The sequence below is a fragment of the Deinococcus misasensis DSM 22328 genome (assembly GCF_000745915.1).
Lineage (GTDB): Bacteria > Deinococcota > Deinococci > Deinococcales > Deinococcaceae > Deinococcus_C > Deinococcus_C misasensis.
In genome coordinates, this window is record NZ_JQKG01000015.1 from 52426 (window position 1) to 101341 (window position 48916).

83 protein-coding genes and 1 tRNA gene (1 of these 84 cut by a window edge) are annotated in these 48916 nt (G+C 58.4%); 4 read left to right on the forward strand and 80 right to left on the reverse strand.

Annotated elements, in window-relative coordinates; all coding sequences use genetic code 11:
* A protein-coding gene (locus tag Q371_RS11555; protein ID WP_034340629.1) for a hypothetical protein crosses the window boundary here: on the reverse strand, positions 1–625 show its 5' end (the start). The gene continues 6440 nt to the left of window position 1, outside the view; only the first 625 of its 7065 coding nucleotides appear in the window; the start codon lies at positions 623–625; its stop codon lies off the left edge, out of view.
* A gap of 30 nt (positions 626–655) precedes the next feature.
* Here Q371_RS11555 and Q371_RS11560 point away from each other — a divergent pair, with 30 nt between their 5' ends.
* Positions 656–838 carry a hypothetical protein gene (locus tag Q371_RS11560; protein ID WP_034340632.1) on the forward strand — a complete coding sequence of 61 codons (183 nt, stop codon included), beginning with the start codon at positions 656–658 and terminating at the stop codon, positions 836–838.
* A gap of 7 nt (positions 839–845) precedes the next feature.
* Here Q371_RS11560 and Q371_RS11565 read toward each other — a convergent pair whose 3' ends face one another.
* The 38 genes from Q371_RS11565 to Q371_RS26995 form a co-directional block, all read right to left on the reverse strand.
* Positions 846–1319, reverse strand: a complete 474-nt coding sequence (locus Q371_RS11565) for a hypothetical protein (protein ID WP_034340633.1) — start codon at positions 1317–1319, stop codon at positions 846–848.
* A gap of 3 nt (positions 1320–1322) precedes the next feature.
* Positions 1323–1559 (reverse strand): hypothetical protein, encoded by a 237-nt coding sequence (locus Q371_RS11570; RefSeq protein ID WP_034340635.1) that lies wholly within the window; start codon positions 1557–1559, stop codon positions 1323–1325.
* Between the two features lie 113 nt (positions 1560–1672).
* Positions 1673–2083, reverse strand: a complete 411-nt coding sequence (locus Q371_RS11575) for a hypothetical protein (protein ID WP_034340638.1) — start codon at positions 2081–2083, stop codon at positions 1673–1675.
* A gap of 87 nt (positions 2084–2170) precedes the next feature.
* Positions 2171–3019, reverse strand: a complete 849-nt coding sequence (locus Q371_RS11580) for a hypothetical protein (RefSeq protein WP_034340641.1) — start codon at positions 3017–3019, stop codon at positions 2171–2173.
* Complete coding sequence (locus tag Q371_RS11585) at positions 3016–3402, reverse strand: hypothetical protein (RefSeq protein ID WP_034340644.1); 387 nt, start codon at positions 3400–3402, stop codon at positions 3016–3018. The genes Q371_RS11580 and Q371_RS11585 overlap by 4 nt, the downstream gene beginning before the upstream one ends.
* A 3-nt stretch (positions 3403–3405) precedes the next feature.
* Positions 3406–3795 carry a hypothetical protein gene (locus Q371_RS11590; protein ID WP_034340647.1) on the reverse strand — a complete coding sequence of 130 codons (390 nt, stop codon included), beginning with the start codon at positions 3793–3795 and terminating at the stop codon, positions 3406–3408.
* Entirely contained in the window at positions 3792–4178 is a 387-nt protein-coding gene (locus Q371_RS11595) for a hypothetical protein (protein WP_034340651.1), read from the reverse strand. The genes Q371_RS11590 and Q371_RS11595 overlap by 4 nt, the downstream gene beginning before the upstream one ends.
* 29 nt (positions 4179–4207) lie before the next feature.
* Entirely contained in the window at positions 4208–4780 is a 573-nt protein-coding gene (locus Q371_RS11600; protein WP_034340655.1) for a hypothetical protein, read from the reverse strand.
* Positions 4781–4831: 51 nt separating this feature from the next.
* Positions 4832–5923 carry a hypothetical protein gene (locus Q371_RS11605; protein ID WP_034340658.1) on the reverse strand — a complete coding sequence of 364 codons (1092 nt, stop codon included), beginning with the start codon at positions 5921–5923 and terminating at the stop codon, positions 4832–4834.
* 72 nt (positions 5924–5995) lie between these two features.
* The gene (locus Q371_RS11610) at positions 5996–6373 is read right to left on the reverse strand and encodes a hypothetical protein (protein ID WP_157442667.1); all 378 of its coding nucleotides are present in this window, start codon (positions 6371–6373) and stop codon (positions 5996–5998) included.
* Between the two features lie 8 nt (positions 6374–6381).
* Entirely contained in the window at positions 6382–7881 is a 1500-nt protein-coding gene (locus Q371_RS25670; protein ID WP_051964141.1) for a S49 family peptidase, read from the reverse strand.
* 60 nt (positions 7882–7941) lie between these two features.
* Positions 7942–9411: a hypothetical protein gene (locus Q371_RS11620; RefSeq protein ID WP_034340664.1), complete on the reverse strand. Its 1470-nt coding sequence runs from the start codon at positions 9409–9411 to the stop codon at positions 7942–7944.
* On the reverse strand, positions 9408–11006 hold the full coding sequence (locus Q371_RS25675) for a phage terminase large subunit family protein (protein WP_084571389.1): 1599 nt from the start codon (positions 11004–11006) through the stop codon (positions 9408–9410). The genes Q371_RS11620 and Q371_RS25675 overlap by 4 nt, the downstream gene beginning before the upstream one ends.
* Entirely contained in the window at positions 10930–11601 is a 672-nt protein-coding gene (locus tag Q371_RS11635; protein WP_034340666.1) for a hypothetical protein, read from the reverse strand. Before Q371_RS11635 ends, Q371_RS25675 begins: the two co-directional genes overlap by 77 nt.
* A 23-nt stretch (positions 11602–11624) precedes the next feature.
* Positions 11625–12665, reverse strand: coding sequence for a DNA cytosine methyltransferase (locus tag Q371_RS11640; RefSeq protein ID WP_051964144.1), 1041 nt, complete (start codon positions 12663–12665; stop codon positions 11625–11627).
* Positions 12662–13228, reverse strand: coding sequence for a ParB N-terminal domain-containing protein (locus Q371_RS11645; protein WP_034340670.1), 567 nt, complete (start codon positions 13226–13228; stop codon positions 12662–12664). The genes Q371_RS11640 and Q371_RS11645 overlap by 4 nt, the downstream gene beginning before the upstream one ends.
* 50 nt (positions 13229–13278) lie before the next feature.
* Positions 13279–13355: transfer RNA gene (locus Q371_RS11650), tRNA-Trp, on the reverse strand.
* A 36-nt stretch (positions 13356–13391) separates the two neighbouring features.
* On the reverse strand, positions 13392–13538 hold the full coding sequence (locus Q371_RS26990) for a hypothetical protein (protein WP_157442668.1): 147 nt from the start codon (positions 13536–13538) through the stop codon (positions 13392–13394).
* Positions 13535–13777, reverse strand: a complete 243-nt coding sequence (locus Q371_RS11655; RefSeq protein ID WP_034340673.1) for a hypothetical protein — start codon at positions 13775–13777, stop codon at positions 13535–13537. Before Q371_RS11655 ends, Q371_RS26990 begins: the two co-directional genes overlap by 4 nt.
* Before the next feature lie 213 nt (positions 13778–13990).
* Positions 13991–14380, reverse strand: a complete 390-nt coding sequence (locus tag Q371_RS11660) for a hypothetical protein (RefSeq protein WP_034340676.1) — start codon at positions 14378–14380, stop codon at positions 13991–13993.
* Positions 14381–14870: 490 nt separating this feature from the next.
* Positions 14871–15794, reverse strand: a complete 924-nt coding sequence (locus Q371_RS11665) for a hypothetical protein (RefSeq protein ID WP_034340680.1) — start codon at positions 15792–15794, stop codon at positions 14871–14873.
* Between the two features lie 105 nt (positions 15795–15899).
* On the reverse strand, positions 15900–16184 hold the full coding sequence (locus Q371_RS11670; RefSeq protein ID WP_034340682.1) for a hypothetical protein: 285 nt from the start codon (positions 16182–16184) through the stop codon (positions 15900–15902).
* Complete coding sequence (locus Q371_RS11675) at positions 16181–16450, reverse strand: hypothetical protein (RefSeq protein WP_157442669.1); 270 nt, start codon at positions 16448–16450, stop codon at positions 16181–16183. The genes Q371_RS11670 and Q371_RS11675 overlap by 4 nt, the downstream gene beginning before the upstream one ends.
* Positions 16447–17118, reverse strand: a complete 672-nt coding sequence (locus Q371_RS11680) for a hypothetical protein (RefSeq protein ID WP_034340688.1) — start codon at positions 17116–17118, stop codon at positions 16447–16449. Before Q371_RS11680 ends, Q371_RS11675 begins: the two co-directional genes overlap by 4 nt.
* Before the next feature lie 19 nt (positions 17119–17137).
* On the reverse strand, positions 17138–17377 hold the full coding sequence (locus Q371_RS11685; protein WP_034340691.1) for a MarR family transcriptional regulator: 240 nt from the start codon (positions 17375–17377) through the stop codon (positions 17138–17140).
* A 62-nt stretch (positions 17378–17439) separates the two neighbouring features.
* The gene (locus Q371_RS11690; RefSeq protein WP_034340694.1) at positions 17440–17979 is read right to left on the reverse strand and encodes a hypothetical protein; all 540 of its coding nucleotides are present in this window, start codon (positions 17977–17979) and stop codon (positions 17440–17442) included.
* Positions 17976–18509 (reverse strand): hypothetical protein, encoded by a 534-nt coding sequence (locus Q371_RS11695; RefSeq protein ID WP_034340698.1) that lies wholly within the window; start codon positions 18507–18509, stop codon positions 17976–17978. Before Q371_RS11695 ends, Q371_RS11690 begins: the two co-directional genes overlap by 4 nt.
* Positions 18510–18662: 153 nt before the next feature.
* Positions 18663–19271, reverse strand: a complete 609-nt coding sequence (locus tag Q371_RS11700) for a hypothetical protein (RefSeq protein WP_034340702.1) — start codon at positions 19269–19271, stop codon at positions 18663–18665.
* Entirely contained in the window at positions 19268–19732 is a 465-nt protein-coding gene (locus tag Q371_RS11705) for a hypothetical protein (protein ID WP_034340705.1), read from the reverse strand. The genes Q371_RS11700 and Q371_RS11705 overlap by 4 nt, the downstream gene beginning before the upstream one ends.
* Positions 19729–20097 (reverse strand): hypothetical protein, encoded by a 369-nt coding sequence (locus tag Q371_RS11710; protein ID WP_034340707.1) that lies wholly within the window; start codon positions 20095–20097, stop codon positions 19729–19731. Before Q371_RS11710 ends, Q371_RS11705 begins: the two co-directional genes overlap by 4 nt.
* Positions 20075–20449: a hypothetical protein gene (locus Q371_RS11715; RefSeq protein ID WP_034340709.1), complete on the reverse strand. Its 375-nt coding sequence runs from the start codon at positions 20447–20449 to the stop codon at positions 20075–20077. The genes Q371_RS11710 and Q371_RS11715 overlap by 23 nt, the downstream gene beginning before the upstream one ends.
* Positions 20450–20497: 48 nt before the next feature.
* Complete coding sequence (locus Q371_RS11720; RefSeq protein WP_034340711.1) at positions 20498–20866, reverse strand: hypothetical protein; 369 nt, start codon at positions 20864–20866, stop codon at positions 20498–20500.
* Entirely contained in the window at positions 20847–21107 is a 261-nt protein-coding gene (locus Q371_RS27560; RefSeq protein WP_169743834.1) for a hypothetical protein, read from the reverse strand. Before Q371_RS27560 ends, Q371_RS11720 begins: the two co-directional genes overlap by 20 nt.
* Positions 21108–21309: 202 nt before the next feature.
* Positions 21310–21744, reverse strand: coding sequence for a hypothetical protein (locus Q371_RS11730; protein WP_034340715.1), 435 nt, complete (start codon positions 21742–21744; stop codon positions 21310–21312).
* A gap of 377 nt (positions 21745–22121) precedes the next feature.
* Positions 22122–22973 carry a hypothetical protein gene (locus Q371_RS11735; RefSeq protein WP_034340718.1) on the reverse strand — a complete coding sequence of 284 codons (852 nt, stop codon included), beginning with the start codon at positions 22971–22973 and terminating at the stop codon, positions 22122–22124.
* A gap of 11 nt (positions 22974–22984) precedes the next feature.
* A complete protein-coding gene (locus Q371_RS11740; RefSeq protein ID WP_034340720.1) occupies positions 22985–23359 on the reverse strand; it encodes a hypothetical protein in 375 nt (124 codons plus the stop codon).
* 57 nt (positions 23360–23416) lie between these two features.
* Positions 23417–23923, reverse strand: a complete 507-nt coding sequence (locus Q371_RS11745) for a DUF262 domain-containing protein (RefSeq protein WP_034340722.1) — start codon at positions 23921–23923, stop codon at positions 23417–23419.
* The gene (locus tag Q371_RS26995) at positions 23916–24089 is read right to left on the reverse strand and encodes a hypothetical protein (RefSeq protein ID WP_157442670.1); all 174 of its coding nucleotides are present in this window, start codon (positions 24087–24089) and stop codon (positions 23916–23918) included. The genes Q371_RS11745 and Q371_RS26995 overlap by 8 nt, the downstream gene beginning before the upstream one ends.
* A gap of 75 nt (positions 24090–24164) precedes the next feature.
* Here Q371_RS26995 and Q371_RS11750 point away from each other — a divergent pair, with 75 nt between their 5' ends.
* Both Q371_RS11750 and Q371_RS11755 read left to right on the forward strand, forming a co-directional pair.
* Positions 24165–24572, forward strand: a complete 408-nt coding sequence (locus tag Q371_RS11750) for a GNAT family N-acetyltransferase (protein ID WP_034340725.1) — start codon at positions 24165–24167, stop codon at positions 24570–24572.
* A 27-nt stretch (positions 24573–24599) separates the two neighbouring features.
* Positions 24600–24830: a hypothetical protein gene (locus tag Q371_RS11755; protein ID WP_034340727.1), complete on the forward strand. Its 231-nt coding sequence runs from the start codon at positions 24600–24602 to the stop codon at positions 24828–24830.
* 71 nt (positions 24831–24901) lie between these two features.
* Here the strand turns inward: Q371_RS11755 and Q371_RS11760 are convergent, their stop codons facing one another.
* From Q371_RS11760 to Q371_RS11945, 40 genes are all read right to left on the reverse strand, one after another.
* Positions 24902–25600 (reverse strand): hypothetical protein, encoded by a 699-nt coding sequence (locus Q371_RS11760; protein WP_034340730.1) that lies wholly within the window; start codon positions 25598–25600, stop codon positions 24902–24904.
* Positions 25593–26072, reverse strand: coding sequence for a hypothetical protein (locus Q371_RS11765; protein WP_034340733.1), 480 nt, complete (start codon positions 26070–26072; stop codon positions 25593–25595). Before Q371_RS11765 ends, Q371_RS11760 begins: the two co-directional genes overlap by 8 nt.
* Entirely contained in the window at positions 26069–27220 is a 1152-nt protein-coding gene (locus Q371_RS11770; RefSeq protein ID WP_034340734.1) for a hypothetical protein, read from the reverse strand. The genes Q371_RS11765 and Q371_RS11770 overlap by 4 nt, the downstream gene beginning before the upstream one ends.
* The gene (locus Q371_RS11775) at positions 27210–27521 is read right to left on the reverse strand and encodes a hypothetical protein (protein WP_034340736.1); all 312 of its coding nucleotides are present in this window, start codon (positions 27519–27521) and stop codon (positions 27210–27212) included. The genes Q371_RS11770 and Q371_RS11775 overlap by 11 nt, the downstream gene beginning before the upstream one ends.
* A gap of 210 nt (positions 27522–27731) precedes the next feature.
* On the reverse strand, positions 27732–28154 hold the full coding sequence (locus tag Q371_RS11780; protein WP_034340737.1) for a hypothetical protein: 423 nt from the start codon (positions 28152–28154) through the stop codon (positions 27732–27734).
* Entirely contained in the window at positions 28151–28855 is a 705-nt protein-coding gene (locus tag Q371_RS11785; protein ID WP_034340739.1) for a metallophosphoesterase, read from the reverse strand. Before Q371_RS11785 ends, Q371_RS11780 begins: the two co-directional genes overlap by 4 nt.
* On the reverse strand, positions 28852–29136 hold the full coding sequence (locus Q371_RS11790) for a hypothetical protein (protein ID WP_034340741.1): 285 nt from the start codon (positions 29134–29136) through the stop codon (positions 28852–28854). Before Q371_RS11790 ends, Q371_RS11785 begins: the two co-directional genes overlap by 4 nt.
* Positions 29126–29440, reverse strand: a complete 315-nt coding sequence (locus tag Q371_RS11795; RefSeq protein ID WP_034340743.1) for a hypothetical protein — start codon at positions 29438–29440, stop codon at positions 29126–29128. Before Q371_RS11795 ends, Q371_RS11790 begins: the two co-directional genes overlap by 11 nt.
* Positions 29437–29733: a hypothetical protein gene (locus Q371_RS11800; RefSeq protein ID WP_034340745.1), complete on the reverse strand. Its 297-nt coding sequence runs from the start codon at positions 29731–29733 to the stop codon at positions 29437–29439. The genes Q371_RS11795 and Q371_RS11800 overlap by 4 nt, the downstream gene beginning before the upstream one ends.
* Positions 29726–30166: a hypothetical protein gene (locus tag Q371_RS11805; protein ID WP_034340748.1), complete on the reverse strand. Its 441-nt coding sequence runs from the start codon at positions 30164–30166 to the stop codon at positions 29726–29728. The genes Q371_RS11800 and Q371_RS11805 overlap by 8 nt, the downstream gene beginning before the upstream one ends.
* Positions 30163–30690 (reverse strand): helix-turn-helix domain-containing protein, encoded by a 528-nt coding sequence (locus tag Q371_RS11810; RefSeq protein ID WP_034340750.1) that lies wholly within the window; start codon positions 30688–30690, stop codon positions 30163–30165. Before Q371_RS11810 ends, Q371_RS11805 begins: the two co-directional genes overlap by 4 nt.
* Positions 30687–31100: a hypothetical protein gene (locus Q371_RS11815; protein ID WP_034340753.1), complete on the reverse strand. Its 414-nt coding sequence runs from the start codon at positions 31098–31100 to the stop codon at positions 30687–30689. The genes Q371_RS11810 and Q371_RS11815 overlap by 4 nt, the downstream gene beginning before the upstream one ends.
* A complete protein-coding gene (locus Q371_RS11820) occupies positions 31100–31801 on the reverse strand; it encodes a hypothetical protein (protein WP_034340756.1) in 702 nt (233 codons plus the stop codon). Before Q371_RS11820 ends, Q371_RS11815 begins: the two co-directional genes overlap by 1 nt.
* Positions 31801–32706 carry a hypothetical protein gene (locus tag Q371_RS11825; RefSeq protein WP_034340758.1) on the reverse strand — a complete coding sequence of 302 codons (906 nt, stop codon included), beginning with the start codon at positions 32704–32706 and terminating at the stop codon, positions 31801–31803. Before Q371_RS11825 ends, Q371_RS11820 begins: the two co-directional genes overlap by 1 nt.
* Positions 32703–33419, reverse strand: coding sequence for a hypothetical protein (locus Q371_RS11830; RefSeq protein WP_034340760.1), 717 nt, complete (start codon positions 33417–33419; stop codon positions 32703–32705). Before Q371_RS11830 ends, Q371_RS11825 begins: the two co-directional genes overlap by 4 nt.
* The gene (locus tag Q371_RS11835) at positions 33420–34265 is read right to left on the reverse strand and encodes a hypothetical protein (protein WP_034340762.1); all 846 of its coding nucleotides are present in this window, start codon (positions 34263–34265) and stop codon (positions 33420–33422) included.
* The gene (locus tag Q371_RS25680; RefSeq protein WP_051964147.1) at positions 34265–34918 is read right to left on the reverse strand and encodes a Rha family transcriptional regulator; all 654 of its coding nucleotides are present in this window, start codon (positions 34916–34918) and stop codon (positions 34265–34267) included. The genes Q371_RS11835 and Q371_RS25680 overlap by 1 nt, the downstream gene beginning before the upstream one ends.
* A 33-nt stretch (positions 34919–34951) precedes the next feature.
* A complete protein-coding gene (locus Q371_RS11845; RefSeq protein ID WP_034340764.1) occupies positions 34952–35407 on the reverse strand; it encodes a hypothetical protein in 456 nt (151 codons plus the stop codon).
* Positions 35404–37548 (reverse strand): helix-turn-helix domain-containing protein, encoded by a 2145-nt coding sequence (locus tag Q371_RS11850; protein ID WP_034340766.1) that lies wholly within the window; start codon positions 37546–37548, stop codon positions 35404–35406. The genes Q371_RS11845 and Q371_RS11850 overlap by 4 nt, the downstream gene beginning before the upstream one ends.
* A gap of 13 nt (positions 37549–37561) precedes the next feature.
* Positions 37562–37960 carry a hypothetical protein gene (locus Q371_RS11855; protein ID WP_034340769.1) on the reverse strand — a complete coding sequence of 133 codons (399 nt, stop codon included), beginning with the start codon at positions 37958–37960 and terminating at the stop codon, positions 37562–37564.
* Positions 37961–37965: 5 nt separating this feature from the next.
* Positions 37966–38142 carry a hypothetical protein gene (locus tag Q371_RS27000; RefSeq protein WP_157442671.1) on the reverse strand — a complete coding sequence of 59 codons (177 nt, stop codon included), beginning with the start codon at positions 38140–38142 and terminating at the stop codon, positions 37966–37968.
* 24 nt (positions 38143–38166) lie between these two features.
* Positions 38167–38751 carry a hypothetical protein gene (locus tag Q371_RS27740; RefSeq protein WP_051964148.1) on the reverse strand — a complete coding sequence of 195 codons (585 nt, stop codon included), beginning with the start codon at positions 38749–38751 and terminating at the stop codon, positions 38167–38169.
* A gap of 1 nt (position 38752) precedes the next feature.
* Complete coding sequence (locus Q371_RS27005) at positions 38753–38902, reverse strand: hypothetical protein (RefSeq protein WP_157442672.1); 150 nt, start codon at positions 38900–38902, stop codon at positions 38753–38755.
* Positions 38903–38912: 10 nt separating this feature from the next.
* Entirely contained in the window at positions 38913–39191 is a 279-nt protein-coding gene (locus tag Q371_RS11865) for a hypothetical protein (protein ID WP_034340771.1), read from the reverse strand.
* Positions 39172–40008, reverse strand: a complete 837-nt coding sequence (locus Q371_RS11870; RefSeq protein ID WP_084571390.1) for a phosphoadenosine phosphosulfate reductase domain-containing protein — start codon at positions 40006–40008, stop codon at positions 39172–39174. Before Q371_RS11870 ends, Q371_RS11865 begins: the two co-directional genes overlap by 20 nt.
* A complete protein-coding gene (locus Q371_RS11875; RefSeq protein ID WP_157442673.1) occupies positions 39989–40420 on the reverse strand; it encodes a hypothetical protein in 432 nt (143 codons plus the stop codon). The genes Q371_RS11870 and Q371_RS11875 overlap by 20 nt, the downstream gene beginning before the upstream one ends.
* A 240-nt stretch (positions 40421–40660) precedes the next feature.
* Positions 40661–40876, reverse strand: a complete 216-nt coding sequence (locus Q371_RS11885) for a hypothetical protein (protein WP_034340779.1) — start codon at positions 40874–40876, stop codon at positions 40661–40663.
* Positions 40869–41723, reverse strand: coding sequence for a DNA adenine methylase (locus tag Q371_RS11890; RefSeq protein ID WP_034340781.1), 855 nt, complete (start codon positions 41721–41723; stop codon positions 40869–40871). The genes Q371_RS11885 and Q371_RS11890 overlap by 8 nt, the downstream gene beginning before the upstream one ends.
* Positions 41711–42259 carry a hypothetical protein gene (locus Q371_RS11895; RefSeq protein WP_034340783.1) on the reverse strand — a complete coding sequence of 183 codons (549 nt, stop codon included), beginning with the start codon at positions 42257–42259 and terminating at the stop codon, positions 41711–41713. The genes Q371_RS11890 and Q371_RS11895 overlap by 13 nt, the downstream gene beginning before the upstream one ends.
* Complete coding sequence (locus Q371_RS28070) at positions 42256–42378, reverse strand: hypothetical protein (protein WP_281174305.1); 123 nt, start codon at positions 42376–42378, stop codon at positions 42256–42258. The genes Q371_RS11895 and Q371_RS28070 overlap by 4 nt, the downstream gene beginning before the upstream one ends.
* A 4-nt stretch (positions 42379–42382) precedes the next feature.
* On the reverse strand, positions 42383–42775 hold the full coding sequence (locus tag Q371_RS27010; RefSeq protein ID WP_157442674.1) for a helix-turn-helix domain-containing protein: 393 nt from the start codon (positions 42773–42775) through the stop codon (positions 42383–42385).
* On the reverse strand, positions 42721–43473 hold the full coding sequence (locus tag Q371_RS27015) for a hypothetical protein (RefSeq protein ID WP_051964151.1): 753 nt from the start codon (positions 43471–43473) through the stop codon (positions 42721–42723). Before Q371_RS27015 ends, Q371_RS27010 begins: the two co-directional genes overlap by 55 nt.
* Entirely contained in the window at positions 43466–43990 is a 525-nt protein-coding gene (locus Q371_RS11910) for a hypothetical protein (RefSeq protein ID WP_034340790.1), read from the reverse strand. Before Q371_RS11910 ends, Q371_RS27015 begins: the two co-directional genes overlap by 8 nt.
* Positions 43991–44012: 22 nt before the next feature.
* The gene (locus Q371_RS11915; protein ID WP_034340793.1) at positions 44013–44837 is read right to left on the reverse strand and encodes a prohibitin family protein; all 825 of its coding nucleotides are present in this window, start codon (positions 44835–44837) and stop codon (positions 44013–44015) included.
* Positions 44834–45070 carry a hypothetical protein gene (locus tag Q371_RS11920; RefSeq protein WP_034340796.1) on the reverse strand — a complete coding sequence of 79 codons (237 nt, stop codon included), beginning with the start codon at positions 45068–45070 and terminating at the stop codon, positions 44834–44836. Before Q371_RS11920 ends, Q371_RS11915 begins: the two co-directional genes overlap by 4 nt.
* Positions 45064–46095, reverse strand: coding sequence for a DUF5131 family protein (locus Q371_RS11925; RefSeq protein WP_034340798.1), 1032 nt, complete (start codon positions 46093–46095; stop codon positions 45064–45066). The genes Q371_RS11920 and Q371_RS11925 overlap by 7 nt, the downstream gene beginning before the upstream one ends.
* Positions 46096–46401 carry a hypothetical protein gene (locus Q371_RS11930; protein ID WP_034340800.1) on the reverse strand — a complete coding sequence of 102 codons (306 nt, stop codon included), beginning with the start codon at positions 46399–46401 and terminating at the stop codon, positions 46096–46098.
* Positions 46398–46691 (reverse strand): hypothetical protein, encoded by a 294-nt coding sequence (locus Q371_RS11935; protein WP_034340802.1) that lies wholly within the window; start codon positions 46689–46691, stop codon positions 46398–46400. Before Q371_RS11935 ends, Q371_RS11930 begins: the two co-directional genes overlap by 4 nt.
* The gene (locus tag Q371_RS11940) at positions 46684–47121 is read right to left on the reverse strand and encodes a hypothetical protein (protein WP_034340805.1); all 438 of its coding nucleotides are present in this window, start codon (positions 47119–47121) and stop codon (positions 46684–46686) included. The genes Q371_RS11935 and Q371_RS11940 overlap by 8 nt, the downstream gene beginning before the upstream one ends.
* 1 nt (position 47122) lies before the next feature.
* Positions 47123–47605: a hypothetical protein gene (locus Q371_RS11945; protein WP_034340807.1), complete on the reverse strand. Its 483-nt coding sequence runs from the start codon at positions 47603–47605 to the stop codon at positions 47123–47125.
* Positions 47606–47913: 308 nt separating this feature from the next.
* Here Q371_RS11945 and Q371_RS28075 point away from each other — a divergent pair, with 308 nt between their 5' ends.
* A complete protein-coding gene (locus tag Q371_RS28075) occupies positions 47914–48039 on the forward strand; it encodes a hypothetical protein (protein WP_281174306.1) in 126 nt (41 codons plus the stop codon).
* A gap of 14 nt (positions 48040–48053) precedes the next feature.
* Here the strand turns inward: Q371_RS28075 and Q371_RS11955 are convergent, their stop codons facing one another.
* Entirely contained in the window at positions 48054–48752 is a 699-nt protein-coding gene (locus tag Q371_RS11955) for a hypothetical protein (protein ID WP_034340812.1), read from the reverse strand.
* Positions 48753–48916: the final 164 nt, after the last annotated feature.

A 48916-nucleotide genomic window follows, 5' to 3' on the forward strand; every position in this document is an offset into this window, starting at 1 on the left:
TCCGGTTGTTCTTGTCGATCTCACCCATCAATTTTTCGTAGGCGCGTTTCGCAGGATCGACGTTGGCCTGCAACTCCAGTTTTTTCTTTGCCAGGTCATCGATCTGCTTCTGCACTTCCTTCAGGGCCTTGCTGGTGGCCACCATCCGAGGGTCGCTTTTCGGCACCCCTTGGGCTTTCAGATCATCCTGGAGGCGTTTCGCTTGATCGCGCACCACCTTCAACTCTTCCCGGAGTTGCGTCACGCCCTGCACGGTCGGATTGAAGTTCGCCTGGTTGCTGATCGTCTGGATTTCACGCAGCAAAGCCCTGGCTTTCTGCAGGTCCGTGACTGAAGGCCCAGAGCCACCACCACCACCGCCGCCACCCGGGGGGATGGGGGGCACTTTGATGGACTCAATCAGGGTTTTCAGGGCTTGCGCTTTGACGATCACCTTGTCCAGTTCCGTGGCGAAGGTTTGCAGGCCCGTGGCATTGAAGTGCGCATCGACCTTCAATCCCTTCTGGCGGGCATTCCACTCGGCGATGAACTGGCCGTGCTCGGTTCTGGCATCGGCCCGCATTTTGCGAAACGCAGTGAAAAATGGCGAGGTGTCGAGTTGCTGCGTGTGCTTGATTGTCGCCATTTCTTACAGCTCCTTTGCTAGATTGGGGGAATGAACCCTCAAGATGAACAGCGAATCCGGGAAGAATTTGAGTTGAAAAGGCAATTGCAGGCCGATGCAGATGCAGCAGACACCGTTAAAGGCTGCCGCACCTTGCTCTGGCTGATCCCACTGATTTTGTTGGTGTTGATGTGGCCCTTGATCTTATTTGTGATCAACTTCATCCTGGCCTGAAGGTCCATCAAGGCCAAATCTGCTGGATGAGGCCCTCAAAAACCCGATTCATTTTCAGTCCGGCCCACACCGCTGCCCTGAGGTGAGCGGGGTTCGGTCTGCGCCACCTTCTGGCCGTGCGGCCTTTGTAGAGGGTGGTGGTTTGCTCCCCGAGGGCTTCCGCTTCGGCCTGGAGGGTGCTTTCTGCGCTCTGGCCGAGGGTGCCGAATTCCACGTCTGAGGCGTACCGGGTGCTGTTTTTCACGTCGAGGGTGAAGCGGTTTTTGGTGCTCCGGTTGATCACGTCGATGTTCATGAACAGCTTCCGGGTGCGCTGGTAGATGCCTTCCGGGGTGTCGTAAACGCCTTGGTTGACGCCGGTGATGGCCAGAGCGAGGGTGTACTGGGCGATGTCTTGCACTTCTCGGGTCATTTCGGCGTGGAGGCGAAGCTCCCTGGCTTCCTCTTCAGCCAGCCATTCATCGAAGTTGCTGTCCAGCATGACTCACTTCCTTTGCTCAAAGCCTTGTCTCCAGGCGTCCAGTTGCCGTTGGGCTTCTTGCACCTCGTGATCCTCTGGGGTACTGGTCTGCTGGGGGCGCAGACCGCCGTTTTCTTCAAGGGTCCGCAGGTACGCTTGGCGTGGGCTGTCATCGTACCGGTAGGAGGGTTTCGGTTCGGGGCCCTCTCCGATGTATTCGGCTTTCACGCCCCATTCGGAAGCCATCAGGTGGTCCCGCATGCCCCATGCCCTTTCCCGGGAGAGACGCCTTTCTCTGGCCTGCCAGACGTCTTCGATGAGGACGTGGGGGAGGTTCTGGACGTAATCGAAGCCTTTTTCTTCGATCAGTTCCGTCAGGGGGTCGCGTTCTGCAGGGCTTCCATCTCGGTTTTTTGCGCTTTGGTCAGGCGGCCCCGCAGGTTGATCGCCAGCGCTTCGACCTTTGCCAGCAGGCTTTCGAGCTGGTTGAGTTCCCAGAGGGTCTGCATGATGAGGGGCATGTCGATGAGCTGCACTTGGTTGACTTTTTCGATTTCGGTGACGCTGTGCTCCAGCATTTGCTGCACAGCAGTGACGTACTCACCTTCGATGAGGATCCCGAGGGCTTCCTGGTTCCCGTCTGCGGTGGCGAGCATGGCACCGACGGCGACGAAGTTGAGGAGTTCCCTCTGGTGGGTGCTGGCGTGTTTGAGCTTCCAGGCGGTGAGGGTGAGGGTCTGACCGGAGTCCAGGGTGATGGTCCTTTGGTATTTGGTGTCGTACATGGGGCCTCCAGAGGCAAAGGGTCTTCTGTTGTTGTGAAAGGACCCCCGAAAAAGGGTGGGGGTCCTGTGGTGCTTCAAAAAGGGGGTTTACAGGCTGGCGAAGTAATCGACGGCGAGTTCTGCTGCCACAGTGTCGAGATCTTCGTTGGCGATGCCGCCAATGGTGAAACCTCCATCTGCGGTGGCTCCAACGGTGAAGCCGGGTTTGCTGGTGATGCTGGCAGGCAGCGGGAAACCTTTGGATTCCAGAGCAGTCAGGTTGAATTTGAGGGCGCTGCCGTTCGCTCCGTCGAGGCCTGCCCCCACGCCATCCCCAGTCAGTTGGGCGTTCGGGTAGACGCGCAGCTCACCTTTCCCGCCGTCCGCTGCGGGGAACACCATGATGGCCATGCCATCCACGGGGGTGCTCTGGGTGGGGGTCACCCAGACGCTGGTGGGCAGGGTGCCTGCGAGGGCGAAAGTCACGCCGCCACTGACCACGGTGCTGCCTGCTGCGGTGGGCCATGCGCCGGGCGCGGCCGCTGCGGACTCTCCGGCCACGGTGACTTTGTACAGGTAACCGTTGGCAACGGCGGGGCGCACCAGGTCGCCCACTTCGTAATCGAAAGTGGTCTGGAAGGCAGCCACGTCACTTTCATCCAGCCAGCCTTGGATGTTTCCGGCGTGCAGGTAACGCACGCCGGGATCGTCCACGCTGATGGATTCGAAGGTGACCACGTCTTTGAAGCCCGTCTGGAAGATCCGGACGGTTTCTTCTGCGCCGTTCGGGGCGGCTTTCATTTCCACTTCGTTTTTGGTGGGAGAGAACTGGGGGCTGCGGGTGTACCCGAGGTCGAAAGTCTTCAGGTCTTTCTTGCTGGGGAAGTACATGCGGAAGCCAAGCATGCGGGCTTTGTCGGCACTGCGGGCTTTCGGGTTGGCCAGAGTGATGGTCATGGTGTCTCCTTGTGGGGGCCCTGGAAGGTCAGGGTGGTCTTGTACCCCCCGTCGATGGGGGTGTTGTTCTCCGTGAGGAGTTCGTATGGGGTGTTGTAGTTGCTGCTGCTCGGGTGCTGGTGGAGCCTCCGGGTGATCCTGCCTGCGAGGGCTCTGGCTTCGGCTTTGCTGGGTGCAAGCACGTCCATTTGGACCATGCAGGTGCGGGTGATGCCGTCAAAGTTGAGGGTTTGAGGGCTGTAAATCACCACGAAGCCACCGCTGTCTTTCAGGTACGCTTTGAAGCCACCGGGGTAACCGTAAGGCAAGTCGGCTTCCTCGTCGAGCAGGGTGTTCACGGGAGGGTCAAGGCCCGTCAGGTGGTTTTTGAGGGTTTCATCCATGGTTCACCGGGAGAGTTTCGCTATGAAAGGCGTCCCGAGGGTGCTGCGCCTCGGGGTTTGCAGGGTGGTGAGGGTGAGGGTCCCTTCCGGGATTTCGGTGGTGGCGTTGATGGCCGGGAGGGTTTGCCCTTCTTTGAACTCTCCGAGCCAGGTGTCCCGCTCGGGGCTGGTGGCCATGAAGTCGATGCTGCGGCGATCGGTGGCTTTGCTGGGGTCCCAGGCTTTGAACCGCAGGGTGACGGTGTGGGTGGTGGGTGCTGCTGGCCTGCCGTTCACGAAGGGCTCTGCTGCGGGGGTTTTCCACGTCCAGGGGTGCTCGCGGTTGTAGATGGAGGTGCTTTGCGAGCGGGTCAGGGCTTGCATGTCAGCGAAAGCATCATCAAATTCCGTCACCGGGCCACCCCCGCAACGAGCCGGAAGGGACCTCTGGGGGGCCTGCAGGCCTTTTCGATCAAAGCAAGGGCTTCAGCTTTGTATTTTTCGCTCTGGTCGGCGTGCTGTTTGATGCCAGAGCTTTCCCGGCGCACCGACCCTTCCCCTTCGACTGTGACGGTCAGGCCTGCCTTCTCGGCCTTCTGGAACTCGTTGTTGGTGTGCAGCAAAACCAGCACATACAACGCTTTGGCGTGCTCCAGCAGGGAGGTTTGTTGCACCGTCCGGTTGTTGACCTGCATGACCACCCAGGCTTCTGCTGCTGCGCAGTAATCTTCTTCCTTCCCGGAGGGCAGCACCACAGCCGGGAAGTGACTCAAGAATTGCTCTGGCGTGAATTCCATGTTCCCTCTCAATCACCCGACCTGAGGATTCAAGCCTGGCTTGCAAGCCAAGCGTTGTATTCCTTGAGGGTCCAGTAACGCACGGTCTTGCGACCCTTCCAGAGTTCCACCTGGGCGGTTTGGGGCACCAACTGGGGGGTGTGGTTGATGACGAAGGGTTTCTCTCCATCGGTGATGGTGTACTCCCCGCCATAACTGGCAATTTGCTCCACCACCGTGGCGATCACTTGCCCTTCAGGGATCTCCTTGATGGTTTTGTCGGCTTTGGGAGACTCGGACAGCCCGAGTTCCTGCAGGATCTTCTCGGGAGGGCTGCTCTGGCTGAGCAGTTCAAGCAGTTTGGTGATGCGTTCAGGTTGCTCTTTGAGGGTGCTGGCGATGCTCTCAGCGGTCCCTTCAGGCCAGTCGGTGGGCAGGTTCACCAGTTGGATTTTCTTTTCGGAGAGGAGTTTCTCAACGGCGTCCCGGTCACCTGCTTCAAGGTGGTCTTTGATGGCCTCCAGGTCCTTTTCGGTGGGAGGGGATTCCGAGGGGTCGATGAGCGGTCCGGTGAGGGCGAAGATGGCGGCTGCGAGGAGCCATTTGCGGGATACGTTGGACATGGGTTCTCCTGAAAAAACCCCGGCTGGTGCCGGGGTTCAATGCGTGAGGGCTTAAAGTTGGCGGGAGCCGGTTCGGACGCCGTCTTTGTCGGCTTTGCCGAAACCGTAGGATTCACGGAACACCACGCGCTCGAAGCCTTTGACGATCAGCTTGTCGTATTCCACCATGGTGAGTTTCTCATCGACGTACTGTTCCAGGCCGAGGTTGGTGTCGATCAGGGCGACTTTGCCGGTGCCTTCGAGCACGCTGCCTTTGGGGGCACGTTTGGGGGTCATGCCGAGGATGCTGGGGAAAGCTCCGGTTTCACGGAAGCGGGCTCCGTCAGAGGTGGCATCAGGGTCCACCAGGTGGGCAAGGGTGAGCAGCTTGCCCAGCTCCACGCGGTCACCGGTGATCACGTTGGGTTCAGCGTCGTTGTCGTTCATCAGCAGCATCAACTGCACGAGGTCTTTGAGGTCCCAGAGGGTGGTGGCGAAAGCGGTGTTGGGGGCAGGGTTGCCGTTCTCATCACCGTTGATGCTGACTTCGAGGGCCTCATTGACTTTCTCGCGTGCACGTTTGCGGCCCACTTTGGCAAGGTACCGATTGAACAAATCCAGTCGGACATGCGCCAGAGCCTGGTAGCTCGCTTCGAGCCTCCAGGAGCGCTCTTCGAGGTTCACGCTCTTTTTGGATTGGGTGAGGACAATCACACCCTGTCCTGCCCCTTCGGTGGTGTCGCCAGCAATGGCGTCCCCTTCGATTTCATCCAAGATGCCGTAACGCACGGCGGTGCTGCTGGTGGGCACCACCACGCTCACCAAGTCATTCAAGCCCAAGAGGTGCATGCCGACCTTCTCGAATTCCCGCACGACCTGCTCGACCATCACAGGGAAGAACACCTCGTTGCCGTTGTCGCTGAAGAAAGAAGCTTCGATGTTGCCTGCAGCGGGGCCCGTGGTGATGATTCCGGCGTTGCGCAGGATTTGCGCGATCGGGCCTTTGCCGTGCTTGTCTTCCACGTCAGGGTTGTACACGTCGGTGTGGAGCTGGTTGGTTCTGGCCAGTCGCAGCATGAAAGTCAAAGGGCTGATCTTTTTGGCTTGCGCTTCGGCCAGCACGCCTTTGGCGTCTCGCAGGTCACTCAGGTTGTATTTGCTCATGGGTTCTCCTCCGGGGAGCGAAATGAAAAAACCCCGAGTGTCCTCGGGGCTGGGGCTTCAGGTTGAGGTGGATTACCCGAGGTCCACTCGGGCGAAATGCTGGCCACCTTCAGTCCAGGTGGCGCGGATCCGGCATTGCAGGCCACCTGCAGCCACTTTGGCTTTGCCGGTGCCGTCCACCACGAGGGTTTTGAGGCCGACAGTGAGCAGGCTGGTGGTTTCGATGTCGTGCACGCCGCGCTCTTCGACGGTCACATTGCCGTTCGCAGCCCGAACGGACACCAGTCCAGTCAGGGGGTCGCCGTCCGCACCGAGGCCCACCGTTTCATTGCCGACGATGGTCACGCAGCTTCCAACCACCACGTTGGCGTTGTTGGCTTTGTAGGTGCTGGCGCTTTCGCTGGTGTAGGAGCGGTAACTGCGGATGTTGTTGAAAGACTTGTTCTTCATGGCCATGATTAAGCCTCCGTTGCCCAGTCGATGGGCTGAGTTTCGTTCTCGGTTTTGGAATTGCCAGAGGAGGGTTTGCTTTTCCGCCCGTCAGGGACAGTGGCGTCGGCTTGTTTGCGCACCAGGGCGACTTGCTTTTGCAGGTTTTCGATGCTCTGGTTTTTGAAGGCAGTGACCATCAGGTCACCTGCAGCCGGGCCATCCTGAGCGCCGTGCAGCCTGACGCACTCGGTGCGCAAATCACCCAGCAGGGCTTCCCGGTAGGCCGTGCCGTCCGCTGCGCGTGCACGCAGTTCAGTGAGGCTCTGGTCGGTGAGGCCTTCAGCGGTCTGGACCCCGAGGATCCCTGCGATGCGGGAGCGTTCCGTTGCTGCGCCCAGGGAGAGCACACCCTGGTAGACTTCGGCGTGCTCGGTGCGCAGCACTTCAGGGGTGAGGGCAGGGGCGTTTGCCGTGGTGCCGCCTGCAGTGGCGGGAGGGGTGGCTGTGGTGCTGGAGCTCCCAGCTTCAGCGGCAGTGTTTTGGGCTTCCTGGTTTTCTTGGGGCATGGATGCCTCTCCTTTCCGGTCACGGCCTCTGGTGCCGGTTGCCGATTGAGGGATGGAGTCGAGTTCTTCACGGACGATGTCGGACAGGGTGGCAATGCGGTCAGCGAGGCCCGCATCGATGGCGGCTTGCCCTCGCCATGTGGCACCCGTGGCGAGCTTGGCGGCTTCCTCGTCGGTCATCTCTCGACCAACTGCAACGGCATGCACGAACTCGTCATGGATGGCCTGCAGTCCGCCCATCCAGTCTTCGAGGGTCGCTTCATCCATCGCTTCGAAACGCTGCCCTCGGGCTTTGCCGGGCGTGGAACGCACGTAAGTGAACTTCACGCCTGCCTGAGCTGCCGCTTCGGACTGGTCAACGTGCGTGGCGATCACCCCGATGGACCCGAGTTCCGCTCCGGGCGCCATGACCACTTCGGTGGCCTGAGAACCAATCCACAGGGCAGCGGAGTACATGCCGTCATTCACCACGGCCACCACGCGTTTCTTCTCCGCTGCTCGGGCCACGGCGCTGCCTGCAATGCCCGTGCCGGAAACTGTCCCTCCGGGACTGTCGATGTTCAAGATGATGCTGTGCACCCTCGGGTCGTCAGCGAAAGCATCGATCTGCGTGGCGAAACTGTGCGGATCCACGTAACCGCACATCTCCAACCAACCTGCCCGGGCCATCACCGGGCCAATCAAAGGCATGATCGCCACGACTTTCCCGCCGCTGTCAGCCGAGGAACGACCTTCAGCGGTAGGGGTTTTCAGGAGCTCAGCGAGGTTGATGCCTTCGTCGGAGGCACCCACGGTGATGTTGTACTGGCGGTCTTTTCGCAGTTCAGCCAGCAAGGCCGGGTCGGCATCGATGCCTTCCATTCTTGCGGTCAGGATGGCCAGCATCGTTTCGACGCCCTGCTCGGACATCAACCAGCGCCCACGGGAAAAGTAACGGTTGATGATGCTGTCAAATTTCATGTGTTCTCCTCACAAAAAAACCACCCTGAAGGGTGGCGAAAAAGGGTGCTTCGGGCGCGGTCACTGCACCTGCCTCACCTCCTCGTAGGCGTTGCTGAGCTTGTTGAAGGCCAGCATGGAAGTCACGGCATTTTCAGGCTGCTGAGGCATGTTCGGTTGACCATCTGCGAGGTCCTCGGTGAGGTCCAAGCCGTGTTTTTGTTCGATGCGGGAACGCATGGCTTTCGGGAACTTCTCGTACAACTTCAAGTCGGTGGCCACCTGGATGCTCTCGGTGTTCGCTTCATCCAGAGCGAAAGCGCTCGGGGCCTGCTGGAATTCCACCTGGCAGGCCACTGGGATGCCGGAGAGTTGCATGTGCAAGTTGATGCCGAATTCGAATTGCCGGGCGACCACGTTGGCGAGGTTCCACGCTTCGGACTCCACCATCGGGTACTGCACTTTGGCGAGCGCTTCGGTGGTGGTGTCCACGCTGCCCCTCAGGAAGCCCAGGGTGCGCATCCCGGAGAACTTCAGGCGTTCCAGGGCCTTCATCACGTCAGGGTAGCCTTCTGCGCTCTTGGCGAGGTGCGTGACGTTCAATTTCGTGCCCAGAGGGGTGATCAGCAGGCCCTGCTCGGCCTGATCGATGATCAACGAGGCCATTTCGGTGTGGAAGTCCAGCACTGCCGACTGGTAATCCTCGTCGGTCAGGGGCCCTGAGTCCGGGTCGGAGTCGGCTTCCAGCTCTTGCCGGGTGGGTGTGGGCACTTCGGCATGCAAAAGCACCGCTTTGGCCATCAAACCCACCACCCGCTCAAGGCTCTGGATGGCTTTGTGGTGCATTTCGGTGGCTTGAATGGCAGGAAGCATGAGCGGCACCCCATAAGGGCTGTCGCTGTCCGTCTGGATGGGAATGTACCTGTACGTGCGGGTGTCGAGTTGCACTTGCGGACCGAAAGCCTGCTGGAAGTACTGATAATTCCCTTCTTCATCCTGCGAGATGCGCACCGTTTCGCAGGGCACAATCGCCACGTCCTGCACGCCTTTGCGGTTCTCCAGAGGGAACCATTCGCAGCTTGACGCTCCGAAGATGGCTTCGCGGAGCTGGTTGTTGGCCAGCCCGTTCAGGCCACCGCCCACAGGGTAGATGCGCTGCGCCCACACTTTGAATTCCTGCTCGGCTTGCTTCACGGCCCTCGCTCCACCGGTGAACCGCACGGTGTGGCCGGGGTTGGCGAGGGCAATGAAATCACGGATTGCGCCGCTCATGTCCGGGTCGAATTGCGCCAGCCAGCGCAGCAGTCGCACCAACCGGACAGCTGAATCGTTCGGGTAACCCGAGAAGGCCATGGTGCGCATGCCTCCCATGCCGAAACTTCCGCCGAGCTCACGGGTCGGACCGCGTGAGATGCGGCCCCCTTTGAGTTTGCTGCTCACTGCGCGAACAGCTTGCGCCCGAAGGTGGGTCAGTTGACTGCGGGCTTCCGGGGTGACAGGGGGGTCCCTTTTGGGGCGACCCAACCCGAGCAGGCGTTGAAAAACATTCATTTTTTGGGACCTCCAGCGTTTCTGTTCCGGGCTGCCTGCATGGACTTGAGGACGGATTTGTATGTGGTGGCAGACACAGGGTTCTGTTCTTCCTCTGGGAGCAGCAGGGCCGTGGCGGCCCAGACCAGGGCGTCCATGCGGTTGGGGGATTCCATGCCGCGAATCCAACCGGTGAGTTCCTCTTCAAGCAGCTCAAAGAAACCCACGTGTGAAACCCGGCCTTGCATGTAAGCCACAGCGATGGGCTCCGCGCGGATTTGTTTGCCTTTCGAAGCCCAAACCAAGGTGATTTTGGGGGTGCTGACGCCGACGCTCTGGCAGTGCGCGCGCAGCACCGACGAGACCATCTCACCACCGTTGTTCTTCTCAGCGATGATTTCATTTGCCTGCCAGAACCGGTAAGCCTGCAAAGACACCACAGCCCACTCGTCCGGGCTGTAAGACCCAGTCAGGTCCTCCAGGACGTAACCGCGACCATCCGACCCGAGGGCCATCACCACAATGCCGCACTCATCACCAGATTCGGAGGTGCTCGGGTCAAGGGCGACCACGATGCGCACCAGACGCAACGTCTTGAGGTCCACGGTGGGCGGCACCCGGTGGTCTTGAATCCACTGCATTTGCCAGAGGGCGGATTCACTGTCGGTCGGGTCGTTCATGTACTCAATCCGGAAGGACTGGGGCGTCATGGCTTTGCGGATTTCCTCAAGGGCCTCCAAGGACCACCGGGTGGGCCACAGCAGGCTCCCATCCTCCAGGATCGCCTGGTACCTGCGGGTCACCCAACCGCCATTCTCACCTTCCGCCAGCAGGCGCATCAGCAGGCTTTTCTTGTGCAGGATCGTGCCGAGCACAATGAAGTGGTATTCTTGCGCGCCAGGCAACGGCAGCAGTGCACGCGTGAACCAATTCCAGAGTTTCTCCCTCTGGGATGCGGTGTACACGTTCTCGTCGTTCTCAAGGTCATCGACGATGATCAAATCTGGACGCTTACCGCCTTTTTTCAGACCACGCAACTTCTGGCGTGCCCCGACGCCCATGAAGCGAATGCCGCCCATGGTGATCACGTCCCGCACGGTTTTCTTGGTGCGTTTCTTGCGGTAATCTTTCGCTTCAGGCAACCGCAAATGCGGGTATTTCTCGGTCAGTTTCTCGTTCTCAAGCAACTCACCGTACAAATCCCCCATCAACGATTCGGCCTGCGTTGCCGTGTCAGACACCAGAATGATGAAGGCCTTCCTGAGGTGCGCCGCTTCATACAACGGCCGGCCCAGAGAATGCAGGGTGCTTTTCGCATGGCCACGCGGAGCGGCAATGCACACCCGGTTGTTCTGCAAAGCCAAACTGGCCGTCTCGAAATGGAACGCAGCAGGTTCACTCGGGAAGTGGTGCGGCAAGAACTCCTGGCACCACCCGAGCATCTTGAAGCCATCCAGGCTGATTTTGCTGCTGGCATCCCGGGTGCTTCCGGTCAGGGAGTCAGCGATGTCCTCCAGGTATTCCATCCACGCTGGGCGGTCACTCTGGGAGGTCAAATTCGCGGCTTGCCCACTTGCCCGTAACATTTCGGTATAGGTTGGCACGCGTAACTTCATCGATCCCCACCTCCCTCATGGCTTCATCGAGGTCGATGCTGAGCAGCAGCATGAAGTCATCGAGCGCTTTTTTGAGGGCTGCCCGGTCAAATTTCGAGCCTGAGTTGCGCTCCACCTGCTCAGCCGTGCGGATCAGCATGCTAAATTCGAACACCGAAAGCTTCTTGATGACCTCCGGGCTTCTGAGATGCTCGGAGGTCATCATGGCCAGCACCCTGCAGACCTGCGCAAGGGTGCGCCGCTGGTCCAGGGTTTTGGCTTTGTCCTGCGCAATGCGGTCCTCATTGAACCGCCGTTGCCCTTCCCGGACTTTCTCCTGGAAGACCTGCCGGACTTTCGGCCAGTTCTCCTCAGCCGACCAGCGCTCCAACGTTCGAACGGTCGGCGCATCCGGCTCTTTGGCGAGATCCGCAAGGCTGCAGTCGGTGGTGATGTAAAGCATCCGCAACTGCTCACGCAGCACCTGCTTCACTTCAACTGCAACGGCCTTCTTCGGAGGGGGCTTCTTGCGGGTGGTTTTCTTGGTTGCAGCGGGGCCGTCTCTGGAATTCTTCCGGCCCCGAGTTGCAGCCGGGGGTTTCTCTCTCGGGGCCATGTCACCTCCAGGTGGCTGAAAGGTCAGTGATCAACGCTTCTGGCTTGCTCCAGTTGACGCTTCACGCACAAGGCGATTTCTCGCATCATCAAAGGCGGCACGCTGTTCCCAACCCGAGCCCACGCCTCCTTGAACTCACCGGGGAACTGGTATTCATCCGGGAAGGAACCGAGGCGCTTCAGCTCACCGAGGTTGATCAACCTCGGGTAACGCCAGTGGTAAATGCCAGAAGCGCCATTCCCGAACACCGTTTTGCTGATCGTCAAAGCAGGCTTGTTCGGGTCGAGTTTGTGGCTGTTGAACCAGTGGCCTTTCGGGTGGGCCTCATCGAAGCCCTGGCCGGGTTTCACTTTCGCCCAGATGGACTTCCCGAACTCCGACTGGATCAAACCGGAGTCCTGGTCTTCAGGGAGACCCTCGAAAGCCTCCCGGACGGTGACCGGTCGGGTGTGCGGCACCGGAAAGACCGGCTGCAGCTTCAAGTCTTTGCGGAAACCCACGAAGATCATGCGCTCCCGGGCTTGAGGCACCCCGAGGAAACTGGCATTCAGCTTCCGGCAGGCCACTTCGTACCCGCAGGATTTCAGTTCCGTGAGGATCTCAGCAAAAACCTGCTTCATTTTGCCTTTCACCATCCCGGCGACGTTCTCCATCACGAAAGCCCGGGGCTGCACGCCCCTCAGGAGGCGCACGAATTCCCGGAACAACTGGTTTCTCGGGTCATCAATCATGCGCTTCCCGCTGGTGCTGAAGCCCTGGCAGGGAGGACTCCCGTCGAGCACGTCCAACTCACCGACCTGCAGGCCCGTCAAACGGAAGAATTCAGGCACCGACAACTGCGCGATGTCCCCATGCCACACCTGCAAGTGAGGGTAATTCAACCGCAAAGTGTCCACGGCGTGCTGCTCCCAGTCCACCGCCAGAACTTCCTTGAAGCCCGCCATGTGGTAACCGGTGCTCGACCCGCCACCCCCAGCGAAGAAACTCGCCACGGTCGGTGCTCCTTGCGCTCTGGGGGCATGCGCGTCCGACCAGCACTGCCTGAGGAAATCCGGGTAGGTCATGGCACGAACTCCTCACCGCAATGCGGACAGGTCACCTTCTTCACTTCCTTGGCGATTTCTTCGGTGTACTCGGGAAATTCAGAAGGCAAGTTCTCAGCGTTGAACTTCTCGAACAGGGCATTCACTTCAATTTCAGAGAAGCCCGTCCCGAGCAGAGACCCACCATCGGCTTGCAGTTCCTGCAGCCACGTGGACAGGTTGGCTTGCACCCAACCGCCCAGTTCTACGTGCTTGTTGTCGGCAACCACGTAAGCCCGGGCGTCCACGTCGCTGGACAGGTGCACGCCACGCACCACCGGAATCAACCACTCGCCGTCCTGCTCGGCCACCCGGTCCGGTGCAGGCTGACCAGAAGCTTTCAGGGCACTCAAGGACTCCAATCGACCGTGCCCAGCGAGGATCTTGTTGGTGGTTTCATCCAGCAGGATCGGGCTGACGTACCCGAACCGCCCGAGGGACTCTTGCAGCTCGGTGATGGCGTGGTCTTTGGGGTTCCCATCCCAGGTGAGGGACAGCAGGGCCGAAAGGGGCATGTACTCAATTCGCATGGTTTGCTGTTGCATGATTCACTCCAATAAAAAACCCCGAGCCGTACAGACTCGGGGTGGGTGTGTGGCGATCCGGGCAGGATTTGAACCTGCGACCCTGCGTTTTGGAGACGCACGCTCTACCAGACTGAGCTACCAGATCACGAAAGCCCAGAGTGCCCCTCTGGGCTGCATTTCGTCAACGAAAGTCTTTCAGCGCCTCCCGGATTTTCTGATCGCTGTCCGGTGTGGGCTCTGGGTGTTTTGCGCGCTTGGCATTGCGGTGCTTCTGGATCACCTGCTTGGTTTGCAGGGCCAGAGCGAAAGCCATCGGGCTGGGCTTCATTCCCGCTCAGGGTAATGCCAGGTGCCCACAGCTTTCGTGTCCTCATCTTGCGCGATGCTGGCCACGCCGTAAGGTGCCTGTTCGGTGTCATTGAAAGGATCAGGGAAAACTGTGGCATTGACCCTGTTTTCACTGCTCTCAAAAGCGTTGTTGACGATGGCGGGACGGTGCCACTCTTGGCCGTGTCGATCTGTGGTGACGTAGTGAATGATTCTTCCAACTGTCGCTTTGGTGGTCATGGTGTTCTCCTGTCGGGTGCCTGTCTTGCACTCTGGGTGGGCTGAAAGGGCTTAAAGCGGAACGTGGTGCCATTTGTCGCATGGCTGCGAGATGGGGATCACCTCCTTAGCGCAGGGCGCCACATGCTGATGGTTTGGGTGCATGGCCTGAAACGGGGTGCGGTAAGTGCATTTTCATGGTCTACCTCAGGGCCACCCGTTAGCTGTTTGTTGTTAAACGTCTAACGGTTCGTCTTGGAACAGTTCACTCAAATCAAAATCCGGCCGTGTCCTGCACTGGCCGGATTTCAGTGGCGCACCTTTGACAGCCAGAGCTGCTGCGCAAGCTGCAAGGGTGGCTTCCCGCTGTTGAGCTTGGGACCTCTGGGCAGGCAAAACCAGAAATTTCCTGCCGTTGGCCTCCTCCCACACCCATCCCCTCTGGCCGGTGATGTCGCAGAACACATGCAGCATGCGCGCTGAAAGGTCAGGGTTGCAGTGCGGGTCGAGGATGCAGGCATGCAGCTCATGCAAAGGCGCAGAGAAGCGCTTGCTGAACCATGCTGCATCAGCGGTCTTGCCATTGGGCAGAGGCGTCGCTTCTATGAAATTCCGAAATGACATGCAACCTCCCAGAGCAGCCCAGGCCGGGACTCTCACCCGGATCTTCCCTCACGGGACGCTTTCCTTAAGCGACCTGAACGAAAGCCCTGACCGTGAAGCCAGGGACCCGAACGGCAAACATCGAACCGGTGCGAGCAGAGCCCATCATGGATGCTTCGCACCGACTGGCTTCTCGCGCCAGACGACCCCCTTGCTGACCTTCCCTGCCCGGGTGCTTTGAGATGCCCATCCGGCAACCCTAGACCAGCAAGGACCCTCAGGAGGTGACCCCCTATCAACTGGGCCCGGAATGCCACCGGGGTGGGTGCATGCGCCACCTTGCACCTCTGGCCTGAAACCGCCACGGCGCTGGCAGGTCCACTTCGCGCTTCAAGCCTCGCGCAGCCTCGCATCTGCCTGCAAACCGAAACGAAAAAGGCCTGCACAATGGCAGGCCCTGACAGACTTTTTGCAGCTTAAATACATTATACGGGGTTTTGCGTGTAAAAGGTCAATCGGGGTTTTCCTCCTGCTCCAGCAGGGCAGCAGAATCCCTCAGGAATTGCTGCTCTGACTTCTGGTTGAAGTGCTCCACCAAAGTGGCCTGCTCCAGAGTTCCATCCTTGTGGACCAGCACGCTCACCCCTCCGGCATGCACAGCCTGATCCGGGCTGTTCCCATCAGGATCCTGATCGCCCAGCACGTCCCGCACGAAAGATCGGGCTTCTCTGGCCTTGAAGTTCCTTTCAGCCATCAATTCTCCAGGTGTGTCCCAGTGCATGGTCAAAGACAACCGCAAAGCCTCCAGTGCCTGCAGCATCCGCGGATGCTTCTTGCGGATGGCGTCACGCAGCACCAGAGCACCCCGGTCCTCTCGCCACACGAGATGCATGTCATCTTCGATGGGCCGACCATTCAGGGTGGCTTTGCTGGAAAGCCATGCAGCCAGGTCCTGCCAGGCGGCAGGGTTGTGGGGCCTGCCGGAGAGGATGTCGAGGGCTTCACCGTTCACGATCTCCAAGGGCCTCTCGGGGGTGTTGGTGTGCAGCACAATCAATTCGAAGTAAAAGCGGATCCCGTCGAGGGTCATGAAGTGCACGCCCGGCTGGTACCTTCCGGTGGCCACCTTGCGGTTCTGGTCGTATTCTTTCCTGCAGCGCACAAACCTGCGTTCGGCATGCACGGCCTGCACGGCGAGGGCTTTGGCATCATCGAACTGGCCTCGCCACACCAGGAAACTCATTTCTTTCAGCAACCGGTGGGATTCCATGAACGCATCGATCATCTGCACACTGGAATGGTCCGCTGGCTGCTCGGGGTTCGGCAACCCCATCAAGTTCAAGTCAAAATCAGGGAGGCAATGCCCCAACCAGATGGCTCTGGCAATGAGGTTGTGTTCCAGTTTCATGTCGGGGGTGTATTCGCGTCGGTTCATCCTCAGTGTCTCCCAGAAGAAAACCACCCTGGGTGCTCGGGTGGCTGGTGTTGGTGTTCAGGTGTTGGGCTGTCCAGTCAAATCCGGTGTGAGGTCACGATGGGTTCAAAGCCGTCCCTTTCTGCGCTTCGAGGCGTTCGGGTGGCGCTTACGCAACCGCTCTGGCTTCCGATGAGGTGCAGGCTGAGCGTGGATTTTGAAGGGTGCTGGGGCATGCCGAATCAAGCCCATCTGCACGGAAAGGAAAAATTCCTTCAGGCTGATTCCCCTGCACGCCAGTTCCTGCTGGATGCGGTGCCTCGGGTACCCGGCGTGCTCCAGAGACCGAATCATGCTTTCGTTTCTGGCATGCTGCCGTATGAACCCATGGAGGTGGCCGTTGTGTGTCATCTCGTTGCCCTCTGGGAGTGACGGTTTCGCATTTCTTCTGCGAAGTCCTCCCGGTGGAGTTGCACGCCACGCCAGAAGGCGGCAACCTGCTCGGGGTGCGTGTACGGACAGTGGATGCTCCATTTGAAGCCTGAACTGTTGGCTTTGAGGGCAAACAGGGCTTCTTCGTAACCGTGGGTTTCGGCTTTCTCCAGAGCCACCCTGACGGTTTTCTCGATTTGAAATCGGGTTTTGGGCAAAGGGGTGTGTTGCTCTGGGTTGGTCATGGCCATCCACCTGGGGGCACGTCGAAGTTTTCTTTGAAGACATCGGGGTTTTGCCATGGGGGGGTGAAGTCTTGCAGTCCGGTCGGGGTGATGGTTTTGTAGCCTCGGGTCATGCCGTGCACCAGGGCGATGAGTTCGCTGCAGTCGCAGAGTTCACCTTGTGGGCCTTCGAATCTGGAGTTGAGGGGCAGGATGATGGCTTCGTCCACTTCGATCCACTGGAAGGGGGGTGGCGGGGTGGGCATGCGGTGCCATGGGCGGTCTTTGGCTGTGCGGGTCGACCAGAGCATGGGCATGCGGTACCAGAGTTGTGTGGAGAAGGTGCATTTCGCTTGGGCTTGCTCAGTGAAAGCCAAGTCGACGATGCTTTTGTCGAGTTGGTGAAAGGGTGCCAGTCGGAAGCCATTGAAGTGCAGGATGCCTTTGAGCATGCGCATCAGCGTGGCTTCCACAACGAAGTTGTCCTGTTCGCTCCACGCGTTGCTGTAACTCTGGTAGCTCTGGCTGATCAGGGGTTTGCCTGAGAGGGCAAGTTCGATGCGTGCAGTGCTGGGGTCGTTGTGGATGAAGAAGTGGTACGGTTCGAGCAGGTAATTTCGGTTCAGGGCGTCTTGCAGGTTTTGGAGGTCCTCGAAGGTCAGCAGGTTGAATTTTTGCTTCTCGGGCATGGTGGGTTCCTTCTGGGGCTCATGGGTTTTGCTTGTGTTTCTGGAGGTGCCTGTAGCCTTTGGGGGTGAGGCGGTAAAAGCAGACTTCTCGGGGTGAGTATTGGATTTTGCGTTTCAGCAGTCCATCGATGACCATTTCGCTGGCCAGCCTGCCGACCAGAGCTGGGCTGTGGCCGGTGGCTTCTGCGATGTCATGCACGGACTGGAATGTGAAGTTGGTGGCGTGCAGGATGTGCAGGCTTTTTTTGGGTGCGCGCATGGGTCTCTCTGAATGAAAGAAACCGGGTGCTTTTGGCAGCCCGGTTCTGGTGAGGTGGGGGTTCAGGGTTCGGTTTGCTCTGGCTGTGGCTCTGGCTGTGGGGTTTCAGCCCAACCGACTGTGAAGTGAGGTCCTTTGAATTGTGCGGCTTCTTCTTCGCCAGTGAATTCCTGCACGGTGTATCCCCAGGCGTCGAGGGATTCTTTGACGATCGGGTTCAGTTGCCCTTTGACGTACAGCATGGGGCTTGTAACCCATGGGTTTTGGGTCATGGTGATGATTTCACGCATGATGAACCCCCACTGTGCTTGCCATTCGCCAGAGGTGACGTTCTGGTGGCGTTCTCGGGCGGTTTTGGCGTCGATGATCATGGGTTCGTGCACAGTGGGGTCTCCTGCTTCGATGGCGTACTGGCGTTGTGGGTGGCGTTTTTGTTCGAGGGTGAGGATGGTTTGGGCTTGGTTGAGGTCGGTGAAGTGGTGGGCGTGCTCCCGGAAGTACCGGTGGAAGTTGTGGCTTGCGAAGTATTGCTGGTGGCCGTCTTCGAAGGTGATTTTGATGCAGTAGGTGGTGTCGGGGTGCTGGAAGTCGGTGCTGGTCATTCGAAGATCACCTTGATCATGGGCACTTGGGTGTTGAGGTGTGCGTGGATGTAGTGGATGCTTCCTGCGGGCTCGGTGCTCTTGAACCAGTACAGGTCGCCTGCAATGAAGGTGGCGTGCTGTTCGAGGGTGTGGACGTGGGGGGCGAGCAGGGTGTCCCAGAGGGCTTGGGGGAGGGTGAGGGTGACGCCTGAGGGTTCGCTTTCTTCACCGAAGGTTTTTTCGGTGTGGTGGGTGTGGGTGAGGGTGATGTAGGGGGTCCAGTTTGGGGCGAACTGGGAGAGTTTGCGGTCGAGGAAGATGTATGGGCGGGAGGTTTCGGGGTGTTTTTGGGTGTGGAGTTTGAGCATGTGCTCCAGGGCGTACTGGAGTTGCTCGGGGTTGAGGGGCAGGTCGGTGTTTTTGTGGGCTTCTCCGATGGTGAAGGCGATGTGCTCTCGGGTGAAGGGTTTGAAGGGGGTGTGGCGGTGGGTGCCGTGCAGTCCGTCTGTGTAGAGGGTGTGGTAGTAGGTGGTGTGTTGTGTTTTCATGTTGTCTCCTGTGCGCGTTTGCTTCCCGGCTGTGCGCGTTCTTATGTCATTCATTGTATATCATTCAGATATACTTGTCAACGCTTAAACCGCTCTGGGAAGGCAAAAAATCAAATTGTTAAACAGAAAACATCAAACAAATGACATTTGATGTCACACCAAAAACGTGATGTCTGGAGTCCTCGAAGGTGGCGCATCCAGCAAACGAAGCACGCTGGTCCCGCTGTAAGAGAACCCCAACCGGGTCCGGTCATCCGGACCCACCACGTGACCCACCGAATGCAGCCAGAGCAGCTTCCCAGTGAACAAAACCGGATGGGCCTTCAGAAGGTCCCGGCCTGGCCACAGCAGGTTCTTCAGCATCGGCGCAGGCACATGCAAATCAAAGCCCGAGAACTTCAGCTCAGGGCACACCTGAGGGTTCCGGCAGTAAAAGAGCTGCGCCCTCACCTCATCCGACCATGTGGGCGGCAGGCGAATGAAAAAATCATCCAGATCCACGCACTCCACCCCCTCCGGCGTCACGGTGGTGCCCCAAGCCAACAGGTATTCCGCGGTGGCCACCGCCTGCCCAGCGGTCAGTTCGCCCCGGTAAGCCTCTGGCGTGCAACCCAGACCGTACACAAACCCTTCCAAGGTGAACGGCTTGTAGAACCGCCCACGGTCAAACTGCTCCCGGGAATCCCTCAACCCCCTCTGGAAGATCTCAGCGAGCAGATTCGAATGGAGCGGGGTGTATTGACTGTTTTGGGGGTTTTTCATGTCGATCCTTTCACGAAAATGGCCAGCATCCGCTCAGCCAGATCCTTGCAACTCATGCCATAAGGGTTCCGGGTGCTCCTCAACACCCCGAACCGCCAGCAACCCATGTGGTGAGGACCAAAACCAAAAGTGTCCATGTGTTCCACCGGGCATTCCTCCAGAGCTGCATCCAGCAGCACCCGCGTGAAATCCCGATCGAAGGCATGCCCGAGGTCCTGGCAGGCACGCATGAAGGCATCCAACTGCTCATCTGAAATGCGCGCCCAGCCCCGCTCCTCTGGGCGTTCCGCATGCCACGCCACGAAGCCCACAGGAATGGAGAACCCCAAAGTTGGCGTGAACAGCACTTCCCTCACCAGAAAAAGCGCAGGCTTCGGCTCCACAGGCTGACGGTCAAAATCCGCCATTTCCAGCAGGGCCCACCAGAGCACCACAAAGAACGACCGCACAGCCTGCATCATCCGACCATCCTCCGATCAAGGCTCTGGTGTCCTCGCCGGGCCAAGCAGTACGCCCGACCCAGACCATCCCCTGGGCTCAAGCCCGGCAGGGACGTGAACACCCTCAGTTCAAGGCCACGTTTCGAAGGGACCGGCACGCGCACCTGGTACGCGCCTTTCTCCCGGCCCCAATCCCAACCCAACTGTGCGACCCGTGCAGCCAGAGCAAAGAACAACTCCTTCTCCAGCAGAGACCCTTCCTGTGGCCGGTCAGCCACTGTCCACAGGCCCCCGTTCAGCTCGTAAACGCTTTTCATTCCGGCATGTGGCCGCACGAATTCCGGATCCACGAAAGCCAGCTCTTCAAACAACACCAAACTCGGCATCGAGCACTCCTATGGTCTTTGGGATGATCTCCCAGGTGTAATGCGGGAACGGACCATCGGGGGTGCTCACGGTGGCCACCCAATGGCAATGAAAAGCCTTGCTGCGGTCCCCAAGGTGCTGCCAGCGCAGCACAGCCAGAGGGTTTCGCTGGTGCACCCGCATTTGCTCAGCGGCCATCAACCGGCATGCTTCGACGGAAGAAAACAACTCCAGGTAAATGAGGCGCTCACTGCCCTCCACCGTCCGGGCCACGCACCGCAAAGAAAACACCCTGCGGGTCTTCTGCAAGGCACCCAGCCACTCCAAGAACCGCAGCCACCTGAGCTTCAAAGCGACATCAATTTCGACCACATCATGGATCCTTTCACCCCTCGGGGAATGCAACAAACTGTACGAGGCTCAAGATGAGCGGCCCGAAATCCTCAAGGTCCGCCCGATCTCCTCTTGCAACTTCGAATCCACCCGCGCCTTCAAAGCAAAGAACCCCTCGGTCTGCTCGGGGCCCAGAGGGGCGCGAAGCTCAATGAATTCCTCAATGGCTTTCAGGTGGCCACGGTAGAACTGCAGGTCCTCATGGAACACCATGCAATCCCGAATGAACCACGCCCGGCGACCCGGCAAGCACACCGCTTGGTGCTGCAGCAGCAACAGCGACCGCTCATGGACCTTCAGGCGCTTCCATTCCGCCACCAACTGGCCGGGACGCCACGCCTCGAAAGGCAAATCCCAGAGGTTCACGGGACGCCGCTCAAACCTTCCGCCTGCCATGACGCACCTTCCGGGTTTCTCTGGCAGCACACCGCTTCACCTTCTCAGGCGAAAAGCGTTGCGCAGGAAAAGGATTCCCCTCTTTCAGGAAACCCGGAGCCCCCCTGTTCTTTGTGAGGGGTTGCAGCGCAGCCACCGCAGCCCGCAAGCGGGAAGCCTCCACTTCCAGAGGCACAGCCGAAACCACGCTGGCAGAACCCTGCTCTGGAGGCATCAAAGCATCCAGCAGCCCTCCCGTCATTTGGTAGGGGCACCACTCTGGGACCTTCGGGCGTTTCGTGACCAGAAAGGCCCTCAAAGGATGCGAAGGGTGAGAGAGCGGGGATGCGCCTTCACACCACACCATCAGCACGTCATCGTCTGGCAAGTCCTGTTCAGCGAGGAGCCACTTGAACTCCCAGCCTTCCGGAAGGCCATGGGAACCCCGAAACCACCCTCCACCCTCACCCTCCACGGAGCACCATCAAGCCATGAAATTCAAAGAACAACCCCAGCACCGCGAAAGCAGCAGCTCCAGGCGAATGGAAAAACAGGGCCGTGGACCCCAGCCCCACATGCACCATCGGGCGACTCAGCAACCCGAACCAGTGCACCCGCATCAAATTCACCAAGGTCAAATACAAATTCAACCCCAGCACCACCCAGAACAAACCCTCTGGCAGCCCGAACTTCCTGAAACCCAAGAAAGCCAGGTGGTACATCGGCAGCACCAGAGCCACGACCAGCAAACCCCACAGCACATGCTCCGCTGCAGCTTTGGCCTCCAAGGACTCCGAAGCGAAAACCACCCTCCGGCCACTGTGCAGCACATCATGCAACACACCCCAGCACAACACCACGCAATACACCCAGAACATGACGGTCAAAAGCAGCACCATGAAAGAACCTCCAGCAAACAGAAAACCCCGAGGATCTCGGGGCCCAGAAAGTCAACTTGTGTCGGTGACACCCAGAGCACCAGAAAACACCACGCGAAAGCAGCAGCCACAGCCACGCAACCCCCAAACGCAAAGCCCTCTGGCACAACAGAAAAAGCCCCCACTCCCACACCACGCCAACACCACCACACGTGACGGCAAAACCACCGACCCGCCCGGCCCACAAAAACCCTCTGGGACACCCCAAAGGGAAACTCGGGGTACACACATCACCGAAAACCTTCCGAAAAACGCTTTTTTGCAACTCCGGTTTTTCGCCCCGAGGTGCCTGCCAGAGGGTGGGTCTTTGTGGGGTTGGTTGTTGTGCTGGATGGGTTTTAGGGGTGTTGGGGTTTGATGTTTGTGTCGATGATTTGGAGGTTGAATTGTTGGCTGAGGGATTGGATGAGTTTTTGGTTGGTTTGGTTCACGCAGATTTCCGCTTGGATGAGGATTGGGGATCCGTCTGGGAGGGCAAGGATGAGGTGTGGGTGGGCGTAAGTGTAGTGGTCGGTTTGGAGTTTGTGTTTTTCGAGCCAGCGCTTGAGCCAGAGCTGGCTTTCGCAGAGCACGAGGGTGGTGTTGGGTGGGATGGGGTTGGTTGTGAAGGCGGGGATGGGGTTGGGGGTGGAGAGGAGGATTTCGAGGGCTTGGAGGGCAACTTGGTCACCTGTGGTGGGTTTGAGGGAGCCGCCTGCTTGTTCGGGTGTGGGTGGGTAGGGTCGTGTTGCGCTGTGCCAGGTGAGGAAATCGTGGAGCCGGATGAGGGTGTCTGCATTGATGGTGTGTGTCTGGCCGTGCATGTCTTGGTAGGCGAGGGGCCCGGAGGCATCGATGGGCTGGTAGAGCTCGTGGAATTTCTCGGGGGACAGGGCTTCTCGGGCACCGTTGTGGTGGGTGAGGATCAGGTCGCCTTCCCGGATGATTTGAATGGATTGGTGGGTGGTTCTGATGAAGGGTTGCCATTGGTCGATGCCGAAGCCGCGGTCTTTGAGGCGGTGGTCCATGTTTCTGGGGTATTCAGGGTCGATGGTGCTGATCTGGTCGGGGTGTGGGTGGAGGGTGGTCCATTTGAGTTTTTGGATGTGGATGCCGGAGAGGGTGACGCCGTCTTCCATGCCCCATGTGAAGGGGTGGGTGGTGACGGGGTTTTGTTTTTGGATGTACTGCTGGGCTTTGGGGGTGGTCATGGTGGGTCCTTTCACTTGAGGGTTTGAAGGCCGATGTGGGCGATGGTGGCGATGAGGATGATGCCTGCGAATCCGCTGTATGTGACGGTGGTTTTTGTTGTGGGGTAGAGCCTTTGGCGCAGGTCGTGGAGGAGCAAGCTGAGGATGTGGTTGGCGATGATCAGCCAGTAGATCCAGAGGGGGATGTGGAGGTGGGTGAAGCCGAGGTAGTTGAGGTAGTAGATGGGGATGGTGATGGTGATGAGGATGAGGTCTCGGAGGGTGTGGTTTACGGTTTTGGGTTGTGTGGGTTTGGGTGGAAGGATGGTGAGCAGGATGGTGAGAATTGCGAGGATGGCGTTGATGGTGATGTATGCGTAGAGGCTGATGGTGAGGAAGGTGGTCATGGTTGCTCCTGGTTGTTTTGGGGTGGTTGTTTGAGGATTTGGATGTGGGTGGTTGGCTCATGCGCGTTCATGCTGTTGGTGGGGTGTGCCTGAGAAGTTGAGGCGGTTGTACAATTCCCGCAGGAAAGGTTCGTTCATGGGTTTACTGATCACCAAGGTGCTGGCGTGCACCCGGTCCATGCGGCGCTTCTCGTTCCGGGTCAGTTCTTTCCAGAGCAGCCCGTACACGGGAAATTCGTTGTTGAGGTAGCGCTGCAGGGTGGTGAGCCTTTGCTGCCCGTCGATGATCAGGTTGTCGTATTCGTCTGCATCGGGGCTTTCGGTGATCACGAAACGCCCAATGTCGAGTTCCAGCCAGCAGCTTTCCATGAAGCACACCTGTTGTTCCTGGGTCCACACGAAGGCCCGTTGAAAGTGGGGGAGTTTCAGTCCACAAATGAGGTTGGGGTGTCCTTCTTGAGCTTGCTGGTGTTTGTAGATGAAGTGGCTGAGCGAAAAGTCGTGGCTTTGGCCTCTGGCAAGAGGGGGTGGGATGCGTTGGTGGTGTTCAGGGAGTTCAGTCATGGTGCCTCGTTGGTTTCTCTGATGGGTTTTGGATGGTGTTCTGGATGATTTTGGTGTTGGTGGTGTGGGCTTGTTGGTTGTCTTCGTGGGTCCAGAGTGGGGTTTGGAGGGCGCTGGGGTACCATTCGAGGTTGAGGGGGTGGGGTGGTGTTTTGGGGTGTTTCATGGTTTCCTTTGCAGCCAGACTATAGACAATTCTTTAAAAATAGTATATGATGGTTTCAGTTAAGGGAGGACAGACATGAACAGCCAGATCAAAATCCACATCCACAATCAGGAAGACAAAGGGTTCTTCGAACTCATGGGTCGCTTCTTCGCCAGCTTTCAAGTGCGCCAAGCCATCGGCAGCCCCCTCAGCAGCGACGAAACCTACACCTGGGCTGTGGCCACCTCCGGCAAAGCTGTCCTCGGCTTCGCAAGCATCAAACCCCTCAAGAACGGAGCCGCCACCTTCGAAGCCGTGTACACCACCGAAGGCAACGAACTCAAAGGCCAACTGGTCCAGAGCATCATCGAGCACGCCCGCAACCACGGCATCAAATCTCTCAAAATCATCGCCAAAATCGAGAACGCTGACTTCTACCGCGCTCTGGGCTTCGTGAGTGGCCGCCTGCAAGGCCAGTTCATCACCCTCGAAATCAAACTCTGATTCACTTTCACTGAAAGGAACCTGACCATGACCACACTGAACATCACCATCGAAAACGAAGGAATCTACTTCTGCCAGAGCGAGAGCGTCGAATTCTACTTGATCCAGTCCGAGGAGGGGGGTTTTGAGCTCGGGAATGAAATGTGGGACACCGAAGCCCTGAGTGCCGAGCCTGACTGGGAGACTTTGAAGAAGCAGGCCATCGAGCAAGTGGAAGCCGGTGACTTCCAGGAGCCTGCAGAAGACCTCGACGACTGAACTCCTTTTCCCTTACCCTTAACTGCCCTCAGGTGACCCCTGAGGGTTTTTGCTGGACGCTGTTTCTGGTTTCACTGCCCCTTTTGGTTTGGGAGGGGTGTGACGCTCTGGGGGATGGTCAGCAGCTCGATGCCAGGGAAGCGGTCACTGGGTTGCCAGTCGGCAGCAACTTCATCACAGAAATCCAGTCCATGCTGGGCCACTTCGGGGTACCAATCTGGGCCAGAGATGTGATCCAGAACTTGCTGTTCGTTTTCGGCTTCCACCCAGCAGACCATGATGGTGTGGGTGTGTGATTCCCCTGAGCACATGAACCATTTGTGGGGGGTTTGCCCTTTGATGGACCTCATGTCATTTGCTTTGAAGCGAACCCAGTAGCGTTTCAGGGTGCTGGTGCTGGGTTTGGGGACCTTCCGGAATCCGAATTTGGGTAGGGCCCTGTAGAGCATGCTTTCCCGGTGGATGTGCTGGGGCTTGTATGTGACGGTGCGGGCCTGCTCGTTTTTGTGGTCTTCGATGAACAGGTGATTGTCCACGAAGTGCTTCCAGCCTTGATCGTAGTCCTGGGCGAGACTGAAAGGGTTGGCTTGGCCGTTCTTGAGTTCCATTTCAACGGCCCAGTGCTCCGTCTCGAAAACCGGGCTGTATGGGGTGCCGGGTGCGGGGGGTGCCTCCTGGGCCACCAGCACTTCAAGCACGAGGATGATGGTGTATTTGCGCGCTGCGCCTGCAGGGGTGGCATTCAGGGTGTTCTGCTGGGGGTCACTCATGGGTTTTCTCCGGGTAGAAGTGCCTGCTGGCCCATCTGGCCAGAGGTGCGCGGTGCAGGTTGTGCCGGTCATGGTCGGCGAGCATTGCGAGGTCCGGTGTGGCTTGCGGGCGGATGGTTGCGAGGTACTTGAGGTGGTGCAGGATGTTGTACTGGCCCATCAAGTCCGGGTGGGTGTCCATGATGACCAGAGCGAGGGCAGTTGCGCGGCTGTTGCCGTTCGTGCTTTGGATGTGCAGGTGCTCGGGGCGGTGGTGCTCCACGAACAGGCAAGCCACCCTGCATTGCAGCCACGGGCGGATTTTTGGGGTTTTGGGGTTCTGGGGGGTGCTGATGTGCTCGAAAGTGAGGCGCAAAAGGGGCCTGCTGGTGTCCACCCATGCGGGTATTCTTTCGGTGGGTTGCCCGAGGCTGATCACCATGCTTGGGGTGCTCTGGGGGGGCTCGTTGAGCCCTCCGATGGTGATGATCACAGTTGATCTCCGGTGAAAGTGACGAGGATGCGCCTCTGGGTGGAGGTGCACACCCCGAAGTGGGTGTATTCGTCTTTGGGTTCAGGGAGAGGGGTGATGTTGATGGGGTGGCTGAGGCCGCAAGCCGAGCAGTGCCTGACTTGGATGGTGGTGCTGGGTGTGGCTGCGCTGGTGGTGTTTTTGGCCCAGTTCTCTGGGAGTTGAGGGGCAATGAAGGTCCGGCCCCGGTTGTAGTGCGGGATGGGGTCTTCTGTTGGGATGGGCACGCAGCTCTCCCAACTTTCGTATTCGTTGCCGTCGGCGTCGAAGTACAGGGTTTTCCCCATGGTTTTTTGGGCGGTGAGGCCGTGCTTTTTGAGTTCTTTGCGGTCGAAGTCTTCAGGGGTTTTCCAGATGACCGGTTCGATCTTCCAGCCGGGTGCGCGCTGCAGGTGATTGAAGGCCTCGTTGAACACTTGCAGGAGGTCCACGAAGTGCCGTTGCCATTTGAGGGGCATGCTTTGCAGGAGTGTCCGCTCCAGCAGCAGGTAGTTGGCGTACGACAGGCTGAAGTATTCGTGGATGGCCCCGTCACGGCTGATTTGCACGCCGTCCGGGGTGTGGGTGGTGTACTGGGTGTCCGGGTCGAACCGGTCCATGAGGTGGGCGAGCGCAGCGTAACCTTCAGGGGTGAGTTGCTGGCGTTGTGCCTGCAGCAGGGCCAGCCGTGCCCGGAGGATCAGAGAGGTGAGGTCGAGGTTCTCCAGGTACAACGTTGTGGCGGTTTCGCTTTGCAGGGTCACGGCTTGGCAGTCTCCATGCAGGAACTGGAAGCGTTCAAGGCCGTCTTGCAGGTCTTTGGCGTAAAGGTCCTGCAGGGTGTGCTGCTTCCCGCAGTGCTCGCAGTGCAGGGTCATGGTGGCGAAGCAGTACTTGATGTGCGCTCCGGGGGGTGATGTGCTGGGCTCGGCGACTGGCAGGTAACGGTGGGTTTCGTTGACGATGTACTTGCGGTCCGATTGGGCCCACAAGTCGGGGTTTTTTTCAGCCCAGAGTTGCAGGTTGGTTTGGGCTTCGTCTCGGGTGGAGCCGTGCACCATGGGGATGTAGTACTTGTTGTGCGGGTCCCAGGTGCTGATCACGGTGATGGGGTTGGGTTCACTTGGCATGCTTTTTCTCCTTTGCTTGCATCAAGGCCTGTTCGATTTCGGTGATGGCCTGCCCACTGGTGACCTTCTGGGTGGTGTACCTCAGGACCGTCCAGTGGTTGGTGGCTGCGAGGTTGTATTTTTCGGTGTCCCGTTCGTAACCGTCTGGTTGGGTGTGTCGGCTGATGCCGCGCGTGCCACCTTCGATTTCCACGGCGAGCATGAATTGTGGCCATGCGAAATCGAACCGGAAGTTGCGGTGGATGCTGAATTTGTATTCCCGTGTGGGTTCAGGCAGCCCGAGGAGGTGGATTTGATGCAAGAAAAGTTCCTCCCCAGGGGATGGTTGCCTGGGGAGGTGGGGTTTGTGTTTTCGTGTTTTGAGGTCTTTGATTTTCTGGAGTTCTTGACCGGCCCGAGGGTCGCCTTGCTTTGCGCGTTTCTGCAGGTATTGCGTGGCGGCATCCTGGGTGATTTTGCGGCGGGGAATGGTGGGCCTCCTTTGTGCAGGGGGGTGGTGGTTTGGGAGGGGTCACCTGCGGGGTGGAGGGGGGTTCAGTTTCGTGCAGAGGTGGGTGTATGCCTGAATGAATGCCCGGGTGATCAGCGGGTGCTGGATGTGGGCGGTGGCGCGTTCCCTGCAGCCGTTTTGCTGCCAGCCATCGATGAGCAGGATCCCTGAGCGTTTGCGCCAGATCCAGCCTTTGTGGCAAGCGCGTTCTTGCAGCACGGGCAGCAATTCCAGGGAGAGTTTCCTGAGGTTGACGTGCTCTTCGAGGGGCGGCTCGGTCCAGTTGGGGTTGGTGAAGTTCACCGTGATCCATTCCAGGGGGGTTTGGAGGGTGACTTTCTGGTGGGGTTCGGTGGTCACGGTGAGGGTGGGGTCAGGGTCGGCGAGGGTGAGGTTGTGGAGCAGGTTGAAGGTTTCTGGGGTGAAATCGAGGTCTTGGATCATGGGGCTTCCTGCATTTCGGGGACGCTGGAGAGGGGCTGAACCGAGCCGTCCATGTGAATGATTTCCCGTTTTTCGGTGTCCATGACGCAGAACCGCTTCTCGGGCCTGATGTCACCTCCAAGGTCAATGAAGTAACTCACCCGGCCATCCTGATGGGTGAGTTTCATCGGGTGGGGCAAAGGTGTGTGCCCATGCACACTGAACTCCACACCCCTCGGCAAGAACCTCAAGGGGTGCACCATCGGGCGTTCCCAGAGGTGGCCGTGAATGCCGACTTTGCTGGTGTAAATCTGGTCGTGGTCGTGCTGCGGGGGCATGGCGTGAGAGGCAAGCAGGGGGCCTTGAATGAACACTTCCGGTTGGTCTTTCAGCCAGAGCAAATGCCGGGTGAGCATCGATGATGCGTCACTGAGGAAACGACGCTCGTATTCCCGCCAGGTGGCATGACCTCCATGCTTGTGCCAGTGCCTCATGTCGCTGGCGTCACCCCAACGTGCATACATTGCCATGGCTTCATGGTTGCCCATCAGCAGCACCGCCCGGCCTTCCACCACCAGCCGCTTCACGCCTTCAATCACTTCCACGTTCTGGTGGCCACGGTCAATCAAATCCCCGAGGAACAGCAACGGTTGGTCTCCGGCCACCCCAAGGGCGAATTCGAGCAGCCTGAAACTGCCGTGGATGTCTGGGATGATGATCATTCTTCACCTGCCTCTTGGGGGGTTTTGGAAAGGGGATGCATGCCGGGGGAATTCAGGGACAGGTACTGGTCATAAATCCTGTTCAATTCATTGACCTCTCTGGTTTCGCTTTCCAGGTACAGAAAGGCCACATCTTGGTTGTTTTGGCGTGACCTTTCGTACTCCTTCTGGTAGTGCGTGACCACGCGTTGCTGCCGCTCGTGCTGCATGAGCAAATCCAGTTTGAGTTCAATGCGGTCCAGTTGTTTTTTCAAAGCCGGGTGGATGGGTTCATCGCCCATGGTCGAACAGCTTTCTGGTCACCGCTTGGCTTTTCTGCAAGAACCGCCCGGTCATGGAGTGATGGAATTGCCAGCGTTTGAAGACCCTTTCCATCGATGGGATCACCACCTGCTTTTCCAGTCCCGTCTCAGGGTCCCTGCACAGCACTTCCGTGAAGCCCCGCTTGGCTTGCTCCTGAATCGCCCGGTTGACCTGCAGGGATTCCCGCACGCATGCAGCAGGCGAATCGTACTTGCCTCGCTTCACCATGTCCTGCAGGGTCTCGTAAGAGCAGGCATCGAAGGTGAACACCACCCGGGTCATGGTTGATCCTTCAAGACTTCCGGAATGCTGCCTGCAATGTGCTGCAGTTCCGAATCGTTCATGCCCATCGCTCCGACTTTGCCTTTGCTGCAGCGCGCAACCGCCACCACCTGCACGATCAGCACATCACAGTCCGGCGAACTGGTGCATTGTAGGGTCCCTGCGACCAGAGCGTCAAGCTTGCTCTGGGTGGGCTTGGCTTCGGTTTCAGGGATGATCACGGCATCCTGTGGTTTGGGAGGGGTGCTGGTGGCGAGCACCAGGTAAGAGCCGACGTCCAGGATTTCACTCATGTTTTTGGTCTTTCTGGGCGTTCTGGCAGGCCCGGAGGTGCGCTTTGAGGGTGGCCAGCATTTCACTGGCATGCTGCTCGGAAACCCGGTCGTGTGACGTCTGGTTTTCCTGAAAGGAGTGCAGGAAAGTCACCGTGAACACCCGATTGAAGTGATTCTGGTGCACTTCCCGCAAAAACCCGAGTTCCGAAGAGCGCCGGAGGACCGCCAGAAACACGCTCTCCATCACCTTCTGGAAGTCCACGTGGGTGCTGGGGGTGATTTGTGCTTTTTTGGGCAGGTAAACAGCATGCGTCTGGTGCTGCAGGCACAGGGAGTGCCGCAAGTCCTCGGTGGTCACGGCAAGCCCAGGGTCGGCCTCTTGGAGGTCCTCCAGCAAATCAAATGCCTCCCTGGGCGCGATGAGATCAAGAAGGGAAGGCAGGGGGGTCACTCGTTCTCCAGGTGCTCAAGCCAACGCTGGACGTTCACCACGGTGAGCTTGCGGTAACCCATTTCCAGGTGGCCTTCTTTGTGCAAATCGGAAAGGATTTTGCTGGTTGATTCACGGATCTGGTGTATGAGCGCGGATATGTCCTGGTGGGTGATGGCCACAGTGCAACTGCCGTCCCCATGATGGTCGGCGAGCGGCGTGTCCAGCAGTTGCGCAAGCAGGATCTGGATGCGTTTGCGCCCAGGGAACACATGCAGGGCCGAAAACACCCCCATCCTGCCGATCTGTTTCTCCAGCGAAGCCACGTCCACCTCTGGAACCGCAGTGAGCTTCGAGAGCATCGCTGCCGTGAAAGACACGCCGGTCGGCAAATGGAAACTTTCGCCTGGCAGAATCAAATTCGTGGTGACTTCCTCACCGTAGAGGAACGTCGGCACAGCCAGCACCCCTTCATTCAGGCGGTAATTCAGGCCCTGCCAGCTCACCGGTGAGCTCTGGCCGCGATGCAACATCAACTCAGTCATGCTTTCTCCTTTTCAGGGAACCACTCAGGCCAATTGGCTGGGTTGCACCTCTTGTTTTCAATGGTCCAGAGGGCGTCTTGCAGGGCGTCATTTGCCCAGCGGCACCCTTCTGATTTCAGTTGGGAGCCATCCACATAGAAAGCCAAATGGTTCGACCAGGGGCCTTCGTAATAAACCGGGTGGGTGCGGTGGTGGTCCACGAAGCGCACGAAACCCATTTCGATGTGCAGCACCCAACCTTCCGGGGTTTCCCAGCGCAACTGCAAGGATGGCTTTTCGGCGTCTTCAGGCATGCGGATGGGTGCATGAACATCCGGGGGCCCGAGCAGGTCGGTGAGTTCAGTTGGGATGCTGGCCATGCAGTGACCGGTGAGCACTTCGGCACTCAACGCGCGGATCTTCTCGGGCATCAGTCCGCCGCCTCCTGACGGGTGGGGTAGAACAGCAGCTTGTTTCGGGTGGAAGAGCGCTCAGCGACCACCAGCCCATCTGCCTGCAGGGCTTTGACGACCTTTTCGATCTGCCGGATGGGGGTCCTGCGGTTGAATCCGATCTGCTGGCAGATGGCCCTGACGGTCACGCCGGGCGTGCCTTCAATCACCTCTCGGACCTTTCCCTCAAGGATTTGCTGCTCCTCGCTTTGCTCCTCTGCACTCAAAGCCCTGTACATGAAAGGGTCTTTTTGGCTGCCGGATCCAGCGCGACCAAGCAAGTTGTTGTCCAGCAGGGTCCTGATGTAAGAGCGGGTCACGGCATCATCGAGGACCAGCAGCTCAGCAAGCTCAGTGAGCCCCATCGGGCGTTGCTGCACAGCCAACAAAATGGCCTTCTTGACGCTCGGGAATTCCGGGAATTCCTGCAGCCGGTGATGGTGACGGTTCAGGTACACCTCTCCGGCGTCGGTCAGGCAGATGCCGCTCGCTTCTTTCCTGGCGAAGCCCAGCATGTACAGGGGGGACAGGGTGGAGTGCACGTCCTCAAGGTCAAAATGGTACCCTTTCAGGCGCTCAGTGAGGGCCTTGATGGGCGTCGGGTGGGCGGAGAGTTTCGAGAGCACTTTCACCATGGCAACGATGGTGATTTCACTGAGGGTTTCGGTGTTTCGTTCCATCAGCCTTTCTTCACTTTCGGTTGGATCACGCTGGCCACATGCGCTTTCGGATCCGGGACGTTGCTTCTCCACTGCTGGTAATCGCGGTGCAGCACTTTGACTTTGTACTGCCCGTCGGCGTTGCGCTTCGGGGCTTGCAGGTCATGAAACAAGCACAAACTCAACGCTTCGCTGAGGTCCGAAGTGACCAGTTCGAAGTAAGAGAAGTCCTGCCGGGCAACCTGGGCTTTCAACTGGTCCCGTTCGGCCCTCAATTCCCGCATTTCAGCGGCGTGCCGTTCACGCTCCCGACTCGCCCCGGAGTGCGCCTTCTCGACTTTCTGTTGCGCTTCCAGCAAAGACTTTTGAAGCCCGAGAATCTCCTTTTTCAACTGGTCTGTTTCTGGAGCAGCAGCAGCCCGCTGCGCTTCACTTGCCCGGACCTGCAGGGCACGCACCTCGCTTTCAAGGGTGTCCACCTGCTGTCGGAGTTGCTGTTCGTGCCGCTCGTACTGGTCGAGTTCGTTTTTGTAGTGGTGGGTCACTGCCGCAGCGAGGCAATCCTCAAAGAACTTCCGGGCGTCCAGGGCGTGCTTCTTCAGCACCGCGTCGGCCAGAGCAGCATCGAAAGTGCGGTGCAGCAACCACTCCTGTGCGACATCCACAAAGCAATCCATGCCGCGCCGCAACAACCTCAAATTGAAGTGGTCGTTGTGGTGATCGCTGAAAGGCTGCGTCAAGTAAGCCTCTCTGGTGCTCTGCAGCAAATCGGTGATCGCCAGGAAGGACTTGCGGGCCATCAAACCGAAATCCTCATCGTTCAACTGCGCCAAACGCAACGCCGGCGGAGGGGTGACCCTTTTGCGGACAGGGGGCGGTTGGTTCACGCCAGACAACTGCTGGTTCAATTTGTTCAGTTTGCTCACGGTTCTCCTCTCCCTGCGTTGATCTCAGAGAGGTAATGCTGGAAGGCCTCGCTGTTGAACGGCAAAGGGGTGCGCACCACCTTCAGAAGGGTGGTTGCCACCTGCGCAGCACCATGCTCGTGGATGTGAGACAGCACCTCCGGCAACCACTCCGCGAACACCCGCATGGGGGCTTTGCTTTTGAATTTCAGTTCACACAACGCCCGGAACACCTCCGGGTAAGCCTCCAGAAGAATCAAAGCGGAAAACTCCACCTCTGGGTGCTCCGCGAGATCCAAGGCGACTTTTGCGCGTGCAGACGTGAGTTTCGCCTGCCGGGACAGCAGTGCAAGCTGCTCCGGGTAAGGCAAAGGCGGGGTTTCCACTTTCGGCGGGAGGGCAGGGGTGCGTTTCCCGCCACGCAAAGAACGCTTCCGGGACTGCAGCACAGCCTTCGCAGGAAGCCACTCCGCAGGGGCGCGGATGGTGTACTCGGGTTTTCGTCCCGGTCGATCCAGGCGACTCACCACCTGGAAGCCCAGCAGGGCATGCAGGGTTTTGCGGGCCGTGTCCTCGGTGATCAGGCACCTCCGGGCAATTTCAGGGATGCCTGCCTGGACACTCAAGGTGCCGGCACTCAAAGTGATCAGGTGACTCACCACCCGGTGCTCATGGGGGGTGAGGGGGTACTTGTCGAGCCGGTCCCGCAAAGCATCGGTTGTCTTTCGGGCCACCTACGTCCGCTTTCTGCAAGGCCCTGGCCCCCTGAGGGTCTCCGCGTACAGACCGCACAACTCCTTGCGGTTCAACTCCGCGAGCTTCGCACGGGTCTGCAACTCAATGCCCGGCATGGACCACCAGCCCCCGTAATACCCGGCCTTCCGGAAAGCCATGATCTGATCGATCATGCTCTGGGCAGTCACCTCCGGGAAAGGATCCGGGGCTTCAGGTTCAGGCGCAGGCTTGCTGGGCGTGGGCTTGGAGGGCTCCACGGCGGCAATCAAAGCCTGCACTTCATCCACTGGTTTTCCCTGCCAGGCCCCCTGCACCCGGTTGATCACCTGATCGAGCACCATGTGCAACTCTGGCTTCTTGTGCGGACTGTTCGGCACCCGCCAAGCGCCTTGCGCCCCACCGATCGGAATGGGAGGGTCAATGGCCGTGAATTGCCCGAGACGCCAACCGTTCGACCCGAAGTACCACGGGTCATCATGATCCTCAGGGGCACCGGTGATCACCTCCTCGATGATGGCCACCGCATAAATGCCTTGCTTCACGAACCTGAGGACCTCTGAAGGGTCCGTGAAATCCGGCATGGCCGCTGGTTGCATGCCGACAATGCCCAGGCAGATCTGCTTCAATTCCTCGCCGAGCCTGAGTGCAGCCTGCTCACCTGACGGGCCTCTGCCGCCATGAAGGGCGATGGTGTCACCGACCTTCAAACCCAGCCTCTGGGGTGGGTACTCGCGGTTCTCGACGCGTTTCTTTGGGAAGCCACCCCCGAAGTCGTGCAGCATCATCGCTGGCCACGGCTGCAGGAGCGTCAAAGCCCGCAAATTCTCAAAATCATAAGGGGGCATCAACGGTCATCCTCCGGTGGCAAGTAACTTTTGATCTGGTGCTCCAGGAAGTGCTTGGCTTCTTCGAAACGCGTGTGAGGCAAATCGCGGTATGAAGCCAGCCCGAAATGCTCCTTGAAAAGCCGCCAGGCTTTCGAATAACCCATGTGCTTCCCGAGGGCCTGCCCAAGTGCATGGATGACTTTCACTTGCCCAGCGCTGATCGGCGCGGTTTTCTTCCAGCCTTCCAGTTCAGAGATTCGCTGGTCATGCTGGGTGAGTTGCTTTTCGTGCTGCACAAGCTGCTGCGCGGACTCCAGCAGCATTTCCGCTGGGGTCTTCAAGGCAGGGACAGCAACCCTTCGATTCCGGGCATCTCCGAACGCCTGCACCAACTTCACTTTCAGGGCCACAGACAAATCGTTGTTGCGCACCAGCGTCAGCAGAAAGTACACCTGGTCTTCGTTCAGCAAAGCGAACTTCGGGGGTCTCCCACGGCCTTCCTTTTCTGCGATTTCAAATCGGAATAAACCAAAGCCTTTCATTTCATCCTCGTAATCGCTCAGCAAACTGAGGATGCTTTCATGCTGGTTCCCGAGTTGCGCAGCCACCAACCGGGAGTCGACTCGGGGTTCTTCATTCAAGTAATTCAAGGTGAGGGGGGCATCGGTCATGAAAAACCTCCAAAAACCAGAGGGGCCTCTGGATCAAAATGAGGGTTGAGGGTCACTCGAGTTGCTGGCCATCTTCAAGATGCGCATGGTCAACCTGTCATTGAGCAGGTCCCGGTCCGGCGCAAACAGAGGCGTTTCCACATCCACCACCAGCGTCAACTCCCAAGGCTCGACGAACAAATGGTTGTACTGCTCGGAGGGATCATGGAATTTGATGAGGTGCGCAGCGAGCACGAAATCACGCGTTTTGCTGCCCTTCGAGCTCAACTCGGGAATGGTGATCACCTCACCATCTGAAGGATTGAAGGCCTTCAAGGAGAAAGCGACCATCTCGCCAGCTTTGGGTTTCTTGTTGATGCGATGGCAGACCTGAAAGAACTTCAAATCCACCGCGTTCTGCAAATTCACCACCAGATGGGTGTACAAATCACCATGGTTGTCGGGCTTGGTGCTCGCTTCGCTGAGGGTGACCGAAAATTCCTTTTTCACTTCCGCTTCCTTCTTTCGATTTCCAAACGCCGAGCCGCGGCATAAGCCGAAAGGTACTCGGGGGTGGCCGCCTTGATCTCTTGGATGTGCTGCACACTCCAACCTTCAATCAAAGCGAGCTGCTCGTCTCGCAAAGGGTGATGGTGGATCTTCAACAAGCGGTCCTCGCTCCAAATGGGCCAGTTGGGCAACTGCGGTTGGATTTCCGGCCTGATTTGACCTTTCAGAATCAAGCGAACCAATGACTCTGTGAGGTTGTGTTCGGTGGCCACTTGGCGTCGGACTTCAGAGGGCAGATCTGGCGCATCCGCACCGAAGTACAGGGGGTGTCGGTTCCGCAACGCCTGAATCAACTCCGGGGTGGCTTTCGGGCCTATAGGATTGTTCTGGCGATGCTCGCGGTATGCTTTGATGGCCTCCGGAGGGTAGTAAGTGGCCCATTGACGACCAGCATCCCAGCATTTCTTGCCTATGAAACGCAAATCCAGCCAGTCTTTGGCACCTGAAGGATCCACCTGTAATTCTTCGCACACATCCCGGAGTCGCACCCAGCCTTCAGGAGGGTACTGCTCCTGGATGTGCGCTTTGAAGGCAAGAACAGCGCTCGGGTCAAAAGCCAACTTGTCTCCGACTTGCATGGCATGAAGTTGTTTTTGGTTCAAAGCCTTGTAGATTTTTTGGATGCTCCAACCAAGCAGTTCAGAAGCCTCATGCACAGTGATGTGTCCTGCAGGCCAGTGGCTGCTGCGGAGGTTCACCACGGAAATCTGGGTGTTTTCCAGGTACTGCCGCAAAACCTCCACAGGAATGTACGTGTGGCCTTGGTGGTGCGAATAATGGTCCGTCAACTGGTGCTTTTTCATGAACTTGTACAGCACACTCTTGGTGACGTGAACAGCGAGAGTGGCTGCGAGCAGCAGCACTTTGCCTTCCAATTGAGGGAAGTCAGGTCCGGCCAACCGATGGGCGAGCTGCACGAAAAGGCGGGTGGCTTCGTCAAGGTCCATGATGTCCACAATGACCGGGTCGACTGGCCCAGCCACCGGCTTGAATTTTGCGCGCACCGCCAGCACCGGTTTCTCCTTCGGGACCTTCGGGACCTTCGGGACCTTCGGGGGTGCAACGGCAGGCTCTGGTTTGGGTTTCTGTTGCCTCTCGGTTCTCAAAGCATTCTTGAGGTCCGGTACATGCACCAAAAACACACCGTTGTCCCTGCAGGTGCGAACGGTGTGCCGATCAAGCAGGCGCATGATCTCCGAGGCACTGACCCCCGTGACCAGCTCGGCTCCTTGAAGGGGCTTGAAGTCCGGGGAGGGTTTGGGTGTTACAGCCTCGGGCTTGGGTTTGGCTGCTGGTTTGGGTTGTGGAACTGGCCTCTGGGTGCGGAGATCCGCGATCTTTTCTTTCCAGCCTGACAGCACATTTTCATGCACGTAAACCCCAGGGCCACACTTCCGCACCATCGACCCTTCTGGAGTGTGCTGCTGCATCAACTGAGCAACCATGCCCGATGAGCACTTCAGCAACCCCCGAGCTTCTTTTAAGGACACAAAGCCTTGGCTTTTCAACTCTGCCCGGTCCGGCTTTTTGGGGGAGCGTACCAGTTGAATGTCCAGTTCGGGCTTGCCCTTCCGGGACTCCAAGTACACCTGCAGTGGATCTCGACGTCCAACTTTCTGCAGTTCCTCCGGGGTTGCTTCACGCACAGTGCCACGTTCCTGCTGGGCGTAAATGCACAAGTTGCCCACGAACCGCCCGCAGATTTTGCCTTGCTTGCGGAGTTCTTCGAGGGTGGCTTTGACCACGTTGATGTTCAAGGCCAGTTCGGTGGCCACTGAAGCGGCCGTGGCTGAACGACCCCCGTCGAAGTGGCTGTGCAGGAGACCCATGAGGTCTTTGCGCACGTCGGACTGGTCATGGTCGAAGCTCATCCGTTCGTACAGGATGCTGGTGTTGATCTGGATGCAGCGGATCATGCCCCGGTTGATGAGTTCATCGACAATGGCGCGGTAAACGTTCATTGAATTGTTCCCGAGGGCACCCCCGATGTCGGATTTGCGGATCATGGTGAGGTGATCGAAGAGGGCCATCACTTTTTCGATCTGCTCCTCGGTGATGGTGATGGTTTTGGGCAGGGGCATGCAGCACCTCCTTTCAGGTTGTTGGTTTGCTGAGGGTGGTGAGGGCTTTTGCGTAAGCGACCACCAGGGCGACCCGGAAGGCAGCTTCGGTTTCGCTGGGGGTGGTGCAGTGGGTGCTTCCCTCGCCGATCGGGACGTGGCCATGCAGCAGCACCACCACCCGGCCCGCCATGGGCACCTCCCAGCTCGCTTCGAGGTCCGTGATGCCCTGCCGGACTTTCATTTCGAGCTCCATGCAGGCCCAGTCCCACTTCTCGGATTTCAAGACGGGTTTCTCGTCCGAGAAAGCAAGCGTGAAATGACCCCTCGGGGTTCTGAAGGCGAAAGACTGGAATTTGCCTTTGTCCACGGTGGTGATGAAAAACTCCGGGCGGACAGCCCGGAGCAACATCAGGGGGAAAGGGTGTTCCATGTGGCTTACAAATCCAGAGCCTGGATCTGCTGCAGGGTTTCCGCCACGTGCTCCTGCGATGGCTTGGGGGCACACAGGGGCTGGATGTGACTGGAAGCCTCACCTGCCAGAGGAGGCAGGTCTCGGGTCATCTCGGTGAGCAGTTCTCGCTGGACAAGGCTGATGGGGTCTTCTTGTGGCATGCTGCGCTCCTCTTGGGGTGAAAATCACTCTGCTGGTTCGTAGGTTTTCTCGAAAATGTCGGGCTTGCAGGGGTACCGTTCGCCATTCACGCCGGTGATGATCCAATCTCCAGCAGAAATGTACATGCGGCCTTCCAGGGTGCTGATGTAGGGGTACAGGCGCACGATGTCCAATTTGCTGGCAAGGTACATGGCTTGGGTGAGGTCAATGTCCTCAGGCAACTCGTCTTCGTACTCCCAGCCGTCTTCCATGCCCTGCTGGTACTGCGCAGCTTCAACCACCACTGGTTTCTTCTTGAATTTCCGGGTGCCTTCCTGCGGGTGGGTTGCCTGCGGGGACTCTTCGAACAGCACAGGGAACGGCTCCGAGGGGACAACGAAGTACTCCGTGTGGCCAGTAAACCTGCAAACCATGTCCAGGTCGCGTGCGACGGTGTCCAGTTCCTCTTGATCTCCACGGGGGTTGATGGCCGGGAGGAGGATGTAGCGCAGGTCGTTGTGTGTGTGCACTTCGTATTCTTTGCCTTCAAGGACGATGCTTTTGGCCTCTTTGGGGATGAGGAGTTGGGTGGCCACAATCGGATGCGGAACGGGGATGTATCGGTCCATTTCAATTGCCTTTCTGGTCTTCTTGGAGGGTGATTTCTCGTGGCTGCCGGAGTTTCAGGCGTCTTCTGTGCTGGTCGTTGTTCGCGTACCAGGCAAGCAACTGGAAACCCAAGGTGAAGGTGGCAACGGCGATCAGTGCAGCGATCAGCACGGCAAACCTTTCAGTTTTCGATGACCCGTTCAAGGTTGTTCGGCTCGAACGCCCCAGCGGTCATCCATGGGAGGTTGTTTTCCTGTGCGTACTTTTCAACATCCGGCTGGAAGGACGGGAAGTGCACCCAGACCTTTCCGGAGATCTGGGCTTGCGTGGCGTTGGGCTCCACCACCAAGCCCACCTCTCGGGTCACACAGAGGTTGTCGTATGGACTGCTCGGCGCATGGAACCTGCCCACGTAACGCACTTTGATGCCTGGAGGGAAATCACTCGGGTTTTTTTTCATGGGTGCGCTGCCCCTCCTGAGAGCAGCCATCGATGTGAATGCCAGTGATTTCTGGCAGGGACCTTCGGGACTGGTGCATGGTGTAACCGGTTTTTTGTTCCAATTCGACGTACCGCTGGTACAACTCTGGATTCCTGACGGCACCGTTCCGCAGGTCGTTGCTGTTCGCCAGAATGCAAAAAACGCAACTCAGGCGGTCATTCCCGAGGCCGTAAGCAGGGTGGAGTTCCTGCCCTGCCTCCCGGATGGCCTCGAACACTTGGTCACGGTTGAAGTGGTGGATGGGCAGCCAGTCGAACCATGCACGGCTCTGGGTGGTGTTGGTTTCATTTTTCCGCCATGTAATGGCTTTTGCGCGCCTCGGGCTTTCCTCAGCTCGGAGGCCCACGCAGTTGATGATGGTTTGAAAGCCGTGCTCTTTGGCGTACCGCCTGACTTCCCGTTCAATGGGGCCTCGCTTCAGGTCGGAGGTGCACTGTCGGTGCTGCGCGCTCGGCCAGCTCGGCACGTCCGGCCTGCTGTCAAACCGCGCTTCCACCATGCCCAGCAGGGTCTTGTTGGCACGGGCCACCACGAAAGGCAACCCTGCGTTTCTGGCTTGCTGCTCGGCGTGCTCCAAAGCTCCGGGCCATTCCATTTCCCCGAGGGAGGCGTGAACGACCAGCATTTGTGCTGCAGGACTGATTTTCAGGAGTTCGATCAGCATGGCCTGGCTGTCTTTTCCGCCACTGTGGTTCGAGACGATCAATGCCCCTGCGCGGATGAGGTCTTGGACTTCATCGGGTGGCCACTGGGTTTCAAACAGCGGGTTTTGCATGGTCCTCTTGCGGGGGTGCCGTCATGGCACGGTGTTTTTTGATCAGGTTTTCTGCCCGATCGCTGAATTCTTTGATGGGTTTCCTGTGGATCCGGTTGTAGTTGCTGAGCAAATCCATGGCTTCAGACATCCACGCTCGGGCATCCACCCAGTGCACCTGCTGGTGCTCGTAGCGTTGCAGGGCTTCCATTCCTGCAGGGCTGAGTCGGCAGTGCCCGTTGATGCTGTGATCCACCAACCCGAAGGCTTTCAGGCGTTCGAAGGTGGCATTCAAGCGCTCGTGGCCACACATGCCGGACTTGCCGCGCACATGGCGCGTTTTGGGGGACGAGCCGTTGTTCTCTCGGATCAAATCCCGAATTTCAGTCAGCATTTCAAGTTCGGCTTTGCCGAGTTCCACTTCGATTTTCATGACTCACCGCCCGGTAAAGAACAGGCCTGATGCTTTTTTGTTCCACCAGGCCTTGCGTGACAAGAATTTTGAGGTTCTTCCAGACGGCCCGAATGCCGTTCGTGGTGCGATTGCCTCTGCCGTCCTCTGACAGGGTGTCGTTGATTTCCTGTGCACTGAGCCACATGCCAGATGTGGATCGCAGGTGCCGGAGGATCCGGTTGCAAAGCCAAGTGCGTGCTTGTTTTGCCATGCTGCCCTTCACTGCCGGACCCAAGATGCCCGGCCAACGTGCCTGAACTCCTCGGATTTCAATCGACAGAAAGCCTGCCCTTGCTGCGGTATCTCCACGCACCCCTGCACGCCCCACGACCGCACTTCCGTCACCTGCAAGAAGCAACCCCCGAACAACCGGTGCTCGGGGTACACTTGGACCACATCACCAACGACAACGCTGCGCCCACTGGCATCAACCATGCTGGGCATCCAGAGCGAAAAGGGAGTGGGGTCCGATTTTGCGGTTTGCTTCTGCTGCAGGATTGAGCCACAGCACCTCTTGCCGGTCCCCTCCACGGTCCGCTTGGCTGACCTGGTGGTACTTCCCCCACCCTTCCAGAAGGTCGTCATACAGGTCGCTTTCGTAAGCGGAGAGCATCACCATGCCCTGGTAGTCTTGGGTGAGGAATTCCAGCATTTCGATGTGCTGGGTGTCGTCCAGCATCTCCTGACGGTACATGGGTTTGAATTTCCGGGTGCGGGCAAGGTAAGGGGGATCGATGTAAGCCAGCACCCCTGAGTGGTTCAGTCGCCCAAGCACCTCAAGGGCGGGCCTGCATTCAATCTGGGCGTCTTTGATGCGTTCCACGGTGGCCATGATCCGCTCGGGCAGGTTCCGCCACTGCTGGGTGACTCCTGCGCCCACGCCGTTCAGGGCTCCGTTGTGCCTCCACCCACTGCGGTACCGTCCGTTCGCCGTGCCGCCCTGACTCATCCAGTGTTTGATCAGGGTGCGGCGGGCAAGTTCAACAGGGTCATCTGTGGGATGAAAACTGTCTTCGTATTCGATTCTCGACCATGGGGTCAGGCGGATGGTTCGCTCCAACTCTTTCGGTTGGTTGCGCAGCACCCGGAACAGGTTGGCGATCTCGTGATCGATGTCGTTCAGGTATTCGCTCTCACTGTGTGGCTTCTGGAAAAACACACTGAATGACCCGCCGTAAGGCTCAACGTAAGTGTGATGCTCGGGCATCAACGACACGATCCACTTGCCGATCCGCCACTTGCTGCCCGGGTAACGCAAAACCGGTCCTCTCAGTTCAGCCATGACGGTACCGGAAGCCCGAGGAGGGTGAAGGCTTGCTGCATGGTGCCCTTGTGGTACAGGTGGAACATGGGGGCCTGCACGAGGCTCTCAGCGGTCACCATTGAGTTTTTCATGCGGTCGTATGCACTCTGGGCCTCAAGGGACTGTTTGAGGAGGTCGAGGGTCTCCAGCAGCACCCGAACGTCCTCTGGTGCGGCTGCAATTGCTTCGGCATCCGGGTGGTTGATGCCATTGATGTGGGTCCGGTAATGCACTTCGTGCTGCGCAAAGCTTCTGGCTGGAGCCATGATGCACATGCCAGGACCAAGACTTTGAAAGCGGGGCTGGGCATAACCGGTTCTCTCAACACACTGGAAGTCCATCACGAAATTCCCATTTCTCAAACTGGTCAGGCGAATCTCAGTCATGGGGTCCTGGTCGTGTCCCACATGCCCACGCCAGCCCCACGGTCCAGGTGTCGCTTTCTGCCAGCGTTCACGGATGGCTTGAATGCCTTCCAGGGCACCTTGCAGGCCGGGATTGGCGGGCGCAGTCACAAATCCCCCGGTTTCTTGTGGTAATCGGGTTCCAGAGGGGCGGTTTTCATGGCGTGCATGAAGGCAAGAAGGCCGACCAGTAGGGTCAGGCCTGAGAGGGAAAGCAGAATTGGGGTCATTGATTTACCCTTTCTCTCGAAGGATGAGGTGCAGGTACCTGAAGAGTTCTTGTTCCTCTCTGGCGGTCAGTGCTGTGGCGTCGAGGGCTTGCCCTTCGAGGGTGTGCCTTTTGATGGGTGGTTTGGGGGGTGGCACTTTGTACCCTGCGAGTTGCATCAGGTGGGTGAAGTCCACCTGGTAGGTTTCGGCGAGCTTGGCGAGCACGTCCGGGCTGGGCTTCTGGATGCGTCCCCTTTCGAGCTGGGACAGGTATCCGGTTTGCAGGCCACAGATGGCGTCCATGTCTGGCAGGGTGAAGCCGATGTTTTCCCGGATTGCGCGAAGTTGAGGCCCGAGGGTGGTCACCGGATGGGGGTCCAGTGGTCGGCGTGGCTGTTTTTGTGGGCGTGGACCCATGCGGTCATGTAAATGACGAGGTTTTTGTGCCACAGGCGCATTTTTTGCCATTCGCTGAGGGTGGGGTCTTTGAGGATTTCGCTGGTGGGTCGGTGCGTGCCGACGCGGGGTTCGTTCTGGTATTTGCTGCCGTCCTCTGCTCGGGCGAGCTGCAGGTACTCCTTGATTTCTCCGGTGAGGATCACGCGGGGCAGGTACAGCCACCAGGGTTCCATGCAGAAAGCGAGCTTGTCGGCAACGCAGAGCCTTGAGAAGGGGTGGTTGTGTTGCCGGGCGTAGAAGCGGCTGTGGTACAGGCAGAGCCGGCCCCATTCTTCGCCGAACAGCACAAACATGAAAGCTGCGCCGAAAAGCACGTGCTTTTCGCCTTCTTCGCCGTCCATGTTGTGGCACCAGCGGGTGAGGTACCCGAAGTCATGAATGAAGAAAGCCACCCACAGCCTGGGGTCCCAGGGGAAGCCGTACAGTTTCCGCCATGCTGCAGCCACGAACAGCGGGTGAATCAGGAACTGGTGCGCCCCGAGGAGCACGGATCTCGGGCCGACCGGGAAGGAGAGCATCAAGAGGGTGAGGGTGGCCAGCGTTCCGAGGGTGGTGAGGGTGGGGGTGATCAAGTCCAGTTTGGTGAGGATCACGGTGTAAAGCAGGCTGGTCAGTGCAGCGATGAACAGCAGGAGGCGGCGTGGGTTTTCAAGCATGGCTTTGAAGTCCAGGGTTGGTGACTGGGAGGGTGTGTGTGGCGGTTGGTTCACTGAGGCTTTCGAGTGGCACGTGGAGTTGCTGTGCCCAGTGGGCGGCGTGTTCTTCGGCGAAGAAAAGCTCTGTGAATTCCGCTTGCCAGGTGAGGGTTCCGTCTGGGGCCCGGAAGTACACCCCGAAGAAGGGGGCTTTTTCGGGTGGGCATGCTTGAATTTTGGTGATTCTGGAGTGGTGGGATTCTTTGTGCGGCTGGATCTGTACGGATGCCACTTCCTGCTGGTCAACCAGATGGGTTTGCTGGGCGAGCGCTGCGCCTTCTGGGGTGAGTTTGCATTTCCCATCAAGGCCCAGTTGAACGAGCCCTGCTTTCTGCAGGGCTTTGAAGGTCTTGTCGAGGGATTTGAAGTGCCACTGGTGTTTGTTGGAGCGAACGTCCGTTGCTGGGATGCGTTTCCCTGCGTTGCGTGCTTGCAGGTTGTGGATGTGCAGCAACATCATTTTTTGTTGGATGTTCATGGGGGTCTCCTTCAGGAGGAACTCATTTGAGTTGCACGAAGGGGACGGTGCCCCCAGAGTAAGTGGGCAGTTTCCCATCCCATTTCTGGATGGCTTCGTATTGCACCAGTTGAGGGGTGATGGTTTTGGCTTTGAGTTTTGCTGCTTCAGCGTCCGCTTTGGCTTTGGTGATGATTTCGTAAGCCCGGGTGTCGGCTTGCAACCGGCGCTTTTCGGCTTCTGCGCGGGTGGCTCGGATTTCGTTTTCGCGCTGGATGGCTATTTGTGTGGCTTGCTGTGCAGCGTCAATGCTCTGTTTGACTTCGCGGGGCAGGATGATCTGCCCGGTGAACATGAAGTTGTCCACCTGAATGAACTCCTTGGAGAGCCTTTCGCGGATCGCTTGGGCCACTTTGAGTTGAAATTCGGGGCGTTTGGTGCCGTTGATTTCCATTGCGCTGTACTGGGAAGCCACCGAGGTCACTGCGTCTCGCACAATGTCCCGACCTACGGTGTCGATGATGTCAGGGGATTGCTTGCCGTATTTGCTGTAAATGTTGGGGGTTTTGCCGCGCTCGAAAGCCATGGAGAAAGCCACGTCCGCGGAGAGGGACAGGCCTTCTTTGCTCTGGAATTTCAGGTTGTCTTCGGCTTTCCATTCAACGCGCTGCAGGCGCACTGGGAACACGATGATGTCCTCAGTGAACGGGTTGTAGGTGATGCGTCCAACCACGATGTTGCTGGTGGTGACTTCACGTTTCGCGCCGAGCGTGTCCACCCGGATGGCTTCCTCGTCGGGGTTGACGGTGGTGATGGCGCAGGAGGTCATAAAGGCGATGGCCAGAAACAGGAAGGGGTGCTTTTTCATTTGGGCTCCTTGGTGTGGGTCAAGTTCTGCAGGTGGGTGTTGATCTGCTCGCCGAGCGTTTGGTGGGCGAGCCGGTCAAGCACGTCAATCTGGCCACTGCGCAACACATCACCGTGGCGTTTCAAAAGATCCTGCAGGCCATCCATCATTTGCTTTCTGGAGATGCGCCCGAGGGAATGCTGGACGTTCAATTTGCGGTATTCACTCTGGATTTTTTGTGTGGGTTTCACCATGCGGTCACCTCTGGGAAGCTGTGGTGGGTGACCCCATCAAGGTCACGTCCGGCTTTTCGTGTGCCTGCCCGGGCCAGCACCAGCAGGGGGTAGGTTTTGGTTTCTGGCCTGCCGTCTCTGGCGAGGGTGCCGTCTGCGTTCATCAGCACATCGCCGCGTTTTTTGTTCATGTGGCGTTTCGCTCCATCGATGTATTGGATGGGGTCACAGAACTGGTGGATGGGGATGAATTCACCCCACTGCTTGAAGTGGAAGGGGGTGTTCGCTTCCTGGCAGTCGTCGCGGATCTGCCGGGCCCAGTCGGGGTGCATGGGTCGGGCGTTCTTGCCGGATTCCCCGCCGACAATCACCCAATGGATGCCGTCCGGGTGGAGGTGGCCTTTGAGGTCCACGGGCCCGAGGAGGGGTTCGCAACTCAAGAAGCGCACCTGCGCTGGAATGCTGGTGAGGACCGGGATGCGCTGGGTGGCTTGCTGTTGGTCTTCTGCGGTGGTGCCCAGCCAGATGTTCGGCCCGAGGAAGTCTTTCGGGTCATCAAAGCCTCGAGCGATGCTGTCGAAGGCTGTGTCTGGGTCTTCGAGGCCTGGGAGGGCTTCTGCGATGCTCTGGCGTCTGCCGGGGGTGAGGAGGTAGTCTTTCATGCGCTCAGGTCTTTTGGTGAGCAGCAGGAACCGGTGGGCTGCATCGTAAGGGCTTGAGGCGAGGATCATGCTGGCAAACACCCGGTCCAGAAAGGCGTCAGGGACAAGTGGATGGAAAAGGTCGGACATGCTGCCCACGAAGATTCGTGCAGGTGTTTTGCTGCGGAATTTCAGGGGGTCAATCAGCCTTGATGGGTGGAGTTGGATGCTGCCAAACGGTTGCCGGTACTGCTCAGGGAGGCGCTTCCCGGCGTGCAGCGCGTCATGCCTCTGGTCGTGCAGGGTTTTGGCGTAGCAGTTCTTGCAGCCCGCAGTGATTTGAGTGCAGCCAGAGGTGGGATTCCAGGTGTGGGTTGCCCAGGTGATGCTGGTTTTGTTGATCATTCATCCCTCATGGTGGCTTCCGGTTGCGCTTGGCTTTGCAGGGAGGCGCAGGGGTGGTGGGGCGGGTTTGACTTTCCCGGCACTCACCAGATATTTCAGGCCGATTTCGGTCAGGTGGTATTTGAATTGCGCCTTGTGGCCTTCGTCGGTGGTGGTTCGTCCCACGAAGCCAGAGAGCCACAACGGCAAAATTCGTTCTTGCAGCTGGGTTTTGGTGAGGCACAGTTCCAGCAGCAGGTCGTTGGTCTTTTTGGGTTTCCGCAAGGCCATCAGCAATTTGATGTTCTCTTGTCTTTCGAGGCTCATGGGGTGGCCTTGTTGAGCCCATGAGCCTTCATGCGCTCCTCAACCAGCAGGTGCGCCCTGCGTTCCGCTTTCCCGAGGGCGTTGAGGTACTCAAGTGCGGTGTTCTGGTTGGGAACGGACCTCGGGGTGCCTTGTTTTTGCAGTTCGAACAGGTCATGGGTGGCTTTCAAGGCGGCGGTCAGGGCGTCCACTTCTTGCAGCAGGTCGCTGAGTTGCTGGACGGTCAGCAGGGAGTGCTCAGCCCCATGTTCCTGCTGGTGGGCCACGCGGGCTTTGAGGTCTTCAAACATCCTTTTCCTCGGCTTTCGGAATGGTTTCCGTTTCATTGTTGATGCTCTGTTCGATGCGTTCCGCTTCGAGCAGCAAGCGGGTCGCCACGGCCCGCAGCAGGGACTGCGCGGATTCTTTGTGCTTGGGGATGATCGGCCCGAGGTACCTGTGGAAGTACACCTCAAACGTTTGAGGGTCTTCTTTTTCAGGCTCAGGGACATCCCGAACGTGGCCACCGAGATCCAGCAGCCGGAGGTGCTGCCGGTCCAGCAAATCCAGCACCTCCGGGAGTTTCCGGATGAGGCGCAGGTTGTGCTTCACCCTCGGGTGGGTGGCCATGAAGGAGCAGATGACTTCTCCACTTTCGGAGATGATCACCTGTTCATGGGTGACCTTCCAAGGTCCGGGTGTGGCCTTCTCGCGGAGCTTGTGAACATCCTGGATGTCCATGTCAGGCCACCACAGGGGCGTTCATTTCCCGGTAATCGCGGTAGAAGCCCAGCACATACCGGAAGGCCTCATCGAAGGAATCACAGTACTTGAAGGCCGCCGCTGGCATGCTTGAGGCTTTCCATGCCACTGCCCAGAGTCCAGAGCGCGTGGCGTAGAAGCTGCAGCCGTACCCTTCCAGCAGGCCTTCCACGGTAAACAGGTCAACGTTCTCGCAGAACACTTCATGCCGGATGGGGATGAACAACTGCACGAATTCAATTCGAACGTCCTGCACGAAATCCGCCAGCTTTTTGTAGGTGCGCCTCTCGGGGGGCCTCTTGCCAACGATCGGCTCAACGATCCCTGTGTAGGAAACCACTTCGCCTTTTTTGACGCTGGCAGTGGCCCTGAAGGTGTACACGGCGCGACCGTAACGGAATTCCACCTGCACGGCTTTGCCTTGCTCGTGGATGGTGCAGTCCCTGAGAGGGGTGCTTTTCAACGTCAGTGTTGTATGATGCATGCAAGCCTTTCTCCCGGAATTCACATGGTTGGTTGCCCTGAATTCCGGGTTTTCTGTTGTGGTTTCTGGTTTTGTGGTCCATCAAAAACCTCACTCCGGGCCTGTGAGGGTGGTGCGTTGCAAGTGCAGGAGGCATGTGGCAAGTGGACCCCCTGCCCGGAACGGGGGTTATGGCAACGGTCCTTTACCGTCAAATGATCCCAGGTCGAAACCTGCTGTTCTCACCTCCACTCCGGCCCTGCAGCTCGGAACCTGAGAGCAATCAAAGTCCTGCAAATGTGTTTGGTATGAAGCACCCAGCAGGCTGTCACCGTTTCTTTCTGTTCGGATTGGTTCGCTTTGCGCGGGAACTGCTGGCCCGCACCGCGAACCTGAACTGCCACCCTCGGGGCGTGACCCCGAAAGGCCCGTGACCGGGTGGCTTGCTTCAGTCCTGCTGCTTGGAGCCGCCCGGCTGGTGTTTCACCACGCGCGCTTCCACAACCATCCCGAGGATTTCGCGGTCTGAAATCAAATCGAAATCCACCAGGGTGATGTCCCCGTTGGGTTCCCTGAATTCAAGTTCGGGGGTTCCGTACTGCTCCACTGCCGCCTCTCGGATCGCTTCTCCAGTCAGGTCAACAATGAGATCTCCGGGGTTGCAGTTGGTGTCGTATCCGTCGATGGTGACGATGATTTCGCTGTTGAAGGATTTCAAGGTGACTTCGATGGCGCTGTGGTTCCAGGTGTTGTTCGGGTCGAAGGACTCCAGGATGCCTTTGCGGCCTTTGAGTCGGTTGGCGAGCTGCTCGGCTGCCAGGGTGAGGGTGCTTCCGGCATCTGGTGACGTGAAGGTGGTGGAGGTGTGGGAGGGGTCGTCGAGGGTGCCGACCGCAGCCCCGAGGGTCATGCCGTGTGCTGCGAGGTGGTTTCCGAGTGGAATCAGGATCTGGGTGTTGTAATCGGCTGGGGTCTCCCGGATGTGGTCGAAGGGAGGGAAGGGCGTTTTGTGCAGGCCGGAGTCGAGGTAGTGTTCGAGTTCGTTGAGGGTGCGGATGGCGCTGTAATCGCCTTTGAGCGCTGGCTTGAGCTGCGCGATGCGTTCTTGCAGCAGGTTCACGGTTTCTTGGGTGATGGTGTAATGCATGGGTGTCCTTTCGGGGAATGAAAACCCCGGAAGAAATGGGTTCCGGGGTGTCTGACAGTCAACTCTTATCGCTTGTAACCGCTCACATAACCCACTTCCTGTTCTGGCTGCCTGCTGAGCCAACCACGATCCTGCAGGCGAACCAAACGAAAGCCAGAGTGAAC

Excerpts from the sequence above, each read along its gene's own strand:
- Q371_RS11560 (WP_034340632.1), top strand. The coding sequence starts at position 656 with ATGAACCCTCAAGATGAACAGCGAATCCGGGAAGAATTTGAGTTGAAA.
- Q371_RS11565 (WP_034340633.1), bottom strand. The coding sequence starts at position 1,319 with ATGCTGGACAGCAACTTCGATGAATGGCTGGCTGAAGAGGAAGCCAGG.
- Q371_RS11570 (WP_034340635.1), bottom strand. The coding sequence starts at position 1,559 with ATGCGGGACCACCTGATGGCTTCCGAATGGGGCGTGAAAGCCGAATAC.
- Q371_RS11575 (WP_034340638.1), bottom strand. The coding sequence starts at position 2,083 with ATGTACGACACCAAATACCAAAGGACCATCACCCTGGACTCCGGTCAG.
- Q371_RS11580 (WP_034340641.1), bottom strand. The coding sequence starts at position 3,019 with ATGACCATCACTCTGGCCAACCCGAAAGCCCGCAGTGCCGACAAAGCC.
- Q371_RS11585 (WP_034340644.1), bottom strand. The coding sequence starts at position 3,402 with ATGGATGAAACCCTCAAAAACCACCTGACGGGCCTTGACCCTCCCGTG.
- Q371_RS11595 (WP_034340651.1), bottom strand. The coding sequence starts at position 4,178 with ATGGAATTCACGCCAGAGCAATTCTTGAGTCACTTCCCGGCTGTGGTG.
- Q371_RS11600 (WP_034340655.1), bottom strand. The coding sequence starts at position 4,780 with ATGTCCAACGTATCCCGCAAATGGCTCCTCGCAGCCGCCATCTTCGCC.
- Q371_RS11605 (WP_034340658.1), bottom strand. The coding sequence starts at position 5,923 with ATGAGCAAATACAACCTGAGTGACCTGCGAGACGCCAAAGGCGTGCTG.
- Q371_RS11610 (WP_157442667.1), bottom strand. The coding sequence starts at position 6,373 with ATGAAGAACAAGTCTTTCAACAACATCCGCAGTTACCGCTCCTACACC.
- Q371_RS25670 (WP_051964141.1), bottom strand. The coding sequence starts at position 7,881 with ATGAAATTTGACAGCATCATCAACCGTTACTTTTCCCGTGGGCGCTGG.
- Q371_RS11620 (WP_034340664.1), bottom strand. The coding sequence starts at position 9,411 with ATGAATGTTTTTCAACGCCTGCTCGGGTTGGGTCGCCCCAAAAGGGAC.
- Q371_RS25675 (WP_084571389.1), bottom strand. The coding sequence starts at position 11,006 with ATGAAGTTACGCGTGCCAACCTATACCGAAATGTTACGGGCAAGTGGG.
- Q371_RS11635 (WP_034340666.1), bottom strand. The coding sequence starts at position 11,601 with ATGGCCCCGAGAGAGAAACCCCCGGCTGCAACTCGGGGCCGGAAGAAT.
- Q371_RS11640 (WP_051964144.1), bottom strand. The coding sequence starts at position 12,665 with ATGACCTACCCGGATTTCCTCAGGCAGTGCTGGTCGGACGCGCATGCC.
- Q371_RS11645 (WP_034340670.1), bottom strand. The coding sequence starts at position 13,228 with ATGCAACAGCAAACCATGCGAATTGAGTACATGCCCCTTTCGGCCCTG.
- Q371_RS26990 (WP_157442668.1), bottom strand. The coding sequence starts at position 13,538 with ATGAAGCCCAGCCCGATGGCTTTCGCTCTGGCCCTGCAAACCAAGCAG.
- Q371_RS11655 (WP_034340673.1), bottom strand. The coding sequence starts at position 13,777 with ATGACCACCAAAGCGACAGTTGGAAGAATCATTCACTACGTCACCACA.
- Q371_RS11660 (WP_034340676.1), bottom strand. The coding sequence starts at position 14,380 with ATGTCATTTCGGAATTTCATAGAAGCGACGCCTCTGCCCAATGGCAAG.
- Q371_RS11665 (WP_034340680.1), bottom strand. The coding sequence starts at position 15,794 with ATGAACCGACGCGAATACACCCCCGACATGAAACTGGAACACAACCTC.
- Q371_RS11670 (WP_034340682.1), bottom strand. The coding sequence starts at position 16,184 with ATGACACACAACGGCCACCTCCATGGGTTCATACGGCAGCATGCCAGA.
- Q371_RS11675 (WP_157442669.1), bottom strand. The coding sequence starts at position 16,450 with ATGACCAACCCAGAGCAACACACCCCTTTGCCCAAAACCCGATTTCAA.
- Q371_RS11680 (WP_034340688.1), bottom strand. The coding sequence starts at position 17,118 with ATGCCCGAGAAGCAAAAATTCAACCTGCTGACCTTCGAGGACCTCCAA.
- Q371_RS11685 (WP_034340691.1), bottom strand. The coding sequence starts at position 17,377 with ATGCGCGCACCCAAAAAAAGCCTGCACATCCTGCACGCCACCAACTTC.
- Q371_RS11690 (WP_034340694.1), bottom strand. The coding sequence starts at position 17,979 with ATGACCAGCACCGACTTCCAGCACCCCGACACCACCTACTGCATCAAA.
- Q371_RS11695 (WP_034340698.1), bottom strand. The coding sequence starts at position 18,509 with ATGAAAACACAACACACCACCTACTACCACACCCTCTACACAGACGGA.
- Q371_RS11700 (WP_034340702.1), bottom strand. The coding sequence starts at position 19,271 with ATGAAAAACCCCCAAAACAGTCAATACACCCCGCTCCATTCGAATCTG.
- Q371_RS11705 (WP_034340705.1), bottom strand. The coding sequence starts at position 19,732 with ATGATGCAGGCTGTGCGGTCGTTCTTTGTGGTGCTCTGGTGGGCCCTG.
- Q371_RS11710 (WP_034340707.1), bottom strand. The coding sequence starts at position 20,097 with ATGCCGAGTTTGGTGTTGTTTGAAGAGCTGGCTTTCGTGGATCCGGAA.
- Q371_RS11720 (WP_034340711.1), bottom strand. The coding sequence starts at position 20,866 with ATGGCAGGCGGAAGGTTTGAGCGGCGTCCCGTGAACCTCTGGGATTTG.
- Q371_RS27560 (WP_169743834.1), bottom strand. The coding sequence starts at position 21,107 with ATGACGGGAGGGCTGCTGGATGCTTTGATGCCTCCAGAGCAGGGTTCT.
- Q371_RS11730 (WP_034340715.1), bottom strand. The coding sequence starts at position 21,744 with ATGGTGCTGCTTTTGACCGTCATGTTCTGGGTGTATTGCGTGGTGTTG.
- Q371_RS11735 (WP_034340718.1), bottom strand. The coding sequence starts at position 22,973 with ATGACCACCCCCAAAGCCCAGCAGTACATCCAAAAACAAAACCCCGTC.
- Q371_RS11740 (WP_034340720.1), bottom strand. The coding sequence starts at position 23,359 with ATGACCACCTTCCTCACCATCAGCCTCTACGCATACATCACCATCAAC.
- Q371_RS11745 (WP_034340722.1), bottom strand. The coding sequence starts at position 23,923 with ATGACTGAACTCCCTGAACACCACCAACGCATCCCACCCCCTCTTGCC.
- Q371_RS26995 (WP_157442670.1), bottom strand. The coding sequence starts at position 24,089 with ATGAAACACCCCAAAACACCACCCCACCCCCTCAACCTCGAATGGTAC.
- Q371_RS11750 (WP_034340725.1), top strand. The coding sequence starts at position 24,165 with ATGAACAGCCAGATCAAAATCCACATCCACAATCAGGAAGACAAAGGG.
- Q371_RS11755 (WP_034340727.1), top strand. The coding sequence starts at position 24,600 with ATGACCACACTGAACATCACCATCGAAAACGAAGGAATCTACTTCTGC.
- Q371_RS11760 (WP_034340730.1), bottom strand. The coding sequence starts at position 25,600 with ATGAGTGACCCCCAGCAGAACACCCTGAATGCCACCCCTGCAGGCGCA.
- Q371_RS11770 (WP_034340734.1), bottom strand. The coding sequence starts at position 27,220 with ATGCCAAGTGAACCCAACCCCATCACCGTGATCAGCACCTGGGACCCG.
- Q371_RS11780 (WP_034340737.1), bottom strand. The coding sequence starts at position 28,154 with ATGATCCAAGACCTCGATTTCACCCCAGAAACCTTCAACCTGCTCCAC.
- Q371_RS11785 (WP_034340739.1), bottom strand. The coding sequence starts at position 28,855 with ATGATCATCATCCCAGACATCCACGGCAGTTTCAGGCTGCTCGAATTC.
- Q371_RS11790 (WP_034340741.1), bottom strand. The coding sequence starts at position 29,136 with ATGGGCGATGAACCCATCCACCCGGCTTTGAAAAAACAACTGGACCGC.
- Q371_RS11795 (WP_034340743.1), bottom strand. The coding sequence starts at position 29,440 with ATGACCCGGGTGGTGTTCACCTTCGATGCCTGCTCTTACGAGACCCTG.
- Q371_RS11800 (WP_034340745.1), bottom strand. The coding sequence starts at position 29,733 with ATGAGTGAAATCCTGGACGTCGGCTCTTACCTGGTGCTCGCCACCAGC.
- Q371_RS11810 (WP_034340750.1), bottom strand. The coding sequence starts at position 30,690 with ATGACTGAGTTGATGTTGCATCGCGGCCAGAGCTCACCGGTGAGCTGG.
- Q371_RS11815 (WP_034340753.1), bottom strand. The coding sequence starts at position 31,100 with ATGCCCGAGAAGATCCGCGCGTTGAGTGCCGAAGTGCTCACCGGTCAC.
- Q371_RS11820 (WP_034340756.1), bottom strand. The coding sequence starts at position 31,801 with ATGGAACGAAACACCGAAACCCTCAGTGAAATCACCATCGTTGCCATG.
- Q371_RS11835 (WP_034340762.1), bottom strand. The coding sequence starts at position 34,265 with ATGCCCCCTTATGATTTTGAGAATTTGCGGGCTTTGACGCTCCTGCAG.
- Q371_RS25680 (WP_051964147.1), bottom strand. The coding sequence starts at position 34,918 with ATGACCGATGCCCCCCTCACCTTGAATTACTTGAATGAAGAACCCCGA.
- Q371_RS11850 (WP_034340766.1), bottom strand. The coding sequence starts at position 37,548 with ATGCCCCTGCCCAAAACCATCACCATCACCGAGGAGCAGATCGAAAAA.
- Q371_RS11855 (WP_034340769.1), bottom strand. The coding sequence starts at position 37,960 with ATGGAACACCCTTTCCCCCTGATGTTGCTCCGGGCTGTCCGCCCGGAG.
- Q371_RS27000 (WP_157442671.1), bottom strand. The coding sequence starts at position 38,142 with ATGCCACAAGAAGACCCCATCAGCCTTGTCCAGCGAGAACTGCTCACC.
- Q371_RS27740 (WP_051964148.1), bottom strand. The coding sequence starts at position 38,751 with ATGGACCGATACATCCCCGTTCCGCATCCGATTGTGGCCACCCAACTC.
- Q371_RS11865 (WP_034340771.1), bottom strand. The coding sequence starts at position 39,191 with ATGAAAAAAAACCCGAGTGATTTCCCTCCAGGCATCAAAGTGCGTTAC.
- Q371_RS11870 (WP_084571390.1), bottom strand. The coding sequence starts at position 40,008 with ATGCAAAACCCGCTGTTTGAAACCCAGTGGCCACCCGATGAAGTCCAA.
- Q371_RS11875 (WP_157442673.1), bottom strand. The coding sequence starts at position 40,420 with ATGAAAATCGAAGTGGAACTCGGCAAAGCCGAACTTGAAATGCTGACT.
- Q371_RS11885 (WP_034340779.1), bottom strand. The coding sequence starts at position 40,876 with ATGGTTGATGCCAGTGGGCGCAGCGTTGTCGTTGGTGATGTGGTCCAA.
- Q371_RS11890 (WP_034340781.1), bottom strand. The coding sequence starts at position 41,723 with ATGGCTGAACTGAGAGGACCGGTTTTGCGTTACCCGGGCAGCAAGTGG.
- Q371_RS28070 (WP_281174305.1), bottom strand. The coding sequence starts at position 42,378 with ATGACCCCAATTCTGCTTTCCCTCTCAGGCCTGACCCTACTGGTCGGC.
- Q371_RS27010 (WP_157442674.1), bottom strand. The coding sequence starts at position 42,775 with ATGGGTCCACGCCCACAAAAACAGCCACGCCGACCACTGGACCCCCAT.
- Q371_RS27015 (WP_051964151.1), bottom strand. The coding sequence starts at position 43,473 with ATGCTTGAAAACCCACGCCGCCTCCTGCTGTTCATCGCTGCACTGACC.
- Q371_RS11910 (WP_034340790.1), bottom strand. The coding sequence starts at position 43,990 with ATGAACATCCAACAAAAAATGATGTTGCTGCACATCCACAACCTGCAA.
- Q371_RS11915 (WP_034340793.1), bottom strand. The coding sequence starts at position 44,837 with ATGAAAAAGCACCCCTTCCTGTTTCTGGCCATCGCCTTTATGACCTCC.
- Q371_RS11920 (WP_034340796.1), bottom strand. The coding sequence starts at position 45,070 with ATGGTGAAACCCACACAAAAAATCCAGAGTGAATACCGCAAATTGAAC.
- Q371_RS11925 (WP_034340798.1), bottom strand. The coding sequence starts at position 46,095 with ATGATCAACAAAACCAGCATCACCTGGGCAACCCACACCTGGAATCCC.
- Q371_RS11930 (WP_034340800.1), bottom strand. The coding sequence starts at position 46,401 with ATGAGCCTCGAAAGACAAGAGAACATCAAATTGCTGATGGCCTTGCGG.
- Q371_RS11935 (WP_034340802.1), bottom strand. The coding sequence starts at position 46,691 with ATGTTTGAAGACCTCAAAGCCCGCGTGGCCCACCAGCAGGAACATGGG.
- Q371_RS11940 (WP_034340805.1), bottom strand. The coding sequence starts at position 47,121 with ATGGACATCCAGGATGTTCACAAGCTCCGCGAGAAGGCCACACCCGGA.
- Q371_RS28075 (WP_281174306.1), top strand. The coding sequence starts at position 47,914 with ATGAAGCACCCAGCAGGCTGTCACCGTTTCTTTCTGTTCGGATTGGTT.
- Q371_RS11955 (WP_034340812.1), bottom strand. The coding sequence starts at position 48,752 with ATGCATTACACCATCACCCAAGAAACCGTGAACCTGCTGCAAGAACGC.